Genomic DNA, 57232 nt, shown 5'->3' on the forward strand with positions numbered 1-57232 from the left:
TGCGCACCGACTGGAAGAGCGTCATCGCCCGGCCCATCAGCTCCGGCCCCACCCCGGCGAACGAGGTGACCTGCACGGCGGTGACCGCCTGCCCGAGCACCAGGCCGACGGCGAACATCAGCAGCCGCAACGGCCAAGGCCCCAGGTCGGCCAACGCGGGCAACGCGAACAACACCGCCCCACCGGCCAGCCCGACGGCGATCACCCGCCGCTCGCCCCAGCGCGCGCAGCTCCGCTCGACCAGGAACCCGGCGGCCAGCAGGCCGAGCGCCTCGGGGAAGAGCACCAGGCCGGCCTCGGTCGCCGAGGCGCCGAGCAGGTCCTGGTACATCAGCGGGAAGACGAACAACATGCCCATGAGCCCGGCGGCGGCCAGCGCGGCGGCAGCCGTACCGCGCAGGAAGGCCTGGTCGGCCGCGAGCTGCCGCACCGGCAGGAGCTCGCGCAGGACCAGGCGCACCGTCGTGCCACCGCTGAGCGGCAGCACGACCAGCCCGGCCACCACCGCGGCGGCACCGAGGGGCAGGTTGACTAGGAAGGCCCACCGCCAGGAGAACGCGTCGGCCAGCCAGCCGCCCAGCACCGGCCCCAGAGCCGGTGCCAGAGCCGTCGGCACGACCACGTACTTCGACAGCCGCATCCGCTCCTCGGGCGGGACGGCGGCGAAGAGCATGGCCAGGCCCGCCGGGGTCAGCACGCCGCCGCCGGCGCCCTGCACGACGCGGAAGCCGACCAGCGAGCCCAGGTCCCAGGCCAGCGCGCACAGGCCGGAGCCCGCGGTGAACACCGCCAGCGACACCAGGAAGACCCGGGCCGCGCCGTACCGGTCGCACAACCAGCCCGCGACCGGCATGACCGCGGCCACGCTGGCCAGGAAGGCCCACTCGACCGGGTTGGCCGCCGCCGGGGCGACGCCCAGGTCGGCGGCGATGCGGAACAGGGCCGGGTTGACGATGGTGGCGTCCAGCCCGTTCATGCACATCGCCGTCACGTAGACCGCGAGGACGGCGGGCCTCACCGCCGCCGGCTTCGCGGCCGCAGGTCGCTCCAGGCGGCGGCGACGTAGGCCAGGCAGGCGGGCCGCGAGTCCGGTCCGAAGCGCACGCTCCAGCCGTCGGGCGCCTCGGCGAAGGCGGGCCACAGCGAGTGCTGGTCCTCGGCGTTGGCCAGGACCAGGAACTCGCCGTCCGGGTCGTCGAAGGGGTTCATCGGGGCCGTTCCTCCAGTCGGGCCGCGAGGATCGCCGCGATCTCGGCGATCGGCTCGGGCCGGGTCATGTCCTTGTGGCTGCAGGCGATGTCGTGCGCGTCGATGACGCCGGTGACGTGCGGGCGCCAGCAGGCGGCGGTCAGGCCCTCGTCGAGGGTGTCCACGGTGGCGCGGAAGAAGAGCATGTCGCCGTGGAAGACCTTGGTGTCGAGGGCTCGCACCAGCCGGTTGGTGTTGAGGTAGAGGTCCTTCAGCTCGGTCAGGACGCGCTCGCTGAGCCCCGCCAGGGGGCTGCCCGCCCGGCGCAGCACGCGCACCGCGTCCGGCAGCGTGGCGGCGGCGTCCGGGGCGAACCCGCCCATGGTGAGCAGGGCCTCCAGCGCCTCGGCCTCGTCGGAGGGCGGCAGGCCGCGCATGCCCTCGGCCGGGTAGGCGTCGAGTACGGCCAGCATCCGCACGTCGCCGAGCTGGGCGGCCATCTCGTGCGCGATGATGCCGCCGGTCGACCAGCCCAGCAGGTGGTAGGGCCCTTGGGGCTGCACCTCGCGCACCCGGGCGACGTAGTCGGCGGCCAGCTCCTCCAGGGAGCCGGGCAGCGGGTCGCGCCGGGCCTGGAGGGCATGGATCGGCCGGTCGGGCAGGTGCCGGATCAGGCCGCTGTAGCACCAGCCGAGCCCGCCCGCCGGATGCACGCAGAACAGCGGCGGACGCGAGCCGGACTCGCGCAGCGGGAGCAGCGTGGCCAGCGGGTCGAGCCGCGCGCCGCCCTCCAGCAGCCGGGCCAGGCCCGCCGGGGTGGGCGCCTCGAACAGCGAGCCGATCGAGACCTGCGCGCCGAGCGTCTGGCCGATCCGCGAGGCCAGCCGTACCGCGAGCAGGGAGTGGCCGCCCAGCTCGAAGAAGCCGTCGTCCACGCCGACCCTGGGCAGGCCCAGCACCTCGGCGAACAGCTCGCACAGGGTTGCCTCGCGCGGCCCGGACGGCGGCCTGCCCTCGCCCGCCGTCACCGTCGGGGCGGGCAGCGCCCGTACGTCGAGCTTGCCGTTGACGGTCAGCGGCAGCGCGGGGAGTTCCACCACGGCCGAGGGCACCATGTGGCCGGGCAGGGTGCGGGCGGCGTGCTCGCGCACCCCGGCCGCCTGCCCGACGACAGCCGCTTGCCAGACGACGTAGGCGACCAGGCGGCGGTCACCGGGCCGGTCCTCGCGCACGGTCACCGCGGCCTGGGCGACCGCCGGGTGGCTCAGGACGGCCGCCTCGACCTCGCCGAGCTCGATGCGGAAGCCCCGGATCTTGACCTGCTGGTCGGCGCGGCCGGCGTAGTCGAGCGTGCCGTCCCGCCGCCACCGGGCCAGGTCGCCCGAGCGGTACATGCGGGTGCCGGGCGGGCCGTAGGGGTCGGCGACGAACCGTTCCGCGGTCAGTCCCGGGCGGCCCAGGTAGCCGCGCGCCAGCCCGGCCCCGGCGACGTAGATCTCGCCGGTCACGCCCGGCGGCACCGGCCGCAGCCGCTCGTCGAGCAGGTAGACGCGCAGGTCCGGCAGCGCGCGGCCGATGCCGTCGCTCCCGTCCAGGTAGGTGACGTGCACGGTGGTCTCGGTGATGCCGTACATGTTGACCAGCCGGGGCCCGTCCGGCCGCCAGCCCGCCACCCGGCCCGCCTCCAGCGCCTCCCCGCCGAAGATCACGTACCGCAGGGCCAGGTCGCGGCCGTCGTCGGCGGCGACGAGCTGGTAGCAGGCCGAGGGCGTCTGGTTCAGCACGGTGACGCGCTCGCGGGCGAGCAGTTCCAGGAAGTCGCCGGGGGAGCGGCTGACCTCGAAGGGGACCACGACCAGCCGCCCGCCGTACAGCAGCGCGCCCCACAGCTCCCACACCGAGAAGTCGAAGGCGGCCGAGTGGAAGAGCGTCCACACGTCGTCGGGACCGAAGCCGAACAGCGCGTCGGTCGAGGTCAGCAGCCGGACCACGTTGTGATGGGTGACGACCACGCCCTTGGGCCGGCCGGTCGAGCCGGAAGTGTAGATCACGTAGGCCGCGTCCTCCGGCTCGGCCGTCCGCGCGGGGGCGTGGGCGGGCAGGCCGCCGAGCTCGTCGAACCACGACTCGTCCACCACGCAGACCGGTCCGGCGTCCTCGACCATGAAGGCGAGCCGGTCGGCCGGGTAAGACGGGTCCAGCGGCAGGTAGGCCGCGCCGGTCTTGAGCACGGCCAGGATCGCCACGACGAGGTCGGCCGAGCGGGGCAGGGCCAGCCCGACCAGCCGGTCGGGGCCCGCGCCCCGGGCGATCAGGGCGTGCGCCAGCCGGTTGGCCCGCACGTCGAGCTCGCGGTAGGTGAGCCCGTCCACCGCCGGGGCGTCCGGGGCGCGCTCGACCTGCTCGGCGAACCGGTCGGTGATGGTGGCCTCCGGCGGGCTGACCAGGTCGCCGTTCCACCCGTGGACGAGCTGCTCGTGCTCGCCGGGCGCGAGCACGTCGAGGTCGCTGAGCGGCCGGTCGGGCGCAGTCACGGCGGCGGCCAGCAACCGGACGAACCGCTCGGCGATCGAGCGGGCGCCGGCCCGGTCGAACAGGTCGGCGCTGTACTCCAGGAAGCCCGCCCCGGCCGTGTCGAGGTTGAGCGTGAGGTCGAACTTGGCCGTCCCGGTGTGCACCACCCGCACGTCGGAGCCGGTGGCGTCCTGCTGGACCAGCATGACCTGGAACAGCGGGTGCCGGTTGCGCGCCCGCACCGGGTTCAGCGCCTCCACCAGCTTCTCGAACGGCAGGTCGGCGTGGTCGAAGGCGGCCAGGTCGAGGGCACGCACCCGGTCGAGCAACTCGGCGAAGGCCGGGTCGCCCGAGGTGTCGGTGCGGAGCACCAGCGTGTTCACGAAGAAGCCGACCGCCTCGTCCAGCGCGCTGTCGTGCCGGCCCGCGACCGGGGTGCCGATCGGCAGGTCCACGCCCGCGCCGAGCCGGGTGAGCAACGCGGCGAGCGCGGCGTGCACGACCATGAAGGTGCTGGCCCGGCGCTCGCGGGCCAGGTGCTCGACGCCGGTCCACACCTCGGGCGGCACCACCACCGGCACCGTGCCGCCGCGCCCGCTCGGGCTCGCCGGTCGTGGCCGGTCGGCGGGCAGGGCCAGCTCGTCCGGCAGGCCGGCGAGCGTGCGGGTCCAGTGCCCCAGGCCGGGCTCGCCGAGCTCCTGCTGCCACAGCGTGTAGTCGGCGTACTGCACCGGCAGCGGCCGCCAGTCCGGCGCCGCACCGGCGCGCCGGGCCCGGTAGGCGCTCAGCACGTCCCGCACCAGCGGCCGGGCCGACCAGCCGTCGCCCGCGATGTGGTGCAGCACCAGCATCAGCAGGTGCTCGCGCGGCCCCAGCCGCAGCAGGTGGGCGCGGAACGGCGGCTCGGCGGCCAGGTCGAAGGGCCGGCGGGCGATCGTCCGCACCGCCTCCTCGACCACGTCCGGCTGCCACACCGGCAGCGCCGGCCGGCCCACCGGCCGGATCTCCTGGTACGGCACGCCGTCCCGCTCCGGGAAGCGCGTGCGCAGGATCTCGTGCCGCTCGCACACGTCGGCCACCGCGGCCCGCAGGGCCTCCCGGTCGACCGCTTCCTGGAGCCGGACCGCGATCGGGATGTTGTAGGCCGGGTCCCTCGGGTCCATCCGGTGCAGGAACCACAGCCTGGCCTGGGCCGAGGAGAGCGGCATCGGCGCAGGCCGGGTCCGGGGGCGCAACGGCGGGCGTGGGGCGCGCCCGCTGGGCAGCCGGGCGGCCAGCAGGGCCGGGGTGGGCCCGGCGAAGATGTCGGTGATCGGCAGGCGGACGCCGAAGGACTCCCTGATCCGCACCGCCAGCCGGGCGGCCAGCAGGGAGTGGCCGCCGAGGTCGAAGAAACCGTCGTCGGGTCCGGCCTGGTCGAGGCCCAGGACCTCGGCGAACAGCTCGGCCATCGCCTGCTCGGCGGCGGTGGCGGGCGGCCGGGCCGTCGTGCCCGTGGCGCTCGTCGTGGAAGGCGGTGGGAGGGCGGCGCGGTCGAGCTTGCCGTTGGGCGTGCGCGGGAGCGCGGGAAGCATCATGAGCACCGCCGGAACCAGCCCGGCCGGCAACCGCTCGGCCACGAAGGCTCTCACCGTGGTCGGCTCAGCAGCGCAGCCGTCGGCGGGCACGAGGTAACCCACCAGCCGCTCCCCGTGCACGGCCACCGCCGCCGCGGCCACCCCGGGGTGCTCCTCCAGCACGGCCTCGATCTCCCCGGGCTCGATCCGCAGCCCCCGCAGCTTGACCTGCTCGTCGGCCCGCCCGCGCAGCTCCAGCCGGCCGTCCAGCCCCCGGCGGGCCAGGTCCCCGGTCCGGTAGAGCCGTCCACCGCCCGCGTGGGCCACGAAACGCTCGGCGGTCAGCTCCGGCCGGTTCAGGTAGCCCAGCGCCAGCCCCTCCCCGGACAGGTAGAGCTCGCCGGTCACCCCGGGCGGGCACGGCTGCAACGCTCCGTCGAGCACGTGCGCCCCGGTCCCGGCGGTGGCCCACTCGCGGCCGTCGCCGGTCCAGGTGTAGGCGTCGACCGCGGCCTCGGTCGGCCCGTAGTGGTTGACCGCGAGGGTGCGCCCGCTCAGCTCCCGCCACAGCCCCTCGGGCACCGCCTCGCCGCCGACCACCGTGATCGGCGGGGGCGCGGCCAGCAGCGCGGGCACCTCCCTGAGGTGCGACGGCGTCAGGTCCAGGTAGTCCACGCCCTGCTCGCGCACGTAGGCGGCGAGCGCGTCCGGGTCGCGGTAGGTCTCCTCCTCCAGCAGGTGCAGGGTGTGCCCGCCGATCATCCACAGCAGCGGGTCGAGGGCGGCGTCGAAGGAGAAGGAGGCGGTGTGCGCGACGCGCAGCCGCCGGCCGGGCGGGAAGAGCCGCTCCCGGTGGCTGACCAGCAGCGCGGCCAGGCCGCGGTGGGTGGCCGCGACGCCCTTGGGGCGGCCGGTGGAGCCGGAGGTGTAGATCACGTAGGCGAGGTCGTCGAGGGCTGCCTCCGGCAGGATGGCGTCGGCGCCGGGTTCCTCGCCCTGCCAGTCCGGGCCGATCGCCAGGCATGGCTGGGCGTCGGCGAGCATGAAGCGCCGCCGCTCCTCCGGATAGGCCGGGTCCACGGGCAGGAAGGCCGCTCCGCACCGCCACACCGCCAGGACCGTCGCGACCAGTTCTGCCGACCTCGGGGCGGTCAGCGCCACGATGCTGCCGGGGACCGCGCCCGCGGCCCGGAGGCGGTGGGCCGTGCGTTCGGCCTGCTCGGCCAGTTCGGCGAAGGTCAGGCTGCCGGTACGGCTGACCAGGGCGGGCTCGTCCGGCGTGCGCCGTACCTGCTCCTGGAAAGCGGCGATCACGGTCGGCGCGGCAGTGGGGTGCGCTGCGGGGGCGGGCAGGGCGGCGCGGTCGCTGTCGGTGAGGACGGTCAGCCGCCCCAGCGGCGTGTCGGGTGAGACGGCGGCCAGCGAGGTCAGGAAGCCGGCCAGGCGACGGCAGTGCGCGGCCACCTCGGTCGGCGAGTAACGCGCGGCGTTGCCGTCGAGCTCCAGGGTCAGCCGGTCGCCGTCGACCAGGAGGGTGACCGCGAGGTCGTCCACCGGCCCGGCGGCCAGGTTGCGGACGGTGCCGGTGGCCCCGCCGAACTTGGCGTCCGTGGCGAACGGCTTGATGTTCAGCACCGGCCCGAACAGCGCCCGCCGGGTGCCGGACAGGCCGAGGTCGCCGCGCAGGTCCTCCAGGCGGTAGCGGGAGTGCCGCCGCGCCTCGGCGATGCGCCGCGCGGTCTCGGCGACCAGCGCGGCGAACGGGCGGCCGGGCCGTACGTCCACGCGGAGCGGGAGCACGTTGACCGTCAGGCAGGGCACCCGCAGAGCGGGGCCGGTGCGGTTCATCAGCGGCAGACCGAGCAGCACGTCGGTGGTCCCGGTGACGCGCCCGGTGTAACAGGCGACCCCGGCGGCCAGCACGTCGGCCCAGGTGCCCCTGGCCTCGCGGGCGTGCGCGTCCCAGTGCCCGGTGGCGGGCAGCGGCTCCCGGTGGCGGACCACGTCGCGGGCCGACAACGCGATCCCCGGCGGTTCTGGGCGGTCGGCCAGATGCCCGGTCCAGTAGGCGCGGTCGCGGGCGCGCTCCTCCGACCCGGCGTAGGCGGCCTCGGCGGCCAGCACGGGTTCGAGCGGGCCGAACGGCCCCGGCCCGGGCGGCAGGCCCTCGGCGAGCGCGGAGTAGATCTCCGCGACCCGGGTGACCAGCATCGACAGGGCGTAGGCGTCGATCAGGATGTGGTGCACGCGCAGGTACCACACGGCGTGCTCGTCACCCAGGCGCAGCAGCGCGTGCCGCGCCAGCGTGCCGGTGACGACGTCGACCGGGGTGCTCAGGTCCTCCCGCATCCACCGCTCCGCGTCGGCCTCCGGGTCGTCGGCCCCGCGCAGGTCCAGGTGGTCGAGCCGGCCGCTGGCGGTGTCCCATTCGGGCAGGTACTGCGCCGGAGTTTCGGTGAAACGCAGCCGCAGAGGCTCGGCCTCGGCCAGGCACCGCCGCAGCGCCCGCTCGAACAGCCCGGTGTCGAACGGCCCGCGGATGTCCACCCGGTCGGCGGCGTTGTAGACCGGGTTGCTGGGATCCAGCCGCTGGGCGAACCAGATCCCGGCCTGCGCCCCGGTCAGCGGCCTGACCTTGGGCGAGCCGTCCGGTACGGCAGGCGTGCTCATGCCAGCAGCTCCGCCCAGGCCGCCAGGGTCGGCCGCTCGACCAGGTCGGGGAAGGACACCTCGGCGCCCTCGGCCTTCCAGACCTCGGCCAGCGTCATCAGCCGGATCGAGTCCAGCCCGGCCGCGATCAGGTCGTCGTCCGGCGCGAGCTCGCCCGGGTCGAGGTAGAGGATCTCGGCGACCTGCGCGCGCAGTCGCTCGGCCAGCTCAGACACCGGCCACCGCCCGGGTGAGCGCCCGGCTGACGCCCACGGTCGTGGTCACGGCCGAGCAGCGCTGGGCGGCGTAGGTCAGGGCCATGTCGTGGTGCTCGGCGGAGAAGTCGGCCACCGCGTCGGCCACGACGAAGGACTGCACGTCGCGCATGAACGCCTCGCAGGCGGTCATGAGCACGCCGATGTGCGCGTAGATCCCGCAGATGATGAGCTGGTCGCGACCCAGCCGGGCCATCAGCTCGGCGAGGCCGGTGCGCTGGTAGGCGCTGTAGCGCCACTTGGTGAGCAGCACGTCGCCCTCGCGCGGGGCTAGCTCGGCGACGATGGCCGACTCGCGGGCCGGCGCGCCGATGCCGGGCCCCCAGAAGTCCTGGAGCAGCCCGCGTTGCTCGCGGCTCTGCGCGCCGGGCTGGGCCGAGTAGACGACCGGCACGCCCACGTCGCCGCAGCGCTCGCGCAGCGCCAGCACGTTGGACATGAGCTCCACCAGCGGGGAGTGCCCGGGGGTGAAGGCGTCCAGGAAGTAGTTCTGCATGTCGTGCACCAGCAGGACGGCCCGGCTCGCGCTGGGCTGCCAGTCGACCCGGTTGTCCGGCGTACGGCTCGGCATCGGGTAGGGGGTGATGGCGGGGATGGCCATGCTCGTCAGGTCCTCTCACGCAGATGGAGCTTGCTGACCTTGCCGACCGCGGTGTTCGGGAAGGCGTCCACGTACTCGAAGAGATCGGGGATCTTGAAGGCGGCGATGCCGCGCGCGGTCAGGAAGGCGCGCAGCTCGGTCCTGGGCGGCGGCGCGCCCTCGCAGATGACGTACGCGCACACGCGCTCGCCCAGGAAGGGATCGGGCACGCCGACCACGCTGGCGTCGTGCACCGAGGGGTGGGCCAGCAGGTGGTTCTCCACCTCCTCGGGGGCGATCTTCTCGCCGCCGCGGTTGATCTGGTCCTTGGCCCGCCCCTCGACGACCAGGTGTCCGGTCGGGGTGAGCCGGACCAGGTCGCCGGTGCGGTAGAAGCCGTCCGGGGTGAAGGCCTGCCGGTTGTGCTCCTCGGCCCGCCAGTAGGCCTTGATCGTGTACGGCCCGCGGGTCAGCAGGTGCCCGCCCGGCTCGACCACGATCTCGTCGGCGGGCGACAGCGGCCGGCCCTGCGTGCCGACGACGAGCTCCTCGGGGTCGTCGAGCCGGGTGTAGTTGACCAGCCCCTCGGCCATCCCGAACACCTGCTGCAACGTGCACCCCAGCTCGGGCCGCACCCGCCGGGCCGCCTCGGCGCTGAACTTGGCGCCGCCCACCTGGAGCACCTCCAGGCTGGACAGGTCGTGCGGGGTGCTCGCCGCGGCGCGCAACCACAGCAGGGCCAGCGGCGGCACCAGCGCGGCGATGCTCACCCGCTCGCGCTCGATCAGCGGGAAGCAGGTGGCCGGGCTGGGATCGGCCGCCAGCACCGAGGCGGCTCCCGCGCTGAGCGCGCCGAACACGCCGGGCGAGCTCATCGGGAAGTTGTGCGCCGCCGGGAGGGCGCACAGGTAGACGCTGTCCGGCGTCAGCCCGCAGAGCTCGGCGCTGGCGCGGAAGCTGTAAATGTAGTCGTCGTGCGTGCGCGGGATCAGCTTGGGCAGGCCCGTGCTGCCGCCGGACAGCTGCAGGAAGGCCACCTCGCCCGGGTCGCGGTCGGGCAGCTCGACCGGGTCCTCCTCGGGCAGCTCGGCCAGCGGGATGGCCGGGGTGCCGGGGGCGCGTTCCCGGTCGGCCTCCTCGGCGCAGATGTAGGCGGCGGCCTCGGTGAACTCGCAGAAGTAGGAGATCTCGGCCGAGCGGTGCGCGGGCAGGGCGAACACCGGCCAGGCGCCAAGCCGGTACAGGGCGAAGCAGACCTGGTGGAACTGCGGCACGTTGGGGAGCTGCACCACGACGCGGTCGCCGGGGCCGATGCCTCGGCGGTGCAGCCCGGCGGCCAGGCGGTCGGCTCGCGCGTCCAGGTCGTCGAAGCTCCAGCGCTCGGCGGCGATCAGGGCGGGGCGCTTGCCGTACCGGCCGGCGAGCTCGCGCAGCAGCGCGCCGAAACTGACGCCGCGCCAGTAGCCGAGCGCCCGGTAGCGGGCGGCCTCCTCGTCAGTCCAATGCATCGGGCCACGCTCCGAGTGCGCCGAGCATGGTGCGGAACTTGCCGGTCGTCTCGGCCAGCTCGTGCTCGGGGACCGAGCCGGGGACGATGCCGGCGCCCGCGTACAGCCGGACGGTGTGCTCGCCGATCTCGGCGCAGCGGATGGCCACCGCCCACTCGCCGTCGCCGGCCGCGTCGCACCAGCCGACCAGCCCGCCGTAGAAGCCGCGGTCGAACGGTTCGAGGGTGGCGATGAGCCGGCGCGCGGCCGGTTGCGGCGTGCCGCAGACCGCCGGGGTCGGGTGGAGCGCGGCGGCCAGGGCCAGCGAGCTGGGCGCCGGGTCGCGCAGCGTGCCGCTGACCGGGGTGGACAGGTGCCACATGGTCCTGGTCGCGGTGAGCCCGGGCCGCCCGGGGACCTCCAGCTCGGTGCAGAACGGCGCCAGGCGCTCGGCGACGGCCTCCACCACCAGGCGGTGCTCGTGCAGGTCCTTGGCCGACTCCAGCAGCGCGGCGGCGCGGGCGGAGTCGACCGCCGGGTCGTCGCTGCGGGCCGCCGAACCGGCCAGCGGGTTGCTCAGCACCTGGCGGCCCCGGCGCGAGACCAGCAGCTCCGGGCTGGCCCCGGCCAGCGTGCGCCCGCCGGGCAGCGGCACCGCGAAGCTGTAGCCGTGGCCGAGCAGGGGCCGGACCACCTCGATGGGCTCGACCGGCTCGTCGGAACGGAGTTCGAGGGTGCGCGCCAGGACCACCTTGGTCAGCTCGCCCGCCTCCAGCTCGGCCAGCGCCAGCCGTACCGCCCGGGTGTAGGCGGACGGGTGCGGCACCGGCCGGGTCCACCAGCGGGCCGACGGCGGGGGCGGCGGGGCCGGGCGCAGCGGCCCGGACCAGGTCGCGGTCGCCGGGACCAGCAGGTGCGCCGCGCCGTCGAACCCGATCGCCCCGGCGGCCAGGCCGGAGCCGAGCTCCTCCGGCGGGCGCTCGGCGAGCTCGGCGAGCTCACCGGTCACGCGCGCGGCAGCGCCGCGGGTGAGCAGCGTGCCCCCGGGCGAGGCGAACAGCACCGATCGGGCGTGTTCGTACCCCGCCAGCGGGTCCGCGGCGGTGGTCAGCACTTCCATGGAGATCCAATCACTCAGGCGCGCAGGGTTGCGCCGCCGTCGACGAGGAGGTCGTGCATGGTGATGTGGCGGGAGCGGGCGGAGGCCAGGAAGAGCACCGCGTCGGCGACGTCCCCGGGGTCGGCGACGCGGCCGAGCGGGATGCCCGTGCGGAAGGTGCCCAGGTCCCCGGCCACCGGGTCGCCCGCCTGCAGGGTGCGCAGCATGGGCGTGTCGGTGGAGCCGGGGGAGACCACGTTGCAGCGGATGCCGTGCGCGGCCAGCTCCAGGCCCAGGCACTGGGTGAAGGCGCGGGCCGCGGCCTTGGAGGCGGCGTAGGCGGCCATGCCCACGCGCGGCACCGACGCGGCGTTCGAGGCGACCGTGACGATGCAGCCGGAGCGCCTGGGGATCATCCGCCGCGCGACCGCCCGGCAGACGTGGAAGACCCCGTCGGTGTTCACCGCGAACGTCTGCCGCCACGCGGCGTCGTCGGTCTCGTGCGCGTGGCCGGGCACCAGCACGCCCGCCACGCTCACCAGCACCCCGATCGGCCCCAGCTCGCGCTCCACCCGGCCGACCAGTTCCTCCACCTCGCCGGGGTCGCGGACGTCCACCCGGTACGGCACGTCGTCCAGGTCGGCGGCGGCCACGACCGCCCCGGCCTCCGCCAGCGCAGCCGCCACCGCCGCCCCGATCCCCCCGCCCGCCCCGGTGACCAGGGCCACGGAGCCCCCGATCCCATCCATGCGCACAGCCCTTCTTAGGCAAGCCTTATTTAGGTAAGGCTTACCTAATTTGACCGCTTCTTGGGCAGGTGTCAAGACTGATCGAGTAAGGGCGTGCTCACCGACCGCGCTCCCGCCAGGCCGGTCGCCTTTCCACCCGTGGCGGAACTGTCGGTGGGAACTGGTTAGCTGATCGTCGTCTCTCCCCGCACGACCCGAAAGGCCCCCCGATGACCGCCGCCGCATTCCAGCCCGCCGACGAGGACCGCTTCTGGGCCATGGTCGAGGAGGCCTGGGCCCCGCTGGGCGAGGCGGCCAACCGGGCCCGCCGGGACCTGGCCGCCCGGTCTCCGGTCGAGGGGGAGGACCACGCCGCCTACGAGCTGCTGGGCCGGGTGGAGGACGTGCACGTGGAGTTCCTGGCCAACCTGCGGGCGGCGAGCGAGCCGCTGACCGCCGCGGAGCTGACCGCCCTCGACGCGGTGGTGGAACGCAAGCTGTACGACCTCGACCGGGCCGACGTGCACGAGGTGACCGACGGCTCCGACGACGGCTTCCTGTACGCCAGGGGCTTCATCGTCTCCCTGGGACGCGACTACTACGAGGCGGTGATGAGGGAGCCGCGGCTGGCCGTGCTCGAGGCGGACTGCCAGGAGATGGGCTACTTCTTCGCCCACCTCCACCACAAGCGGCACGGGTCCTTCCCGGCGACCGGCTCAGGCATCAGCCGCGAGTCGTGCTCCAACCGCGCCGGCTGGCCCGCCTTCTGACCGGCCGAGCGGGTAAGCGCCGGTCGCGCGGGTCGGCGCCTTCTGGCCGGCCGAGCGGGTCAGGCGGACAGGCCGAAGTCGGCCAGCGTGTAGACCGACCGGTAGGTCAGCCCCTCCTCGGCCATCCGGCCCGCGGCCCCGCGCTCGACGATGGTCACCACGGCCACCACCTCGGCCCCGGCCTCGCGCACGGCCTCGACGGCGGTGAGCGGCGACCCGCCGGTGGTCGAGGTGTCCTCCACGACCAGCACCCGCCGGCCGGCGATGTCCGGCCCCTCGATCCGCCGCTGCATGCCGTGCGCCTTGGCCGCCTTGCGCACCACGAAGGCGTCCAGCGTGCGGCCCTGCGCGGCGGCGGCGTGCAACATGGAGGTGGCGACCGGGTCGGCGCCCAGTGTGAGCCCGCCCACCGCGTCGAAGTCGAGATCGGCGGTCAGGTCCAGGAGCACCCGGCCGACCAGCGGGGCGGCGGTGCCGTCGAGGGTGATGCGCCGCAGGTCGAGGTACCAGTCGGATTCGAGCCCCGAGGAGAGCACGACCCGCCCGTGCACGACGGCCTTCTTCTGGATCTCGGCGAGCAGGGTGTCACGATCAGTCGTCATGCCTTTCAGCGTAGTGACCTGAGCAGGTGGAGGGCTTCGTCGTACCCCTCGGGCAGCCGCAGCACCCGCACGCGCAGCCGCCTGCCGTACGCGATGCGCCCGGAGCGCAGCTCGGCCAGCCGGACCGGCAGGGTGCGGCCGGCGGGGGTGAGCACGGCGACGCGGACCGCGCCCAGCAGGGCGAGCGTCTCGCCGCCACGGAAGATGTCGCGCACGAGTTCGGCGAGGCTGAGGGTGGCCGCGAGCCGTTCGGCGAGCTCTCCGATCGCGTGGTACGGCTCGGCCACCACTAAGCGGTGGCGCGCGGCCACGGACCCCCGATAGAGCTCGGCGACGCGCGTACGGAGGTAGGCGAGGGTGACCAGCTTGGTGAGCGGGTCCTCGCAGCGGAGCTCGGCCATCGGCGCGAAGGTGGCCTCGGTCCATCCGGCGGCGAAGGAACGCAGCGCCTCGAACGGCGGGTCGCCCCGGCCGAGGACGGCGTAGAGCGCGGCGAGGTCGGTCAGCCCCTCGGCGATGCCGACCCCGGCCCGCGCGCGGGCGTCGCCGAGCGAGCCGCACGCGCGGGTGACGTCGTGGCCCCTCAGCACGGCCTCACCCGCCCGTTCCACCGCCGGTGTCCACCAGTCCCCGGGTACGGACCATCCGGCGCGCATGCTCCGTTTGCGCCACCTGGCCCGCAGTGACCCCGGGATGTCCTCTTCCATCGCTCCTCCGAACCTTCCATGAGCAAAGACGCCACTTCGGTTTAGTCATGACGCCGAATGCGGAATGATTCGCCAGGCAACCCCGCGTAATCGTGAGGTCACTATGAGTGCAGAATCGCCGCAAAGTGATGCGGATCTCCTGGAAGCGGTGCGAACCGGCAACGCTTCCGCATATGGCGAGCTCTACCAGCGGCACGTGGCCGCCGCCCGGGCGCTCGCCCGGCACCTGGTCAAGGGCGACGCCGAGGTGGAGGACGTGGTCGCCGAGTCCTTCACCAAGATCCTCGACCTGGTCGGCCGGGGCGGCGGGCCCGAGTCCGGGTTCCGCCCCTACCTGCTGACCGTCGTCCGCCGGACGGTCTACGACCGCAGCCGGGTGGAGAGCCGCCAGGTGACCACCGGCGAGATCGAGGAATTCGACCCCGGCGTGCCCTTCGTCGACCCGGCGCTGACCGGGCTGGAGAAGTCGCTGGTCGCCAAGGCCTTCCTGTCCCTGCCGGAGCGCTGGCGGGCGGTGTTGTGGCACACCGAGGTCGAGGACGCCAAGCCCGCCGAGGTCGCGCCGCTGCTCGGCCTGTCGGCCAACGGCGTGGCCGCGCTGGCCTACCGCGCCCGTGAGGGCCTGCGCCAGGCCTACCTGCAGATGCACCTGGCCGCCACTCCTCAGCAGGCCTGCCGCCCGGTCCTCGGCAAGATGGGCGCGCACGTGCGCGGCGGCCTGGCCCGGCGCGAGTCCCGCCAGGTCGAGGACCATCTCGGCGACTGTCTGGAGTGCCGATCAGTCTTCCTCGAACTGTCCGACGTCAACCGTGGCCTGCGCGTCATCGTCGGCCCGCTCATCGTCGGCCCGGCCTTCGGCGGCTACTGCGCCGGCCTGCTCAAGGGCGGTGGCGCGGCGGGCGGCGCCAACCTCCTCAAGGCCTTCGGCTGGATCCGGCGCGCGCCCAAGCACCAGCAGGCCGCCATGGCCGGCGGGACGGCCGCCGCGGTCGCCGCCGCGGCCATCCTCATGCTGGTGTCGGGGGAGGAACCGGTCAAACATCGGCCGCCGGCGGTGCAGGCCATGCCGTCGGCCATCCCGCAACCGCCGCCGCCGGTCGCCGAGCCGCCTCCCCGGCCCGAGCCTCCACCCGCCGAACCGACCCCCGCGCCACCGCCACCGGCGTCCCCGGCGCGAAAACCGGGCGCGGCCCGGCTGCGGGCCACCATCGACCCGCTCGGCGCGCTCGTGCGCTCGCACCCGGGCATCGTCGCGGTACGGCTGCGCAACGAGGGGCGCGGGCCCAGCAAGAACGTCGTCGCCCTCGTGGACCTGCCGCCGGGCGTCACCCTGGTTCCGGCCGCCCGGCGCGGCATGGCCGCCGCTCCTGCGGGCGGGATGGTGGGGCCGGTCCCCGCGATGGCCGATCCGGTCGGCACGGTCGACGGGTGGTCGTGCCGGCCGTACGGCGAGGGCGCCCGCTGCGCGCGCGGCCCCCTCGGCGCGGGGCGGGCCACCGCGGTCTTCCTGCGGGTGCTCGTCGCCGCCCACGCCCCCCAGGGGGTACGGCCTGCCGTACGCATCGAGTCGGGCGACCAGCAGCTCAGCGTGCGCGCGGTCAGCGGCGTGCGCGAGGTGGGCGCGCCGGCCCGGTTCGCCACCGACGGCAAGGTGGTCGTCCGCGCGATCGGCAACTCGCTCCTGACCTGCCCGCCGGACCGCGCCGGCTGCACGCGCGCGCTCAAACGCGAGGGCGACCGCCGGGACAACGACCTGTGGTCGATGCGCCACCGGGACGAGGACGACGACGACTCCACCAAGGCGTCGAGCGGCGCCCGGCTGGAGCTGCCCGAGGGCGGCCAGGTGGTCTGGGCGGGTCTGTACTGGTCCGCGGGGGTCGGCAAGGGCGGTCCCATCAAGTTCCGGCCACCTGGGCGCAAGGACTACGTGAACGTCGTCCCGGCGCAGGTCCTGGTGCGAGAGCTTCCCTCTGGGGCCGGCTACCAGGCCTTCGCCGACGTCACCTCGATGGTGAGCGATGCGGCGAGAAAGAGGGGGATGTGGTGGGCCGCGGACATGCCGACCCGTGAAGGGGTCTCGCAGCACGCCGGCTGGAGCCTGGTGGTGATCGCCACCGATCCGGCGCAGCCGTACAGCCAGGCGGTGATCCTCGACACGGCCACCGTGGTCGGCGGGGCGCAGGACCGGCTGAGCCTGCCGCTGGGCGGGCTGCACGCCACCGCCGCCTCGGCCCGGGCGGAGCTGGTCACCTGGGAAGGCGACGCCGACCTGTCCGGTGACCGGGTCTCGCTGGGGGACGGAGCGCTGACTCCGGGCGCGGGCGACCGTGACCGGGACAACGTCTTCGACGGCTCCTCGAACGGGGCGGACGGGCTGACCTTCGGGGTCGATGTGGACACCTTGGAGGCGCCGCTCGGAAACGACCCGGTCCTGAAGCTCGCCACGAAGAAGGACGTAGTGCTTTTCGGCGTCGCAGCAGTTGCCGTACCAGCACGTTCATAGACATTAACGGACAAACTGGTACGGCACTGGTACGGTGCAGCGGGAAGGCTCGTCCACGGTGAATCGCCCGGATTAACCCTCGCGCGATCACCTGGTTTCATTACCCTGAGAAAGGGCCGCGTCCGGCTCTGACGGTGCAGAGCCAGATAATCGGCCGCAAACAGAAGGGGCGGTGTTCGCGTGGATCGCTGCGCGCTGTTCGTGGACGCTGGCTACTTGCTGGCCGACGGCGCGATGGCCGTGCACGGCACCCGCCATCGTGAGGCCGTGGCCTGGGACTACCCCGGACTGCTCCAGCTCCTGTCGAACCTCTCCCGCGAGCGCACGGGCCTTCCACTGCTGCGTTGCTACTGGTACGAGGCGACGGTCGAGGGGCGGCGCACGCCCGAGCACGACGCGCTGGCCGACATCCCCGGCCTCAAGCTGCGGCTCTCGCGCATCCGCCCCGGCCGCCGCGAGGGCGTGGACGCGCAGGTCCACCGCGACCTGATGACCCTGGCCCGCAACAGCGCCATCTGCGACGCCGTCGTGGTCAGCGGCGACGAGGACCTCACCCAGGTCGTCTGCGACGCCCAGGACCTCGGCATCCGCGTCACCGTCGTGCACATCACCGCCGAGGGAAGTTGGGCCGTCTCCCGTTCGCTGCGGCAGGAGGGCGACGACCTCATCGAGATCGGCGGCGGCCACCTGCGGCCGTACGTCTCGCTGGTCAGCGGCTCGGCCGAGGCGGCCAACGGCCACCACCAGCCGGTCAGCAACGGCCAGGCCACCCACTCGATCGCGCCCCTGCCCCCCTCGCAGCCGAACCCGCTCCCTCAGCCCCTGCCCCAGTCGTTGCCGCAGTCGCTGCCCAACCAGTTGCCCGCCGGCTCCGGCCAGCACGGCTCCTCGGGCCAGCTCGCCGGCTCCGGCCAGCACAGCACCACCGGCCAGCACGGCGGTCTGGGCCACCACGCCCCCTCAGGCCAGCACGGCGCACCCAGCCCCCTCGGCTCGTCGAACCAGCTCAACTCCTCAGGCCAGATGGGCTCCGGCCAGCACGGCTCCTCGGGTCAGATGGGCTCTTCCGGCCAGATCGCCAACGCGCCGACGCAGAGCCAGCCGGTGCAACCCCTGCCGCCCGCCCAGCAGCAGCCGTCCGCCCCGGCCTCCCCGCCGCGCTCGCACGCCGCGCCGCCGCCCGCGCTCCCGGCCTACCCGAGCTACACGCCCGAGCCGCCGTCCGCGCCCCAGCCCACGCCCGGCGTGTCCACCGGCCAGTTCGCCACCCCGTCCAGCGCGGGCACCTACCAGAGCGGCGGCCAGACCAGCGGGTACACCGGCCCGCAGGCCGCGCCCATCGCCGGCCCCCAGCCCGGCACCGGCAGCGCCACGACGCTGGCCGACGCGGTCAAGGCCGCCCACCGCGAGGGCCACGACTTCGGCGAATCCGTGGCCCGCGACGCCCCCGCCCTGTGGCTGGAGGCCGTCCTCGCCCGCAAGCCGCGCATGCCCTCCGACCTGGAGGCGCGGCTCCTGCAGGGGTCGTCGTTGCCGATCGACTTCCTGCTGCACGACGAGGTACGGCACGCGTTGCGCCGCGGCTTCTGGGACGCCCTCGAACGCGCCCGCCGCTGACCCCCCGGCTCACCAGCGGAGCAACGCCCCCACCCCGCCTTCCGGCGCCAGCGGCGCGGCGGCCTGCTCGCCCAGGATGGTGACCGTGGCCCCGCTGTCCAGCACCGCCTCGATCATCCGCTCGCCCAGGTCAGGCTCCGGTACGGTCGCCATCCCCTGAGGCGTCGCCTCGTACAGGTACCCGTCCAGCCCCCTGGCCCCGGTCCACTTCCCGTTCTCGTCCAGCACCAGGTGCTCGACCCGCCCCTCGTTGAGCAACGCGAGCGTCTGGTTGAGCCCGAGCGCCCCCTTGCCGCCCGACTTCGCCGCGTCCATCACGCGGGCCACCAGCTCGGCGTCCCGGCGGCCCCGGGTGGCCTCCAGCTCGTCCGCCACGTGCCGGGCCACCTCGGGCGCCGACATCGGGTCGACGATGGTGTCCACCTGCACCGTCGTCATCGGGTGCAGCGCCGGCGCGAGCAGCTCGGTCAGCCGCGGGTCGCCGATGAGCAGGACGTCGGTCCAGCCCATCTCCTTGGCCTGCCGCGGGATCTCCGGCGCCACGCCGTGCAGCCAGCGCTTGTAGTTGTCCTCGATCCGCGCCTCGAACCGGTCGACCTGCGTGGAGGAGGGCTGCGACCCGCCGCCCGGCCCGGGCCCGCGCATCGGCCGCCAGTCGGAGGTGTCCAGGTCGAACCGCGCCTCCTCCAGGTCCTCGGCCTTGCCGTACCGGAAGTCGATCAGACGCAGCCCGTCCCGCGACACCACCACGAACCCGGCCGGCGCGGCCATCGCCATCGCCGTGACCAGCGGGCGGATGTACGCCGTCGACTCCAGCGACGCGCTGTTCTCCATCGGGACCTGCAGCGCGATCTTCCGTACGTCGTCCTCGACCACCGCCGCGAACAGCGCCCGCCCGATCCCGCTCTCCGCCGCGTCCGTCAGCTCCAGGAGGTCCGGCTCCAGCGCGTCGAGCCGGTCGAGCACCGCCCCGCGCCTCTCCTTGTCCGGCCACGCCCCGACCTGCTCGCGTAGCGCGGACAGCTCGTTCCGCAGCCGGATGTCCCACGCGGGCCGCGTCGAGCTCTCCTCCCGCGGATCGACGGTGATGTACAGCGACAGCACGCCGACCTCGTCCTTCATTGTCACGAGGTCACGAAGGAAGGTCTGGTCGATTTGCACAGCGGTTCTCCTTGCGTCGTCTACTGCCGACTCTAAGGAGACAAATGAGGCGAAAAGTGTCCGATTGTGCGAAGTTTGACGGCCTTTTACTGCCCCGCGTTCCGCTCTCTCCACAACGAACGGTGCCGATCCGCCGCATTCTTGGCCAGCTCCAGCGAATCCGCCTCGACCGGCTCGGCCCCCCACTCGTCCAGCCGCTCGGCCATCAGCCCGACGAACTGCTCGCCGGGCGGGGTCAGCCGGCCGCTGTCGAGGATGGTCTGGCTGACCTGCCGGGCGCCGGCCCGCCAGCGGGCGAACTCCGCCCCGGCGCGCATGGCCTGCTCACCCTGCTCGTGATGGCGTTGCCGCCGCCAGAAGTCGGTGACGCCCAGGTAGGCGTAGGCGCCCTGGAGCAGGCCGCCGATCGGCCGCGGATCGGGCCGCCAGGGGGCGTAGTGCAGCGAGCCGTCCTCCGGCTTGGTCAGCGGGACGATGTCGAGCAACGCGGACAGCTTGTTGTGCGCGGTCTCGTGAGCCAGCGTGACGGCCAGCGCGTGCCCGTCCGGCGGGGTGGACAGCGCCACGCAGCCGAAGGTCTCCCGCGAGGTCGCGCTCGACAGTCCCTGCGGCGGCGCGCTCAGCGGGGTGAGCACCCGGATCGCCGCCGCCACCTCGACCGCCACCGGCGTGTGGTGGGTGGCCAGCAGGTCCCAGCCCTCGTCGAGGAGCTCCTGCCAGCGCCGCGACTCCGCCTCGCTCAGCCGGCCCCGCGAGTTGGCCAGGCCCGGCGCGCGGTACGGGTCCACGTCGTCGACCAGCACGTCGAGCCGGACCCCGGCCGCCTCCGCCGCCAGGGGGCGCAGGCCGTACCAGCCGGGCACGTTCTCGTCGAGCCGGACGATCTGCCCCTCGGCGCTCACCTCGGCGCCCTCCGGCGAGCAGTGCACGGTCGCCAGCTCGCCGGTCACGGTGACCTGGCCCAGCGAGGGCAGCGTGAGGAAGCCGTCGAGGACCGGGACGTCCACCTCGCAGCTCACCCCGGCGTGGATCGCCGCCGCGGCGGCCAGCCCGGCGAGCTGGCCGGGCGCCTGGAGGGTGCGCACGGTGTGCCGGGCCCACGCCCCGACCGACGGGTGGCGCAGGACCCGGTCGACCGCCTCGGGATGCTCGTGCTGGATCGCCGCCAGCAGGTCGTAGGCGCGGCGTACCGCGGCCTCGGCCGGGTGCCGGCCCTGCTTGGTCGCGTCGAGCACGCCCCGCACCAGCAGGAGGTGCTTGCTGTACTGGCCGCGCGCCAGCCAGTCGATCGTCACCGCGCCCCCGCCGCCGGTGGCGAGGTCGGTGAACATCTCCACCGGGACGCGGTGCTCCATCAGGTTCATCGAGGTTCCTTGAGGTCGGCTCGGACGGTGTCGCCGATGTGGGTGATCAGGCGGAGCAGGTCGGGACAGTAGACCGACGGGTTGCGGAAGCCGCTGCCCGGCCGGTAGCGGTGCGCGTAGTGGCCGCCGCCGCAGACCCGGCCCACCGGGCAGTTCGTGCACTGCTCGGCCAGCGCGAGCCGGCCGAGCTGCCTCGCCACGACTCCGGGCCGGCGCAGCGCCTCGTCGAAGGAGTCGTCGCGCACGTGCAGGCCGGTGCCGGGCGCGCCGGCGTAGGCCACCTTGAGGATGTCGCTCTGCTCTATCTCGCCGTCGGTCTCGACCACCACCATCGCGGCGGGCGACAGGCCGACCTGCTCGGTCGCCGACGCGCCGCCGAGCAGCAGCAGGAGGATCTCGTCGAACAGCCGCACCCCGGCGGGCCGCGTGCCGTACCAGCGGGTGAAGATCTCGATCAGCCAGTCCGCGTACGGCGTGGCAGCCGCTCTGACCGGCGGGTCGGCCCAGGTCGCGTGCGGCAGCAGGAAGTCGATCGTGGGCGGGTCGAAGGCGAGCAACGCCTCGTAGGTCTCGATCGGGTCGTTGGCGGTGTCCACCGCGCACAGCAGCCCGCGGAACAGGTGCCGGTAGGCGGGGGAGCCGAGCCGCTCCAGCGCGGCGGCGACCTTGTGGTGGCTGCCGCGACCGTCGGCCGTGCGCCGCCAGCGGTCGTGCGCCTCGGCGGTGCCGTCGAGGCTGACGCCCACGCCGAGGTCCAGCTCGGCGAACAGGTCGAGGAAACGTTCGGTCAGCAGGGTGCCGTTGGTCTGCGTGACGACGTCGATCCGCGCGGGGATCTCGGCGCGCAGCAGCCGGACCAGCTCGCCGATCGAGTCGGGGCCGGCCAGCAGCGGCTCGCCGCCGTGCAGGATGATCTCGATCGAGTCGAGGTCGTGGGTGAGCACGTGCTCGGCGATCCGGGCGGAGGTGAGCTTGGCGACGTCGTGCGACATGCGCTTGGGCCGGCCGCGCCAGCTCTGGTCGGCCTGCTCGTAGACGTAGCAGTAGGCGCACGCGAGATCACAACGGCTGTGGATCTTGAGGATGAACTGGCGGAACGGCGTGGGCCGCCATCCGTCCGTCACCAACGCGGCGACATCGAGCGTCGCCGGCCACTCAGGCACTGGGATCAAGCCCTTCCGCGCCGTGACTTAGCTGTCGGGCTCAGCATAGCCAGATCAGGCGGAATCGCTCAGCAGTTCCTCGGCTTGCGGGATCAGATGCGGCGGAAGCTTGGTGATGATGCTTCTGAGCACGGCGGAGGCGGCCCGCACGCCCGACTGCATCAGCGTCTGGGCCAGGGCGAGCTGGGCCGCGGGGTCGGCCGGCGCGTAGGAGAGCGCCGCGTTGATCCGCTCCAGCGCCACCGTCCGGTCGCCCTCGGCGAGGGCCAGCTTGCCCTGCGCGGTGAGCACGCGGGAGACGCCGTCGAAGCGCTGCTCGGTGGCGTAGCTGGCCGCGGCCTCGTCGAAGTACCGGTTGGCCTCGTCGGGGTCGGCGTTGGCCATGGCGATCAGGCCGAAGATCTCGGCGGCGTCGCCGCGCACCCACGGATCGCCGACCGCCGAGGCGCGCACCGCCTCCCGCGCGTAGCGGCGGGCGTTGTCCCAATCCGCGTGCTCCAGCGCCCGCCGGGCGCGGCGCAGGTAGATGTCGGGGGTCTCCAGCCGGGCGATCGTCTCGATCAGCCGGTCGTGCCGCAGCTCGTACCAGCGCAGGTTGAGCCGGAGCTCGGTGCGCAGGATGTTCTGCTCGACCAGCGCGTGGGCGACCTCGTTCGGCATGCCCTGGGTCTGGTCGATGCCCTCGTAGACGGTGTTGCGGGTGGTGTGCTCGGTGATGAAGGTCCGGCGGAGCCACATCCGGATGTCGCTCTCGCCGACGCCGTGCTCGCGGGCGACCGTGCTGAGGGCGCGGTTGCAGTAGCCGGTCAGGAAGCGGTCGACGTTGCCGTAGATGCGGGTGTGCTCCGGCTGGATCTCGGTGACCGTGTCGGGCAGCGACTCCCAGAGCGCGGCGCAGTTGATCTGCAGCTCGAACGGGTCGACCAGGCCGAAGTGGAGCTGCGAGTGCAGGCCGTGGTCGTCCTGGAGCCCGGCCTCCCGCACGCCGTCGATGAGCAGCTCGGCCGCCCCGGGCGCGTAGTGCCGTCCGGTGTCGGCGACCGGCCCGGTGACCGCCTCCAGCGCCGCCTCCGGCGTGAAGGGCAGCAGGTGGAAGCGGGTGCGCGAGCCGCGGCCGAAGGCCCGCTCGTAGGGGATGACCATGTAGAGGAACTCTTCGCGCAGCGAGAGCAGCAGGTGCAGCCGGTCGTGCTGGGCGAGCGCCTCGGCGAGCTGGCCGAGCAGCTCGCGCTGCTGCGGGCCGAGGGAGGAGCGGCCGTGGAAGAGCTCCTCGGCTTGGTCGATCGCGGCCAGCACGGGCATCGGGTCGCCGTACTCGTCCAGGCGGGTGGGCCGGATCTCGCGCAAAAACTGCGAGACGGTCAGCTCGGCGAGCCGGGCGGGCTCGGTGTCGGGCGCCCAGCAGGACAGCAAAGCCATGACGTACGGGTTGCCCGGGCCGTGGTCGCGCGGCGCGATCCGGGCGATCGGCAGCCGGTCCACCCGGGAGTCGTCGAGCCGGGGGACGACGCCGGCGTGCAGGAGCGAGGTCTTGCCGACGCCGGAGGCGCCGTAGAGGACCGTCAGCCCGGTGGCCTGCCAGAGGGTGGCGACCTCGCGTGACTCCCGCGAACGGCCGTGGAACACCTCGTGCTCGGTGGGCCGGTAGGGGCGCAGACCCACGTAGGGCGTCATGGTCGTTACCTTCCCATCTTCCGCCGCAACGACTCGAAGAACTGATCGGTGGTTCCGATGAAGGTGGAGATGTTCCAGTCGTGCAGGTACTGCTCCAGGTACTTGATCGCGCGGACCTGCGCCTCCGGGTGCGTGCCCAGCGCGGCGACGAGCTGCACGCTGATGCTGCGCCGGCCGCGCCGTACCCCGTTGAGGAGGCTGCGGTAGAGCACGCGGAAGGCCCAGTCCTGGAGGCTGTAGCCGATCAGCAGCAGCGGGGTGCCGGTGATGGCCTTGACCACCTGGTCGGGCAGCGGCTTGCGATCGCCGGAGGCGGCGGCGCTGACCATGCTGAGCTGGTAGTCCATGAAGTCGTTGTCGGTCAGCACGATGCTGTCGGGATGGTCCCAGCTCCCGTGCAAATGGTAGACGAGCGGGTTACCCCGGGACGGCTCGCCGGGCACCTCACCGGGCTCGGAGGTGCCGTCGATGAGCTGCGAGGCGGCGACCTGCGGATCTCTGGACGCCTTGCGGAGGGCCTGCGCTACCAGGTCGTCATAGTTCGTGGTGAGAAAGGTAGTGATGGGAAATTCGGCCAGCACCGCATAGGGATCGACCGCGTCCGCGGCGGGCGGGGTATTGGCGATGTGATCCTTCAGATGGCGGCACACATCGCGTTTGACGTCGACCGGGTCACCTAATTGGGTGGTCGCGGCGAATTGGGTGACTTTCGGGAGATTGTCGGCGTCCTGGAACGGATATCCGTAAAGCTCGGCGAAATGCTGGCTCAACGCCCCACCGGTCGGCAGCCGGTGAGCGCTCGCGCCGGCGCCGAGCAACGGAGTGCATTCCCCGTCTTCGAGTTGCCTGATGAGCCGGATCCAGTCGCCGTTGTTCACCCATCACCCCATGAGCGGCGTCAGAGCGCGGACTGAAAGCCCGCCACCGGACCGGAATCGCTCTCCAGCAGGCGACCGAGCGCCACCTTGAGCGCCGGGCTCTCGAGGCTCGCCACCTCGGCCAGGCTGAGGCCGCTCAGGTCGATCAGACCGTCGCCGTAACCCTCTGTGGCGTCGCTGCCCATCTGCATGTTCTCCCTCACCCGAATTTTCCCCGTCATTCTCGCACGTATGGAGCACGGCTTGGCCAGAGGCAGGCTCGCGCTTTTCCGCCATTTTCTCCGGCCGGTGTCCGGGCTACGATTGGCGGGACAATCGGCTGGACTGGGGCGGTGGCGTGACGGCAACGGATTTCAGTCGTGAGCCCGAGATCTGGGGCAAGGTCCCGCAGCGCAACATGAATTTCACCGGTCGCGGCGACCTGCTCGAACGGCTCCGGGAAGGATTGCGCTCCGACGTGACCGCGGTCCTGCCCGACCAGGATCAGGGCCATGTGCCGCGCACCCTGCACGGCCTCGGCGGCGTGGGCAAGACGCAGCTCGTGATCGAGTACGCGCACCGCTTCAAGCACGAGTACGACCTCGTGTGGTGGATCCCGGCCGACCAGACCATGCTGATGAAGTCGGCGCTGGCCGGACTGGCCTCGCGGCTGCGGCTGCCGGTGGCGCCCTCGCTGGGCGTGGAGGCGGTCACCACGGCGGTGCTCGACGCCCTGCGGCGTGGCGAGCCGTACTCCCGGTGGTTGCTGATCTTCGACAACGCGGACGCGCCCGAGGACATCGAGGACGTCATCCCGCACGGCCCCGGCCACGTGCTCATCACCTCGCGCAACCACCGCTGGCAGGGCGTCGTCGACACCATCTCGGTCGACGTCTTCGAGCGCGACGAGAGCATCGAGTTCCTGCTGAAGCGGGTCCGCCGCGGCATCAGCCGCGATCAGGCCGGCCAACTCGCCGACGCGCTGGGCAACCTGCCGCTGGCCCTGGAGCAGGCCGGCGCGCTCCAGGTGGAGACCGGCATGCCCGCGGAGGAGTATCTCCGCCTGCTGGAGGAGCGCGTCACCGAGCTGCTGGCGGTCAGCAAGCCCTCCGACTACCCGCACTCGATGACCGCCGCCTGGTCGATCTCGGTGGCGCAGCTCCGCGAGCGCATGCCGGAAGCGGTCGACCTGCTGCGCGCCTGCGCCTTCTTCGGGCCCGAGCCGATCCCGCGCAACGTCTTCCGCCAACTGCCCGCCGAGTACGCCGCCTCCTCGCGCTTCACCCGGATGCTGACCAACACCATCCAGGTCAGCCGCGCCATCGGCGAGCTGGGCCGGTACGCGCTGGCCCGCATCGACTCGCCCGACGACCGCAACCAGGGCCCCGACCGGCCCCGGCACACCATCCAGGTGCACCGGCTGGTCCAGGCGCTGCTGCGCGACGAGATCGCCCGCGAGGAGTGGCCGGGCTGGCGGCACGAGGTGCACCTGCTGCTCGCCGCGGCGGCGCACCGCCAGGAGCCGGACGACAACGCCACCTGGCCGCAGTACAGCTGGCTGGTCGGCCACGTCATGCCCTCGCAGATCGCCTCCAGCACCGACAACCGGGTGCGCGAGTTCGCGGTGAACGTGGTCCGCTACCTCTACTCCTCCGGCGACTTCAAGTCCGCCCGCGAGCTGGCCGCGCTGCTCATCGAGCAGTGGAGCCAGGCCGGCGGCGACGAGCGCCACCTGCTGGCCGTCCAGCGCCACCTCGGCATCGTCATCCGCGAGCAGGGCGAGATCCAGGAGTCCTACGCGCTCAACCGGCGGCTCCTCGACCGGCTGCGCGCCACCCTGGGCGAGGACGACGACGAGACCTTGCTGCTGCTCAACAGCCACGGCGCCGACCTGCGCTTCCTGGGCCGCTTCGACGAGGCGCTGGCGCACGACAGCGACTCGCTGGCCCGGCACGAGGACAAGTTCGGCCCCGACCACCCGCGCACCCTGCGCGCCAAGAACAACCTCGCGCTCGACCTGCTCCTGCTCGGCGACTACACGCGGGCCGAGGCGCTGCAGAACGAGACCTACATGGCCCAGGAACAGGCCGGGTCGAGCAAGCAGAACATCCTCGCCTCGCTCAACGGCCTGGCCCGGGTGGTACGGCTCAGCGGCCGCTACCGCGAGGCGTGCGACATCGGCCAGGACGCCTACGCCTACGGCCTGCAGGAGCTGCCCGGCCACCCCTGGACGTTGCGCGCGGCCAAGGACCTGTCGATCGCGCTGCGCCGCACCGGCCAGGTCGACGAGGCGCTCGACCTGGCCAGGCGCACTTTCGACCTGCAGAAGAACGCCTCGGGCATGGCGCACCCCGACTCGCTGGCCGCCGCGCTCTGCCTGGGCAACGCGCTGCGCGCGGCCGGCGCGATCGAGGAGGCGCTGGAGCTGCTGGAGGAGACGGTCAAGCTCTACCCGCGGATGTACGGCAACGACCACCCGTTCCGCTACGGCTGCGACATGAACCTCGCGCTGCTGCTGCGGGTGAACGACCAGGTCGGCCGGGCCAGGGAGCTCGACCGGGTGGCACTCGACGGCTTCGACGCCCGGCTCACCCGCGATCACCACTTCACCCTGACCTGCGCCATCAACCTGGCCTCCGACCTGGCGATGCTGGGCGAGACCGAATCGGCCAGGGCGCTGGGCGAGGGCACGTTGCGACGGCTGCGCACGCTGCTGGGCATCGACCACCCGCTCACCCTCGCCTGCGCCACCAACCTGGTCCTTGACCTGCAGACCGTGGGCGAGACCGAGCAGGCCGCCGAGCTGCGCGAGGAGACCATGGCGGCCTACGAGCGGGTGCTCGGCCCCGAGCACCCCGACACGCTGGTCGCCGCGCAGGGCGGGCGGATCGACTTCGACTTCGACCCGCCCGTGCTCTGAGCCTCAGGACAGGGCGTCGAAGCCGGCGCGGAGGTGTTCGAGGCGGGTGTTGAGGTCGGCGACGGCGGAGGTCAGGGCGGTGTCGTCCGACTTGCGGGCCTGCTCGCGGACGCGGGCGGCCTCGTCCTCCACCGCGGCGAGGCGGCGGGAGAGCTCGGGGAGCACCGCGGCGGCGTCGGCGGCCTCGTCGGGAGGCAGCTCGCCGGCGAGGTGCTCACGCAGCAGCGCGGCCTGCTCGGCCAGGCGCTTGTGCATCTTGTAGAGCTCGACGAAGACCTGCACCTTGGCCCGCAGCACCCAGGGGTCGAACGGTTTGGTGAGGTAGTCCACCGCGCCGGCGGCGTAGCCGCGGAAGGCGTAGTCGGGCGCGCTGTCGACGACGGTCAGGAAGATGATCGGGATGTTGCGCGTCCGTTCGCGCCGCTTGATGTGCGCGGCGGTCTCGAAGCCGTCCATCCCGGGCATCCGCACGTCGAGCAGGATGAGCGCGAACTCGGTCCCGAGCAGCGCCTTGAGCGCCTCCTCGCCCGACCGGGCCCGGACGGGCACGAGGTCGAGCGAGCTCAGGATCGCCTCGAGCGCGATCAGGTTCTCCTCCCGGTCGTCGACCAGGAGGATCTTGGCGCGGTCCGGCATAAGTTCAGGGCCTCTCTGTCGTCCGGCCGCGGTTCAGCCAGCCACGGAGTCTCTCCAGCAGGCGGTCGACGTCCACCGGCTTGGGCACGTAGTCGGAGGCGCCGGAGGCGATGCTCTTCTCCCGGTCGCCCCGCATGACCTTGGCGGTCAGCGCGATGATCGGCAGGTCGGCGAACTGCGGCATCCGCCGGATCGCCGAGGTCGTGGCCCAGCCGTCCATCTCCGGCATCATGATGTCCATCAGCACGAGCGCCACGTCCTCGTTGCGTTCGAGCTGCTCGATGCCCTCGCGCCCGTTCTCCGCGTAGACGACCGTGGCGCCCTGCTGCTCCAGCACGCTGGTCAGCGCGAAGACGTTGCGGATGTCGTCGTCCACGATGAGGATCTTGGCCTGGGCCAGCGGGTCGGGTCCCTGCCAGGGCCGGGGCTGCGACAGCTCGGGCAGCGGCAGGTCGAAGGCCATGGCCGGTTCGGGCAACGCCACCTGCGGCTCCTCCGGCGGCGCGGCGGGCGGCAGGGCGAGCGTCTCGCGGGTGGGCAGCGGCCCGGAGTAGGTGCTGGGCAGGAAGAGCGTGAAGGTGCTGCCCTTGCCGACCTCGCTGGTCACCCGGATCTCGCCGCCGAGCAGGCGGGCGATGTCGCGGCTGATGGACAGGCCCAGGCCGGTGCCGCCGTACTTGCGGCTGGTGGTGCCGTCGGCCTGCCGGAACGCCTCGAAGATGATCTCCCGCTTGTCGGGCGCGATGCCGATGCCGGTGTCGATCACCTCGAAGGCCAGGACCTCGGAGGCCTCGCGCAGCTTGGTGTCCTCGTAGACGACGTGCTCGGGGGCCTTGGTGACGCGCAGCCGTACCTCGCCCTTGGGGGTGAACTTGACCGCGTTGGACAGCAGGTTGCGCAGCACCTGCTGCAACCGCTGCTCGTCGGTGTTGATCTCGGTCGGCACGCCGCCGTCCACCTCGACGCCGAAGCTCAGCCCCTTGTCCTGGGCGAGCGGCGCGAAGGCGGCCTCGACGTAGTCGAGCAGCTTCGGCAGCGAGATCTGCGCCGGGTGGATGTCCATGCGCCCGGCCTCGACCTTGGAGACGTCGAGGATGTCGTTGATGAGCTGCAGGAGCTGCGAGCCCGAGCCGTGGATGTGCTTGGCGTACTCCACCTGCTGGTCGGTCAGGTTGCCGTCGGAGTTTTCCGTCAGCAGCTTGGCCAGCACGAGCAGGCTGTTGAGCGGCGTGCGCAGCTCGTGGGACATGTTCGCCAGGAACTCCGACTTGTACCGGCCGGAGACCGCGAGCTGCTCCGCGCGTTCCTCCAACGTACGGCGGGCCTGCTCGATCTGGAAGTTCTGGATCTCGATGGCGCGGTTCTGCTTGGCCAGCAGCGCCGCCTTGTCCTCCAGCTCGGCGTTGGACCGGCGCAGCTCCTCCTGCTGCCGCTCCAGCTCGTCGGAGCGCTCCTGGAGCTCTTCCGCGAGCCGCTGCGACTCCTTGAGCAGGTCTTCCGTGCGGGAGTTGGCGATGATGGTGTTCATCGTCACGCCGATGGTCTCGACGAGCTGGGTGAGGAAGTCGAGGTGCACCTCGCCGAACTTGCTGAACGAGGCCAGCTCCAGCACGCCGAGCACGCGGCTCTCGAACAGGATCGGCACGACCACGATCTGGGCCGGGGTCGAGCTGCTCAGGCCGCTGTCGATGGTGATGAAGCCGGGCGGCACGTCGTCGAGGGTGATCGGCTTGCCCTCCAGGGCGGCCTGGCCGACGATGCCCTCGCCCAGCGCGAAGGTGGTGCGCGGGCTGCGCTCGGGCCGCACGCCGTACCCGCCGATCAGGATGAGCGCCTGCTCGGACTCGGGGTCGATGGCGTAGAAGGCGCCGTAGCGGGCGGTGACCAGCGGGGTCAGCTCGCTCATGATCAGCTTGGCGACCTCGACGAGGTCGCGGTGGCCCTGCATGAGCCGGGAGATGCGGGCCAGGTTGGATTTGAGCCAGTCCTGTTCCTGGTTGGCCTGCGTGGTCTCGCGCAGGTTGGCCACCATCGAGTTGATGTTGTCCTTGAGCTCGGCGAGCTCGCCCTTGGCCTCGTCCTCGATCGAGCGGGTCAGGTCGCCCTGGGCGACCGCGCTGGTGACCGTGGCGATGGCGCGCACCTGCGTGGTGAGGTTGCCGGCCAGCTCGTTCACCGACTCGGTGAGCCGCTTCCAGGTGCCTTCGACGCCCTCGACGCGGGCCTGGCCGCCGAGCTGGCCTTCCGAGCCCACCTCCCGGGCGACTCGGGTGACCTCGGAGGCGAAGCTGGAGAGCTGGTCCACCATCCGGTTCATGGTGGTCTTGAGCTCCAGGATCTCGCCCTGGGCGTCCACGTCGATCTTGCGGGTGAGGTCGCCCTTGGCGACCGCGGTGGTCACCTCGGCGATGTTGCGCACCTGGTAGGTCAGGTTGTTGGCCATGAAGTTGACGTTGTCGGTGAGGTCCTTCCACACACCGGACACGCCCTGCACCCTGGCCTGGCCGCCGAGCTGGCCCTCGGTGCCCACCTCGCGGGCGACTCGGGTCACCTCGTCGGCGAAGGAGGAGAGCTGGTCCACCATCGTGTTGAGGGTGTCCTTGAGCTGGAGGATCTCGCCCTGCGCGTCGACGGTGATCTTCTTGGTCAGGTTGCCCTGGGCCACGGCCGTCGCGACGGTGGCGATGTTGCGCACCTGGACGGTGAGGTTGTTGGCCATGAAGTTGACGTTGTCGGTGAGGTCCTTCCAGGTGCCGGAGACGCCGCTCACCTGGGCCTGGCCGCCGAGCTGGCCCTCGGTGCCCACCTCGCGGGCGACTCGGGTGACCTCGGAGGCGAAGGAGGACAACTGGTCCACCATCGTGTTCATGGTCGACTTGAGCTCCAGGATCTCGCCCTGGGCGTCCACGTCGATCTTGCGGGTGAGGTCGCCGTTGGCGACGGCGGTGGTCACCTGGGCGATGTTGCGCACCTGGTAGGTCAGGTTGTTGGCCATCGAGTTGACGTTGTCGGTCAGCTCTTTCCAGACCCCGGAGACACCCTTGACCTCGGCGCGCCCGCCGAGCTTGCCTTCGGTGCCGACTTCGCGGGCCACCCGGCTCACCTCGTCGGCGAAGGAGGAAAGCTGGTCCACCATCGTGTTGAGGGTGTCCTTCAGCTCCAGGATCTCGCCCTGCGCGTCGACGGTGATCTTCTTGGTCAGGTTGCCCTGGGCCACCGCGGTCGCGACGGTGGCGATGTTGCGCACCTGGATGGTCAGGTTGTTGGCCATGAAGTTGACGTTGTCGGTGAGGTCCTTCCAGGCACCGGTCAGGCCGCTGACCTGGGCCTGGCCGCCGAGCTTGCCCTCGGTGCCGACCTCGCGCGCGACTCGGGTGACCTCTTCGGCGAAGGCGGAGAGCTGGTCGACCATGGTGTTGACGGTGTTCTTGAGCTCGAACATCTCGCCGACCGCGTCCACGGTGACTTTCCTCGACAAATCGCCCTTGGCCACGGCGGTCGTCACGACCGCGATGTCGCGCACCTGGGCCGAGACCCGCGAGGACATGGTGTTGACCGCCTCGGTGAGGTCGCGCCAGGTGCCGGACATGCCGCGCAGGTTGGCGCTGCCGCCCAGCCGGCCCTCGGTGCCGACCTCGCGGGCCACCCTGGTGACCTCGGAGGTGAACAGCGAGAGCTGGTCGACCATGCCGTTGATCGCCTTGCCCAGCCGCCGGACCTCGCCGCGCGCGGTGCGGTCGAGGTCGATCCGGCGCGACAGGTCGCCCTTCGCCACCGCGTCGATCACGTCCGCCGCGCCGCTCACCGGGCTCACCAGCGCGTCGATCAGGCTGTTGACCGACTCGACGCTCTCCGCCCAGGCGCCCACTCCGGGGCCGGGGGTCAGCCGCTCCTGGAAGCGGCCCTCCTTCACGACCTCCCTGCGTACCCGCAGCAGCTCGTTGGCGAGGTGCTCGCGACGGTCGGCGACCTCGTTGAGCAGGAGCCTGACCTCGCTCAGAATCCCCGGAGGAGCATGCGGAACGCGGCGACGGAAGTCACCGTCGCGCCATGAGAAGAGCGTCTCCAGGATCGGGATCAGATCCGACTCGGTATACGTTCTCTCCTCAGGAGTGGACACAGACATGGGGCCTCCTTCACTCCCGGGGTGCCGGTACCAGTCTGTCATGACGGCTCGCCAAGAGTCCCGTCGTTGGATTTACCCCATGTCAACGCGAAGTGTGGTAGGCACGGAGCGATGACTGGTTCTTCGCGGGCCCTCCTGGCGGCCACCTTCGCTCCCGGCGACACTGCCGTGCCCTCGGCACAGCAGTTCACCCGTGAGGTGATGACCGCGTGGGCCGCGGTTCCGCTGCTCGCCGCCGCCGAGGAACTCGCAGGTGAGCTCGCCAGGCAGACCGCCGGAGAACCCTTCGAGATCATCTGGAAGCACCTCGGCGACGCGGTGCAGGTCGAGGTCCGCCAGCGCGCCGCCGACGACCACGAGCCCAAGGGTCCCACGGTCGAGGTCGAGGAGTGGGGGATCACCTTCTCGGGCGAATCCCGTATCCATTGGGCAAGGCTGGCCCTGCCCGGAGCCATGGACATGGCGCAGGCCGAGTGGTCGGAGGAGTCGGGCGGCCAGGGCCCGCAGTGGCTCGGCTTCCTGGCCGACGCCAGCGACCTGCTGGCCGGGACCCTCGACCCCGACATGGTGCCGGCGATCATCGCCCAGATCGTGGTGCCGCGCCTGGCCACCTGGTGCGCGGTCTACACGCTGGAGACGCCGTCCGCGCCGCAGCACCTGGCCTATCTCTGGCACTCCGACGAGGGCCGCATCGACGCGGTCCGCGCCGAGCTTGCCGAGTTCAGCGTGCCGCGCTCGCTGGCCGCCACGCAGCTCGGCGAGTCGCAGGTGCTGGCGGTGCCGCTCACCGCCCGTGGCCGCACGCTCGGCATCATGTGCCTGGGCCGGTTCGAGCGCTTCTCCGAGGAGGTCGTGCAGTTCGCCGGCGACATCGCCCGGCGTGCCGCGCTGGCCATGGACAACGCCCGCCTCTACGCCGAGCAGGCCGCCGCCCGCCGGGCGCTGCAGCGCAGCCTCCTGCCGCCGAGCGAGCCGGTCGTGCCCGGTCTCGACTACGGCGTGGTCTACGACCCGGCCGGTGAGGGCAACGAGGTCGGCGGCGACTTCTACGACCTGTTCAAGGCCGGCGACGGTTCCTGGCGCTTCGCCATCGGCGACGTCTGCGGCACCGGCCCGGAGGCCGCCGCGGTCACCGGCCTCGCGCGCCACACCCTCCGGCTGCTGGCCAGGGAGGGGTACGGCGTGGCCGCCGTCCTCGGCCGGCTGAACCAGGCGATCCTGGAGGAGGGTGAGCGCTCGCGCTTCCTCACCCTGCTGCACGGCGAGATCACCCCCACCGAGCACGGCCTGGAGCTGCGCATGGTCTCGGCAGGCCACCCCGAGGCGCTGGTGCTGCGCCCCAACGGCGTGGTCGAGTCGGTCACGACGCCGCAGTCGTTGCTGGGCGTCTTCCCCGAGGTGGTCTTCGAGGCCGACACCGTCCATCTGGCCCACGACGACGTCCTGCTCGCGGTGACCGACGGGGTCACCGAGCGGCGGCGGGACGGGCGGTTGCTCGACGACGACGGCGGGCTGGCGAAGATGTTCGCCGAGTGCGTGGGCCTGTCGGCGCGGGCGGTGGCCGAGCGGATCCGCCGGGGCACCGCCGACTTCGCGCCGGAGCCCAGCGCCGACGACCTGGCCATCCTGGTCCTGCGCGCGGACCGCTGACGTAGTCACGCCATCAAGAATCCTGGAAAGTCCGTATAAATCGCGTCAAGAAGTGACAAACCGCCTCAAAGTCCCGCTTTGCTGAGGAGAGGCGTACGCTGAATCCGGATCATCCATGGCGGGCAGAGTGAGACTGATCGACGACAACCGCGCGGCCCGGCGATGACCAGAGGCCGGCTCCGCGTCTACCTGGGGGCGGCCCCCGGGGTGGGCAAGACCTACGCGATGCTCGGTGAGGGCCGCCGCGCGCTGGCGCGTGGCCGCGACGTCGTCGTCGGCCTGGTCGAGACGCACGGCCGCGCCAACACCGCCGAGCTGCTCGACGGCATGGAGGTCGTGCCGCGCAAGCGCATGCTGCACCGCGGCGCCGGCTTCACCGAGCTCGACGTCGAGGCGGTCATCGCCCGCGCGCCCAAGGTCGCCCTGATCGACGAGCTGGCCCACACCAACGTGCCCGGCTCGCGCAACGCCAAGCGCTGGCAGGACGTCGAGGAGATCCTCGCCGCCGGGATCGACGTGGTCTCGACGGTGAACATCCAGCACCTGGAGTCGGTCAACGACGTCGTCGAGCAGATCACCGGCATCCCGCAGCGCGAGACCGTGCCGGACGAGGTCGTCCGGCGGGCCGATCAGGTCGAGCTGGTCGACATGTCGCCCGAGGCGCTGCGCCGCCGCCTGGCCCACGGCAACGTCTACGCCCCGGAGAAGGTCGACGCGGCGCTGTCGAACTACTTCCGCGAGGGCAACCTCACCGCGCTGCGCGAGCTGGCCCTGCTGTGGGTGGCGGGCAAGGTCGACGAGCAGCTCGACCGCTACCGCGCCGAGCACGGCATCGAGGGCACCTGGGAGGCGCGCGAGCGGGTCGTGGTGGCGCTGACCGGCGGCCCGGAGGGCGACACGCTGATCCGCCGGGCCGCGCGCATCGCCGCCCGGACCAAGGGCGCCGATCTGCTGGCCGTACACGTGACCCGCGCCGACGGCCTGACCGGCGCCGACCCGGCCAGCCTCGCCCGCCAGCGCACCCTGGTGGAGTCGCTCGGCGGCAGTTACCACCAGGTCGTCGGTGACGACGTCTCCCGGGCGCTGCTCGACTTCGCCCGCGGCGTCAACGCCACCCAGCTCGTGCTGGGCGCCTCGCGGCGGGGCCGGTTCGCCCAGATCCTGTCGCGCGGGGTCGGCGTGGAGACCACCGCCCGCTCTGGCGCCATCGACGTGCACATGATCACGCACGCCGAGGCCAAGCGGGGCCGCTCCCGGCGCTCCAGATCGCGGGCCGCGCTGACCCGGAGCCGCCGCCTGGCCGGCTGGATCACCGCCGTCGCCGGGCTGCCGCTGCTGACGCTCGCCCTCAGCCCGCTGCGTGGCGGGCTCTCCCTGACCAGCGAGATCCTGCTGTTCCTGAGCCTGGTCGTCGGCGTCGCGCTGATCGGCGGCATGTGGCCGGCGATCACCGCGGCGGTGGGCGGGTCGCTGCTGCTCAACTGGTTCTTCACCCCGCCCACCGGCGAGTTCACCATCTCCAACCCGGAGAACCTGCTCGCGCTGCTGGTCTTCGTCGTGGTCGCCGCCGCGGTGAGCACCATCGTGGACCTGGCGGCCCGCCGTACCAGGGAGGCGGTGCGGGCCAGCGCGGACGCCGAGCTGCTGGCCACCCTGGCCGGGCACGTGCTGCGCGGCGAGGCGGCGTTGCCCTCGCTGCTGGCCCGCTTGCGCGAGACCTTCGGGCTGAGCTCGGTCACGTTGCTTGAGCGGGCCGGCTCGCCCAGCCCGGACGACCAGGACGTGCCGCAGGCGTGGCGGATCCTGGCCACCGCGGGCGGCGAGCCGGCCACCTGCCCGGGACTCGGCGACACCGACGTGCCGATCGACGACTCGCTCGTGCTGGCCGCGCGCGGCCGGTTGCTGGACGCGGCCGACCGGCGGGTGTTGGAGGCCTTCGCCGCCGAGATCGCGGTCGCGTTGCGCCAGGAACGGCTGCGCGAGCAGGCGGCGCAGGCCCGGCCGCTGGCCGAGGCCGACCGCATGCGCACCGCCCTGCTGGCCGCGGTCAGCCACGACCTGCGCACCCCGCTCGCCTCGGCCAAGGCCGCCGTCGACTCCCTGCGCAACACCGCGATCGCCTGGTCGGCCGAGGACCGCGAGGAGCTCCTGGCTACCGCCGACGAGTCGCTGCTGCGGCTCAACCGGCTGGTCGAGAACCTGCTGGACATGAGCCGCCTGCAGGCCGGGGTGCTCGGCCTCGCGCTGCAGCCCACCGCGCTGGAGGAGGTCGTGCCGCGGGCCATCGACGACCTCGGGCCGCTGGGCGAGCGCGTCGAGGGCGACATCCCGTTCGAGCTGCCCGAGGTGATCGCCGACCCGGCCCTGCTGGAGCGCATCCTGGTCAACCTGATGTCCAACGCGGTCCGCTACAGCCCGCCCGGCCACGGCGTGCTGGTCTCGGCGAGCTGGCACGGCGACCAGGCCGAGATCCGGGTCATCGACCGCGGCCCCGGCATCCCGGCCGAGGCGCACGACCGGGTCTTCCTGCCCTTCCAGCGGCTCGGCGACCGCGACAACCACACCGGCGTCGGGCTCGGCCTGGCCCTCTCCCGAGGGCTGGCCGAGGCGATGGGCGGTACTCTCGTTCCCGATGAGACTCCAGGGGGAGGCCTCACCATGACCCTTTCGCTGCCGATCGCGCCATGACCAGAATCCTCGTCGTCGACGACGAACCCCAGCTCCTGCGCGCCCTGCGCATCAACCTCGTCGCCCGCCACTACGAGGTGGCCGTCGCGCCCGACGGCAGCTCCGCGTTGCGCCAGGCCGCCGAGTTCCACCCCGACCTGGTGCTGCTCGACCTCGGCCTGCCCGACCTCGACGGCGTCGACGTCATCCACGGCCTGCGCGGCTGGACCTCGGTCCCGATCGTGGTGCTCTCCGGCCGGGCCGGCAACCAGGACAAGATCGAGGCGCTCGACGCCGGGGCCGACGACTACGTGACCAAGCCCTTCGACATCGAGGAGCTGTTCGCCCGCATCCGCGCGGTCACCCGCCGCGTCGGCCTGCACGAGGCGGAGCTGGCCTCGGTCCAGATCGGCGACCACCTGGTCGACCTGAGCAACAAGACCGTCTCCGGTGACGTACGGCTGACGCCGACCGAGTGGGGCATCCTCGAACTGCTCCTGCGCAACCCCGGCAAGCTGGTCAGCCAGCGGCAGCTCCTCACCGAGGTCTGGGGCCGCAACCACGTCAAGGAGACGCACTACCTGCGCCAGTACATGGCCCAGCTCCGCAAGAAGCTGGAGCGCGACCCGGCGCATCCGGTGCATCTGATCACCGAGTCGGGCATGGGGTACCGCTTCCGCCCGTGACGAGCACATCGTCTCTTCTTGCGTACGGCGTGCCTCATGCGTACAGTGTTCGCATAACGAGAGTAGCGTACGCGAACGAGGAGACCGTTCCATGAACCCCTTGACCGACCTGCCGTCCACCCGCGCCGCCGGCTGCCCCTTCGACCCCCCGCCCGAGCTCGCCGCGATCCGGGAGGAGGCGCCCATCCGCCGCTTCCGCTTCCCCGACGGCCACCTCGGCTGGCTGGTCACCGGCCACGAGCTCGCCCGCGCCGTCGCTGCCGACCACACGCGCTTCAGCTCCCGCTACGAGCTCATGCACTACCCGCTGGCCGACCTCGGGCCGATGCCGCCCGCGCCGGTCGGCGACCTCACCGGCATCGACGCCCCCGAGCACACCCGCTACCGCAAGCTGCTGGCCGGCAAGTTCACCGTCCGGCGGATGAACCAGCTCGCCGAGCGGGTCGAGGAGATCACCGCCGAGCACCTCGACGCGATGGAGCGGCTCGGCCCGCCGGCCGACCTGGTGAGCGCCTTCGCCCAGCCGGTGCCGGCCCTGGTGATCTGCGAGCTGCTCGGCGTGCCGTACGCCGACCGGGAGACCTTCCAGCGCCACGCCGTCGCGCTCAGCGGCATCGGCGCCACGGTGGAGGAGCAGTCGGCCGCCTTCGGCGCGCTCCAGGACTACCTGCGCCGGCTTGTGGAGGCCAAGCGGGCGACGCCGGGCGACGACGTGCTCGGCGACCTGGCCGGCAGCGACCTGAGCGACGAGGAACTGGCCGGCATCGGCGCCTTCCTGCTCGGCGCCGGGCTCGACACCACCGCCAACATGATCGCGCTCGGCGCCTTCGCGTTGTTCACCTGGCCCGAGCAGGTCGAGGCCCTGCTGGCCGATCCGGCACGCGGGGTGGAGGAGCTGCTGCGCTACCTGACCATCGCGCACACCGGGGCGCGCAGCGCCGTCGAGGACGTCGAGCTCGGCGGGGTGCGCCTCGCGGCGGGGGAGTCGGTGGCGCTGTCCATGCAGGCGGCCAACCGCGATCCGGCCAGGTTCGCCGACCCGGACCGGCTCGACCTGCGCCGCGAGGCCACCGGGCACCTGGCCTTCGGGCACGGCGTCCACCAGTGCCTCGGGCAGCAGCTCGCCCGGATCGAGCTGCGGATCGCCCTCCCGGCGCTCTTCCGGCGGCTGCCGGACCTGCGCCTCGCCGTACCGGCTGCGGAGGTGCCGATGCGCGACGGGATGGACGTCTACGGCGTGCACCGGCTGCCGGTGCGGTGGGGGTAGGCCATGCGGATCGTCGCGGATCGTGAGCGGTGCGTCGGCGCGGGCATGTGCGCGCTGCTCGCCGCGGAGGTGTTCGACCAGGCCGAGGAGGACGGCCTGGTGACCGTCCTCCTCCCAGAACCCGGGCCGGCGGCCGAGGCCGCCGTGCGCCGCGCGGTGCGGACCTGCCCCTCGGGCGCGCTCGGCCTGGCGTGAGCGTCAGTCGCGCTCGACCGTGTCCTCCAGGACGATGCGGCCGATCAGCTCGTACCGCTCCGGCTTGACGAAGCGCAGGTAGAGCGCGAGGCCGACACCGAGCACGATGAGACCCACCACGATCCAGGGGATCGCGGTGAAGAAGGCGCTCTTGGCGCCCTCGCCGGCCGCGGTCTCCTGGTTCTGCAGCAACAGCACCACGACGTAGGCCATCATGAGGCCGCCGGCCACCGGCGCGAGCAGGGTGCGCCACACGCTGGCCGTCTCCGGGTGCTTCTTGCGGCCGTGGAAGTAGCCCACGACGGCGAAGGAGCACATGGTCTGGACGATCAGGATGGCCATCGTGCCCAGCACCGCGAGCAGGGTGTAGACGTGCAGGTACGGGTCCATGTCGGCCAGGAAGAAGGCCAGGATCAGCACCACCGAGATGCCGGTCTGGACGAAGCCCGCGATGTGCGGCGAGCCGTGCACCGGGTGCGTACGGCCCAGCGTCCTGGCGGTGCCGGGGATGAGGTTCTCCCGTCCCATGGCGTACAGGTAGCGGGCCGCGCAGTTGTGGAAGGCCATCGCGCAGGCGAAGGAGCCGGTCAGGATGAGGATCTTGAACAGGCCCACCGCCCAGGTGCCGAAGAGCCCCTCGGTCGGCGCGAAGAAGATCGCGGCGAAGCCGGTGGCGGCGGTCTTGGTGACCCCGGCGCCGTTGGCCGCCACGATCATCCAGGAGACGAAGGTGTAGAACAGCCCGATGCCGACCACCGAGACGATGGTCGCGATCGGGATGATCTTCTTCGGCTCGCGCGACTCCTCGCCGTACATCGCCGTCGACTCGAAGCCCACCCACGACCAGAAGCACATGAACAGGCCCAGGCCCACCGAGCCGCCCTCGACCAGGCCGGTGACGGTGAAGGCGTTGACCGGGTTGAGCGAGGAGGCCATCAGCCCGTCGGGACCGCCGCCGGTGGCCAGCGTGCCCAGCGCGACCGCGCCGAGCATGACGATCTCGGTCACCAGGAAGATGCCGAGCACCTTCGCGGTCAGGTTGATGTCGAAGTAGCTGAGGATCGCGTTGAGCGCCAGCCCCACGAAGGCGAAGACGAGCCAGTGCACGTCCATGCCGAAGGTGAGGAACAGCTCGTGGCCGGAGTAGGCGAAGAAGCCGATGATCGAGGCCTCGAAGACCACGTAGGCCATCGTGGCGAGCAACCCGGCGACCATGCCCGCGACCTGGCCGAGGCCGTGGGAGATGTAGCCGTAGAAGGCGCCGGCGGCGGTGATGTGCTTGGCCATCGCGGTGTACCCGACCGAGAAGACGGTCAGCACGACGGTGGCGAACAGGTAGGCGGCCGGCACGCCGAGCCCGTTGCCGAAGCCGACGACCATCGGCACGTTGCCGGTCATGGCCGTGATCGGCGCGGCGGTCGCCACCGCCATGAAGATCACGCCGACGAGGCCGACCGCGTTCTTCTTGAGCCGGTTGACGGCCACGGGTTCTTGGGTGGGGGTCTTCACGTTCGCGCCTCCGGGCAGAGCTGGGGTGGCGCGATGCTGACAGCCGAGGGGGCTGACATTCAAGCAGGTCGGAGCGCTAACAGTTGACGGTCTGTCAGACGTGCTTGCGCGCGAACTCCAGTTGCGCGGCCATCTGGGCGATGCGCTCGCCCACGACGAGGGTGCCGCGCCCGGAGCCGAAGGTGTGGAGCTGGTACTCCCGGCCGAGCTCGGAGAGCCTTGACACGTAGGCCTCGATCTGCCGCATGGACAGGCTGCGCTCGCTCTCGCTGGCCAGGATGAGCACCGGCTGCTCGACCCGCTCGACGTAGGTGATCGGCGAGCTGGCCGCGTAACGATCGGGATACTCGGTGGGCGGGCCGCCGAAGACGGTGCGGTGCAGGGCCCGCAGCCCCTCCGAGCTGTCCTCGTAGGCGGTCGGGAAGCAGGCGATCGGCATCGTGGCGATGCCCGCCGCCCACAGCTCCGGCTGGGTGCCGAGCCCGAGCAGCGTCAGGTAGCCGCCCCACAGCAGCCCGGCCAGGGCGGTGCGGCGCGGGTCGATGAGGCCCTTGGCCACCAGGTGGGCACGCACCGCGGCCACGTCGGCCAGCTCGATGTGCCCGACGTTGTCGCGCAACGCGTCGCGCCAGGCCGTGCCGTAGCCGGTGGAGCCGCGGTAGTTGACCCGCACGACGGCGAAGCCGCTGTCCACCCAGGCGGCCACCTCGGGGGAGAAGGAGTCGTTGTCGTTGCGCCACGGGCCGCGGTGCATCAGGAAGACCGCCGGGTAGGGCGCGGAGCCGTGCTCGGGCCGCGAGACCAGCGCGTGGATGCGCCCGCCCTCGCCCTCGACGTCGATGTCCTCGACCGGCACGCTGGCCGGCGCCGCCGGGCCGTTCTGCATGACGGTCTGGCCGGTGGTGGAGCGGATGACGTGCGGGCGGGAGGCGCTGGACCAGGAGTACTCGACCTGCCCGCCGGGGCGCGGCCGGGCGTCCTCGATCACGCCGTGCGGGGTGTCGATCGCGGTCATGCCGCCGCCGGCCAGGTCGTACTTGTGCAGGAAGCTACGAGCACGGTCGTCTCGCCGGATGAGCAGTGCCCGCCCATCGGCGTACCACTCGGCGGTCAGCTCGCCGGCGTCCCTGAGGTAGATCTCCCGCTCCTCGCCGGTGACCGGGTCCCACACCAGGGGTTCGGTACGGCTGCGCCGCTCGTGCAGCGCCAGCAGGCGCCGGTCACCCAGCACGGGGGAGAAGGTCAGGCCGACGACGCCGCGGCCGGGCCCGTCGTAGAGCTCGGCGACCTGCTGGCCGTTCTGCCGCAGGACGCGCAGCGCCGGGTGGCCGAAGTCGCCGTGCTCGCTGTGGTTGAGCGCGATGAGGTCGCCGTCGAGCGTGATGTCGGTGACCCAGGCGGCCTCGGCGTGCGTGTAGAGCACGCGCGGTTCCTCGCCGGGGCGGATGAGATGCGTGGTGAAGCCGCCCTCGTGGGCCAGGCTCATGACCACCACGCCGGTGGCCGACAGGGCCAGGCCGCCGGGCTGGCCGGTGGGGACGCCGGGGGCGACCTCCTCGTCCGGGCCGCCGCGGAAGGGCTGGCGCATCCACATGCCGAGCTCGTCGCCGTTGGTGCCGCGGAACCAGTAGATCCACTGGCCGGTGGGGTCGATGGCCGCGTAGTCGGTGGTCCCGGCGGGCTGGTCGGTGACCTGCCGCGTGGTGCCGGTCGCGCGGTCCCACGCGTAGACCTCCCACGTGCCGGAGACGTCACAGCGGTAGATCGCGCGGTTCGGGGCCTGGCGTGCCCAGGTGGGCAACGTCATGCGCGGCGCCCGGAACCTGGCGTGCCAGCGTTCCTCGGCCTTCATTCCCCTCCCCCATCGCGGTTCCGGATTGCGGTCCAGTATTGCGCCTGGGACCCGAAAAGATGTGGGCATTGTGCTGGAATGTGAGGAAATTACTCCTCAAATCCCCCATAGGTAACATTTTTCACAGACAGCGGTCAAGTATCAGGCTTGATCATGATAGCGCGCTGAAGGTAGAAAGGTGAAACACCGCCCGTGTAGCCGTCAGGTCCGGAAATTTCGCCAGACGCTCCATAAGGTGGGACATGTCGGTATGCCAGGCGCTCGGCCCCATGCCGACCACCTGCGCGATCTCCTCGGGCGACAGCTCCATCCCGAACCGCACCTCCTGCCGTCCCGTCTCGGCGAAGCCGGCCAGGCTGCGCGCGACCCGCTCCTCCTTCGCCTCGTCCACCGAGAGCAACCCCAGCTCCGCCACCAGCGGGCTCAGGTGCCCGGGCGCCGGGGTGACCACCACGAGCGTGCCGCCCGGCCGCAGGATGCGCGCGAACTCCGGCCCGTTGCGCGGCGCGAACACGTCGAGCACCACGTCGGCCACCCCGTCGGCGATGGGCAGGGGCTGCCACACGTCGGCGACGAAGGCCCCGGCCCGCTCGTGCGCCCGCGCCGCGCGCTTCACGGCGTGCTTGGAGATGTCGAAGGCCATGCCGGTCGCGCCGGGCACCGCGTCGAGCGTTTCGGCCAGGTAATAACCCGTGCCCGCCCCGGCGTCGACCACGAACTCGGGGGAGAGGGCGGCCACGGTGGCGGCCACGGCCCGGGCCAGAGGCGCGTAGTGGCCGGCGGCCAGGAAGGCGGCACGGGCGGCGACCATGGCGGGGGTGTCGGCGGTGCCGGGCGGCTGGGAACCGGCCAGCAGGCTCACGTACCCCTGTCGCGCCACGTCGAAGGAGTGGCCCTGCTCGCAGCCGACCGTGGTGGCGGCCTGCCGTACCGGACGGCGGCAGATCGGGCAGCGGAGACGGTCGACGATGTCAGCGAGCATGCGCCCATTGTGGGCGACGAGGGCCGCGGCCCGGAGGGAAGGGCTGGTCAGGCGGTGCGGGCCTCGGCCAGGAAGGCGGCGTTGGAGGCGGTGTCACGCAGCTTGCCGGCCAGCAGTTCCATGCCCTGCTGCGGGTCCAGCGCGGTGAGCATGCGGCGCAGGCGCCAGACGACCTGCTTCTCGGCGGGGTCGAGCAGAAGCTCCTCCCGCCGGGTGCTGGAGGCCTCGATGTCGACGGCGGGGAACATGCGGCGCTCGGCCAGGGCGCGGCTGAGCCGCAGCTCCATGTTGCCGGTGCCCTTGAACTCCTCGAACAGGCCGTCGTCCATGCGCGAGCCGGTCTCGACGAGCGCGGTGGCGAGGATGGTCAGCGAGCCGCCCTCGCGCAGCTTGCGCGCCGCGCCGAAGAACTTCTTGGGCGGGTAGATGGCGCCGGCGTCGATGCCGCCGCTCAGGATGCGCCCGCCGTTGGGCGCGATCATGTTGTAGGCCCGGCCGAGCCGGGTCAGCGAGTCGAGCAGGATGACCACGTCACGGCCGGCCTCGGCCATCCGCTTGGCCCGCTCGACGGCGAGCTCGGCGACGGCGACGTGGTCGCGGGCGGGCTGGTCGAAGGTGGAGGCGGCGACCTCGCCCCGGATGGTCGAGCGCATCTCGGTGACCTCCTCCGGCCGCTCGCCGACGAGCACGACCATGAGCTCGACCTCGGGGTGGTTGCGGGTGATCCCGGCGGCCAGCGCCTGGAGCACCATGGTCTTGCCGGCCTTGGGCGGGGCCACGACGAGCCCGCGCTGACCCTTGCCGATCGGCGCGAACAGGTCGACGACGCGGGTGGTCAGCGAGTCGGTCTCGACGCGGAGCCGCTCGTCGGGGTGTTCGGGGGTCAGGTCGGCGAAGTGCGGGCGGAAGCGCCAGTCGGCCGAGCCGTTGACGGACACGACCTCGACCAGCTTGCCGCCGTTGACCAGCGCGACGACGTGGTCGCCGGAGCGCAGGCCGAGCTCGCGGGCCCGGTCGGGCGGGAGCCGTACGTCCTCGGGTGAGGGCGTGTAGGAGGCGCGCAGGTGCGCGGTGCGCTCACGCAGGTCGAGCAGGCCGCTGACCTGCGTGGGTTCCGTGGCCTGCCGGGGCTGCTTGGACTGCCTGGCCTGCTTGGGCACGGACGCTACGCGGGGTTTGGGAATGGTTTGTACAGACATGGAGACCCTCCTTGAGGGCACGCCGGAAAGGCGGGGTAAGAGAGAAGATGTGCCGGTCCTCAAGAGGGAACCGGTGGAAGGCGGAGCTGAGCTCGAACGCCTGAGCGCAAGGTATCACATGCGCTGCCCATCACAACACACCACCCGATCGGGCTATTCCCGGATGGTTGTCGGTGGTTCGCCGGTCAAGTGCCCTGCAGGGGCGCTGCAATGGTCTCAAGTTCTCATGGGGACATGAACTCGAGGGGGAAACCGTGATGAACACCAAGAATCTCTGCCCGCGCTGCCGCACCGAGCTGGACGAGGGCCCGATCATGTACCGCTGCTCGGGCTGCCGCCGCGCGGTCTTCGCCGCCGACGTCGACGTCGAGTACGTCCCCAGGCAGCCGGTCGCCGCCTGAGTCAGTCGAGCGCCGCTCGCACCTCCCCGGCGCCCTCGTCCAGTTGGGCGAGCAGCCGCCGGGCCTTGGCGCGGTAGCGCAGCACCTGCACCGCGCCGAGCAGCCAGAAGGGGTACTGCACGACGAAGGCCCAGCGGTAGTCGCCGACCAGGTCGAGCGCCAGCCCGATGAGCGCGATCACCGCCATCGAGGCCAGGAAGCCGCCGCCGTTGACGATGCCGGTGGCGGCGCCGATGCGCGCGGCCGGGTTGAAGGTGCGGGCGTAGTCGAAGCCGATCATGGAGCCCGGCCCGTTGGTCGCCAGCACCACGACGAGCAGCACCAGCACCCACAGCGGCGCCCGTCCTGGCCAGGCCAGCACGAGGGTCCAGGCGGCCGTCGTGGAGCCGATCACGCCCAGCACGAGCCAGGAGCGGCGCAGCGGGTAGCGCCCGGCGAGCCAGCCGAGCAGCGGCCCGCAGACCAGCCCGACCGCGGTCAGCGTGGACAGCAGCACGCCCGCGGTGGCCGGGCTGAGCCCCTGGCCCTCGACGAGGAACGGGTAGCCCCACAGCAGCAGGAAGGCCGCGGCCGAGCACTGCGTGGCGGCGTGGGTCCACATGCCCAGGCGGGTGCCGGGCTGCGCCCAGGCCGCGCGCAGCCCGGGCTCGGAGACGCGCTCCGAACGCTTCTCCCGCAGCACGGTGACGACCAGGAGGGCCACGGCCACGCCGAGCCCGGCGGCGCCGAGGAAGGTCGCCTCCCAGCCGTAGGTGTGCAGCGCGGCGATCATCGGCACCGTGGCGGCGATCGCGCCGAGCTGGCCGAGCAGGCCGGTGAGCTGCACCATCACCGGGTTGCGCCGGGGCGGGAAGGCCAGGTTCACCAGGCGGATGACGCTGATGAAGGTCATCGCGTCGCCGAGGCCGATCAGCATGCGGGCGGCGACGCCGTACAGCAGGGTGTCGGCGACGGCCAGGAGCGCCTGGCCGCAGGCCATGGTGAGCGCGCCGGTGGCCAGCAGGCGCTTGGAGCCGAAGCGGTCGAGCAACACGCCGACGGGGACCTGCATGAGCGCGTAGACGAGGATCTGCAGCATCGCCAGCGTGGCGAGGCCGGAGGAGCCCAAGTCCAGGCGGGCGGCGGCTTCGAGGGAGGCGACGCCGAGGGACTGTCGGTGGAAGACCGCGACGAGATAGGCGAGCACGCCGACGGCCCAGAAGAGCAGCGCCATGCCCTCAAGGCTAGCTTTTCCCGAAATTTGGTAATAAACCGGGCGTGCTTCTATAGATCGTGTGACGAACGACTTCTGGTCCACGATCCACCGGGTCCTCGCCGGCGCGGCGGCCTACATCACCGATCCGCAGGGCCGCGTGCTGCTGGTGGATCCCAACTACCGTGACCACTGGATCTTCCCGGGCGGCAGCCTCGACGCGGGCGAGGAGCCCGCCCAGGCCTGCGCCCGCGAGATCACCGAGGAGCTCGGCCTGGAGCTGCCGGTCGGCGACCTGCTCGCGGTCCAGTGGGTGCCGGCCTACGACACCCGGCCCTACCCGCTGGTCTCCTTCGTCTTCGACTGCGGCGTCATCCCCGCCGACACCCCGATCAAGGTGCAGGAGGCCGAGCTGGACGGCTACGGCTTCTTCGACCCCGAGGAGGCGGCCGGCCTGCTCGCCCCGAGCCTGCACCAGCGCCTGCTGGCCGCCAGGGAGGCCCGGGCCGACGGCCGGATCCGCTACTTGCCGCCGACCACCGTGAGCTGATCGGCGATCACCGAGGAGGGCAGCAGCACGGTCGCGGTCAGCCCGCCGTAGGGGGAGGGGCCGAGCGTCACGCGCACGTCGTGCCGCGCGGCCAGCTTCCCGACCACGAACAGGCCCAGCCGGTCGCTCTCGGCCAGGTCGAACTCCGGCGGCTCGGCCAGCCGGGCGTTGAGCTCGTCCAGCTCGCTCTGGCCGAGGCCGAGCCCGCGGTCCTCGATCTCGATGAGCAGCCCGCCGGGCACGCTGGTCGCGCGCATGTCCACCCGGGTGGTCGGCGGCGAGAAGAGCGTGGCGTTCTCGATCAGCTCCGCCAGCAGGTGGATCACGTCGGCCACCGCGCCGCCGGTGAGCGAGACCCGCGGCGGCATGGCCAGCTCGACCCGCGCGTACTCCTCCACCTCGGCCGAGGCCGCGCGCAGCACGTCGATCACCGGCACCGCGCGCCGCCAGCCACGCCCCGGCGTCTGCCCGGACAGGATGATGAGGCTCTCGGCGTGCCGCCGCATGCGGGTGGTCAGGTGGTCGAGCCGGAACAGGTCCTCCAGCGTCTCGGGGTCGTCGGCGCCCTTCTCCATCTCGTCGAGCTGGATGAGCTGGCGGTGCAGCAGCGACTGGTTGCGCCGGGCCAGGTTGACGAAGACCTCGTTGACGCCGTGCCGCAGCCGCGCCTGACCCATCGCGGTCTCGGCGGCCGTGGTCTGCACCGTGTTGAAGGCGTGCACGATGTCGGTCACCTCGGTGGTCTCGGTCCTGACGTCCAGCGGGGTCACCTCCGGCCGCGCCTTCGGGTTCTCCTTCAGCGTGCGCAGCAGCGCGGGCAGGCCCGCGTGCGCCAGCGCCATCGCCATGTCGCGCAGCCCGGCCAGCTCGCGCACGAGCTTGCGCCGGAATCGCAGCGACAACAACACCGAGGCCAGTACGGCCAGCAGCCCCAGCCCCCCGGCGATGCCGATCTTCACCAGGATGCCGGCCGCCGCCGGGTTCACCCGCTCGACCAGCCCCTCGACCGCGAGCAACTGGTTGCGCTCGACCATCCGCCACACGTCGGCGGTGGCGCTGGACCAGCCCGCCGCGGTGGCCGGCAGGCCGTTCTTGGCCGCCTGCCCGTGGATGGCGTCCTCGGCCTCGGCGAAGCGCCGGTACTCCGGCGAGGCGGCCAGCCGCTCGTACGGCGCGCCGAGCGCGTCGTCCAGATGCGAGAGCGCCTGGTCGAACAGCAGCCGCCGGGTCGAGATCGCCTCCAGGAACATCGCCCGCTCGGCGTCGCCGACCTTCCCGGCCGCCATCGTGACGACGATCAGGGCGCGCTCGCGCGAGAGCAGCTCCTTGGCCTCGCCGAGCATGGTGACCGCCCGGGCCTGGCGGTAGAGCGTCATGTCCGGCACCAGGATGAGCCGGTCGTACATGCGGAAGCCCGCGTCGACCATGCGGTTGTAGCCGCCGATAGCCTTCAGCGGGGTGGCCTCGCGCTCGTTGACCTCGCCGCGCAGCAGCGCCAGCCCGTCCAGCTCGCGCCTGAGCGTGTCCAGGGCGGCGGTGAGCTCGGGCGAGAGGTTCTTCTGCGCTCCGGAGCGGAGGAAGAAGGCGGTCACCGCCCGGTCGGTGCGGGCGCGCTGGGCGGCCAGCTCCTGCTCCTTGGGCTGGCCGGTCAGGAACTCCATGGTGAGCAGCCGCTCCTGCTGGAGCTCGGCGTTCACCTGTTCCGACGGGGTGGCCAGGTTGGTGACCAGGTTGTTGATCTCCAGCAGCCGCAGGCCGTCACCGCCGGTGAGCCCGGCGGCGAACCCCCACAGACCGGCCAGCGAGATCAGCGGCACGGCGAGCAGGATGAGGATCTTGAGGGCGATCGGGCGGCCACGCTTGGGGGGCATGCGACCTCCGGGTGCATGATGAGAGCGCCTCGCAGATTACACCCCCCTTTGAGAGGATTTCCGTGCGTCTTCCACGTTCGTTGTCCGGCTGGAGCATCGCCGTCTTCGGCTTCCTGGCGCTGGTGCTCGGCCTCTACGGCCTGATCTGGCCGGACGGGCTGCTCGGCCTGCTGGGCTTCGAGGTGGTGGACGACCGGGCGACGGGCGACTACACCAAGGTCTACATGGCCGCCTCGTCGATGGCGGCGGTCAACATGGGCGTCTACTACGTCCTCGCGGCGGCGGCCGACTTCACGCCGTTCTTCCGCTGGACCGTGCCCTTCCGGATGGTGACCTGCGCGGTCTTCACCGGCCTGGTCGTCTCGGGCGCGGCGCCCGCCGAGTTCCTCGGCGTCGGGCTCTGGGAGGGGGCCGGGGCGGTGCTCACCGGCCTGGCGCTCTGGCGCGAAGGCCGCCTGCTCCCGGAACGGCGAGCAGGCGGCGAATGAGGATCCCTCGTCAGGTGCGCGCGGTGGTGCCGTCCCGGCGCTCCTGGAGCCGGTCCTCCCGGTGACGACCGTCGGGGTGCCCGGCAAGGTGCCCGTCGGGGCGCCCGTCCGGGTGACCGTCACGGTTGTGGTCGCGGGCCACGAGCCGGTCGCTCGCCGCCGGCTGGATGGGCTGCACGTCCGGCTGGGCGGTGTGCTCGTCCTCCAGCTTGCGCTGCAGGGCTCGCTTCTCCTCCTCCAGCCGCGCGACGCGGGTGTCGGCCTCGTGGCGGGCCTTGCGGATCTCCCGGCGTCTGGCGGTCGCCCGGCGGCCCCCAGAACTGATCATCGAGATGCCCAGGAGCAGTACGGCGGCGACCACCGCCCCGCCGATGAACATCTCCAGGTGGTTGGCGGCGACGGTGTAACCGAAGGCGCTCAACGTGACGTCGGACATGGCGGTCGAGTTGACCGCGACAAAGGCGATGGTTCCGGCGGCAGCCAGAACCAGCAGCACTCCCAGAACTAACATGATGCACTCTCTCCCTGTCGTCAGAGCGAGCGCCAGCTACCCGGCGGTGGCCTCACGAAACCCGCCGATCAGCTCCTCGATCGCGGCCACGGACATCGAGCCCGGCCGCAGCCGTTCGCGGGCGGCACGGTTGGCCTCGCGCTGCAGCACCTCGTTCACCGGGGCCGCGATGCCGAGCCGGCGGGCCAGCAGCACGATCTCCCCGTTGAGGTAGTCGGCCTCGATCGAGCCGGTGCCGCGGGCCAGGCTCTGCCACGACGAGCCGCCGCCGCGCGCCAGGCCCTCGATCGGCCGCAGGTCGACGCGGTCGCCGCGGATCTCGGCCTCCTCCTCGCGGCTGGGGAAGGCGATCCCGGCCGCGCGCAACACCTCTTCGCCCTCCGCGCGGGCCTGTGCGGCCAGGCCGGCGATGCTCTCGTCGTGCCCGCAGAGCGCTTCGACCGCGTTGCCCAGGTTGCTGAGGAGCTTGCCGTACTTGAAGCGCATCACGTCAGGGCCGGCCGGGGCCACGAAGCCGCTCTTGGTCAGGTCGGCCGAGACCTGCTCGGCGAGTTCGTCCACACCCTGTGGATAACGGCCGAGCTGGAGGAGGCCGGAGTGCGGCCAGCCGTAGGAGGCGACCAGGCCCGGTTCGAGATGGGCGGCGGGCAACCACACGCACACGCCGTAGACGCGGGGGAAGCGCCGCAGCACCATCTCCTCGTTGGCCACGCCGTTCTGCGCGCAGAAGACCGGCAGGTCGCGCGGCCAGGCGTCGAGGGCGGCGAGGGTGTCCTGGGACTTGGTGGCCACCACCAGCACGTCGCCCTCGCGAGGGTCGACCGGCCGGTCGGTGGCGGGAATGGGCAGCAGCTCGTCCGACTCGGGGGTCATCAGGCGCAGTCCGGTCTCCCGCAGCGCGCTCAGATGCGCGCCGCGGGCGACGAGCAGAACGTTCTTGCCGGCCTGGAAGAGCCGTCCGCCGATGGTGCCGCCGACGGCTCCGGCCCCGATGATGATGTAGCGCACCAGCCGAATCTACTTCGCGAGCGCGACCGCCGCGGGCAGCGGGTGGGCGGTGCGCCCACGCTCACGGAAGATGGTCTTGAGCACCCGCCAGCCGTCGCGGACGGCGTGCAGGTTGCTCTCGCCGTGCAGGCGCGAGCGCTCCATGCTGGGCACCTCGGTGATGAGCAGGCCGGCCTGGGCGGCCCGCACGTTCATCAGCGTCTCGATCTCGAATCCGTCGCAATCGAGGGCCATCGCGTCGAGGTGGTGCCGCCAGAAGGCGTTGTAGCCGTAGCACAGGTCGGTGTAGCGCGTGCCGTACAGGGCGTTGGTCAGCCCGGTGAGCACGCGGTTGCCGAGCGAGCGGATCGGGCTGATGTCTTCGGACCCGCCACCGGCCAGGTAGCGCGAGCCCTTGGCGAAGTCGGCGCCCTCGACGAGGGCGGCGACGAACGCGCCGATCTCCCGGCCGTCGGTCGAGCCGTCGGCGTCGATCATCACGATGATGTCGCCGCTCGCGGCGGCGAAACCCTCGATCAGCGCGTTGCCCTTGCCGCGCCGCGTCTGGGTGACGACCCGCAGGTCGGGCCGGAGCCGGCGCGCGACGGCGACGGTGTCGTCGGCGGAGTTGCCGTCGACGAGGATCACTTCGTCCACCCAGGAAGGCAGGGTGGCGAACACGTGGGGGAGGTTGGCGGCCTCGTTCATCGCGGGGACCACGATGCTGACGGTGGGCGAGGACGTTCTGCTCATGGCCCAACGATGCGGGAGAGCCCCTGCAAGCGGCTTGACGCTCCCTTGCATGAGGCCCGGCCCTATCAATGATCAACTGTCCTGAGCTGGACACCATTGATCGATGCCCGCTCTTGACATCACTGTGCAGAAATGCCTGGCCTGATAAGATCGCGAACCCGGTCCGCCCCCGCGGCCAGCAGCAACGTGGGCAGCCGCGGCCCGGTGTCGCGCCCGATCAGCCGCTGGTAGACGAGCACGAAGAAGGCCCGCTGGGCCGCCTTCAGCTCGGGCGTGGCCGGGGCGTCGGGCGCCAGGCCGGCCATGACCTTCGGCACGCCGTACACCAGCGCGGTCAGCCCCTCCGGCGACCAGTGCTCGTCGAGCCCGTCGGTCAGCAGGCGCAGCGCCTCCCGCTCCTGCTCGGTGAGGGGCTCGGTGGCCGGTTCGGCGCGCAGCCGGGTGCGCTCCTCCTCGGGCAACTGCGTCTCGGCCCAGCGGCGCGCCTTGTCGAGCCGCGGCCGCACCTCTTCCAGCGTGGGCACGCCCAGGTCGCGCAGGATCCGCCCGAGCTGCCGCTCCTCGCCGGTGGTGATGTCGGAGATCGAGGCCAGCGTGCGGTACGGCACCGCCGTCGGGGTCAGGTCGAGCGAGTGCACCGCCCGCTGGTGCGCGGCCAGGTCGGCGGGCAGAGCCCGGCCCTCGGCCACCTTGCGCCCGAGCGCGTCCCACTCGTCGTAGAGCCGGTGGATCTCCTGATCGAAGGCGACGTTGAAGGACTGGTTCGGCTTGCGCCGCGCGTACAGCCAGCGCAGCAGCGGCGCCTCCATGATCTCCAGCGCGTCGGACGGGGTCGGCACGCCGCCCTTGGAGCTGCTCATCTTGGCCATGCCGGTGATGCCGACGAAGGCGTACATCGGGCCGATCGGCCGCTCGGCGGCGAAGACCTTCTCCACCACCTCCTTGCCGACCACCCAGGCCGAGCCGGGCGAGTGGTGGTCGACGCCGGAGGGCTCGAAGATCACGCCCTCGTAGGCCCATCGCATGGGCCAGTCGACCTTCCAGACCAGTTTGCCCTGGTCGTGCTCGGCCAGCCGTACGCTCTCGCCGAAGCCGCACGCGCAGGTGTAGGCCAGCTCGGTGCTCTCGTCGTCGTAGGCGGTGACGGTGGTCAGGTCGCGGCCGCAGTCGGCGCAGTACGGGCGGTAGGGGAAGTACCGGGTGACCTCGGCGGTGCGGTACTGGGCGAGGATCGCGTTGATCGTCTCGCGGTGCCGCATGGCCAGCAGGATCTGCTCGCGGTAGGCCCCGCTGGTGTACTGCTCGCTCTGGCTGATCGCGCGCACCTCGACGCCGAGCTCGGCCATCGCGGCGGTCATCGGCGCCTTGAAGTGCTCGGCCCAGCTCTCGTACGGGCTGCCCGGCGGGGCGGGCACGGCGGTGTACGGCTTGCCGACGTGCTGCTCCCAGGACGGGTCGATGCCCGCCGGCACCTTGCGGAAGCGGTCGTAGTCGTCCCAGGACAGCAGGTGCACGCAGTCGTGCCCCCGCCGCCTGATCTCCTCGGCCACCAGGTGCGGCGTCATGACCTCGCGCAGGTTGCCGAGGTGGGTCGGCCCCGAGGGGCTCAGCCCCGAGGCGCAGACGATGGGTTTGCCGGGCGCACGGCGCTCCGCCTCGGCGACGACCTCATCGGCAAGCTTCGAGACCCAGTCCATCGGGCTATTGTTGCGCAGCCCCTTCCTCCGCAGGCACGCAGACGGTGATACCCGCGGGCAGGATCTCCGCCTCCAGCCGGTCGGCGGTGCCCCGGGCGCCGCCGTCGAGCTCGTAGGTGCGCGGCTCGGCGAGCTTGATCGTGGCCTTGCGGGCGCGGGTGATGCGCACGAACGGGGACTCGTCGGAGCGGCCGGTGGCCATCTGGGCCAGCAGCCGGCCCCACTCCAGCTTGCTGCGCGCGGTGGTCACGCCGATCTCCAGCCAGCCGTCGTCGGGCCTGGCGTCGTCGAAGGCCTCGATGCCGCCGGTGATGGTGCCGACGTTGCCGAGCAGCACGCAGCTCGCGTCACCCTCGAACCACTTGGTGCCGTCCACCTTGATCTTGGTCGGGGTGGTCGAGCCGCCCGCGTGCCGCAGTCCGGTCCACATGTAGGCCAGCCGGCCCATCCGCTCCTTCAGCCCCCGGTCGGCGTCGGCGATCATCTCGGCGTCGAAGCCGACCCCGGCCATGACCGCGAAGTGCTCGCCGTTGAGCCGGCCCAGGTCGAGCCGGCGCCGCTCGCCCTCGAAGCCGATGCGCACGGCCTCCTCCATGTCCTCGGGGACGCAGAGGTTGCGGGCCAGCAGGTTGGCGGTCCCGGCGGGGACGATGGCGATCACGGCCTTGCTGCCGGCCAGCGCGTCCACGCACCGCTGCACCATGCCGTCACCGCCCCAGACGAAGATCAGCTCGGCGCCGGCCTTGAGCGCCTTCTTGGCCTGCTTGGGGGCCTTGCGGCTCTTGGGCACCTCGTACCACAGCAACTCGCCGACCTCACGTTCGGTGATCCGCACCCGGAGCTCGTCCAGGCCTCCGCCGAGCGTCTTCTTCTGGTGGGCGATGACGGCAACCTTTTTCATGGGCCCCGCACTACCCGGAGAGCTGAAAACTATTTGCAGCCCCAGCAGGAGTGAAGCAGGATTCCGGCATGATCAGGGTCGAGGGGTTAACCAAGGTCTTCCGCCGGCCACGCACCTTCTCCGGACCCTTCGGCACGGTACGCACCCTGTTCACCCGCGTGTACGAGGAGAAGACCGCCGTCGACGGCGTCGGCTTCGAGCTCGACCGCGGCGAGGTGGTCGGCTACCTGGGCCCCAACGGCGCCGGCAAATCTACGACGATCAAGGTCCTGACCGGGATCCTCACCCCGACGAGCGGCACCGTCGAGGTCGACGGCCTGATCCCGTGGCGCGACCGCGCGGCCAACGCCCGCAACGTGGGCGTCGTGTTCGGCCAGCGCAGCCAGCTCTGGTGGGACCTGCCGCTGATCGAGTCGTTACGCCTGGTCGGCTCGCTCTACGACGTGCCGGCCCCCCGCTTCGAGTCCTCGTTGCGCAAGCTGCGCGACCTGCTCGGCCTCGACCCCTTCCTCGACACCCCGGTCCGCCAGCTCAGCCTCGGCCAGCGCATGCGCGGCGACCTGGCCGCCGCCGTGCTCTACGAACCGCCCCTGCTCTACCTCGACGAACCGACCGTCGGCCTCGACGTCCTGGCCAAGGAAGCGGTCCGCGAGTTCGTCACCGAGACCAACCGCACCGGCGACACCACGGTCATCCTCACCACGCACGACCTGGCCGACGTCGAGGCGCTGTGCCGGCGCATCATCCTGATCGACCACGGCAAGGTCATCTTCGACGGCGCCATCGAGGCCCTCGTGGACGAGCCGCGCCGGCTCGTGGTCCAGCTCGACGCCGGTCCGGAGGAACTGCGCGGCGTACGGCGGGCCGAGGACGGCAGCTACACCTTCCCCATCCGCGACGACCTGCCCGCCCTGATCGCGGAGATCACCGGCGCGCACACCATCCGCGACATGGCGGTCATCGAACCCGACCTGGAAAGCGTGATCAAGAGGATCTACACCCGATGATCCGCGTCGGCTTCCGCATGGCACTGGCCTACCGCAGCAGCCTGGTCATGACGGTGATCGCGCTCATCGCCCAGGTCTTCCTGCTCCGCATGATCTGGACCAACGTCTACGGCGGCTCCCACCTCGGCTTCACGCTGGAGGAGCTGCTGGCCTACCTGACCCTCGCCAACCTCCAGGGCTTCGCCACCCAGATGGTCGTCGGCCGGATCGTCGCCTGGCGGGTCGGCTCCGGCACCGTCTTCTTCGACCTGGCCCGGCCGGTCGGCTACCTGCGGCAGATGACCGCCTTCCAGGTGGGCAACACCGCCGCCTCGCTGCTCATGCTCCTGCCGGTGATCCCGGTCGTGCTGCTGGTCGGCTCGGTCACCGCGCCGGCCGACCTGCCCGGCTACCTCGCCAGCCTGCTGCTCGGCTACCTCATCGCGGTCGAGCTCGCCCTGCTGGTCAGCATGATCAGCTTCTGGACCCTGGAGATCGGCGCGGTGCAGTTGCTGTTCCAGTTGGTCAGCCGGTTCTTCGCGGGGGCCATGGTGCCGCTCAGCTTCTTCCCCGGCTTCCTCGGCGTGCTGGCCGACGTGTTGCCGTTCAAGTACCTCGGCTTCGTGCCGGCCGGCCTCTACGTCGGCCACCTGACCGACCTGCCGCGCGTGCTCGCGGTCGAGGTGGCCTGGGTGCTCGGGTTGTGGGGTCTGCTCGCGCTCACCTGGTCGCGGGCCCGGCGGCGGGTGGTGATCCAGGGTGGCTGAGCTCCGCCGTACCCTCCGGTTGTACTGGGTCCTGCAGCGCGCCAGCGTGCGCGGGGCGATGCAGTACCGCGCGAACGCCTACATCGGCATGCTCTGCGGCGCGGTCTGGCAGGGCGCCGGCTTCGCCTTCATCTGGGTCGTCATGCACACCTTCCCGGCACTGGGCGGCTGGACCCTCGGCGAGGTGGCCTTCCTGTACGGCTTGCGCCTGACCGCGCACGGCGTGGCGATGATCCCGCTGTTCAACGTCGGCTCGCTGGAACAGCTCGTCCGCGAGGGGACCTTCGACCGCTACCTGCTGCGCCCGCTCGACCCGCTGGTGCAGATCATGGGCAGCCGCCTCGGGCTCAGCCAGGCCGGCGACCTCGCGGTGGGCGTGGCCCTGCTGGCGGTCGCCGGCGGCACGGCCGGCGTCGAGTGGACGCCCGGGCTGATGCTGTTCGCGCTCACCGCGATCGTGGGCGGCGCGTTGATCGAGGGGGCCTTCTACCTCGGGCTCTCCTCCTTGTCGTTGCGGCTGCTCGACACCTTCGCCCTGCGGGTCTTCGTGGACGAGATGTTCAGCAAGTTCGGCTCCTACCCGATGAAGGTCTTCGGCGGGGTCACCGAGTGGCTGCTGACCTTCGTGCTGCCGGTGGCCTTCGTCGCCTACCTGCCGGCCGCGGTGATCCTCGACAAGTTCGCGCATCCGCTGGCCTACGCCTCACCGCTGGTGGGGCTGGCGCTGTTCTGGCTGGCGCACCGCTTGTGGCGGGGACAGCTCAAGCACTACCAGAGCGTCGGGAGCTGAGCTCGGTGAACAGCTCCTCCCACAGCGGCGTCACCTGCTCGGTCGAGTAGGCCCGCGCGGTGGCCGCCGCCGCGGCGCCCATCCGCAGCCGCAGCTCCCGGTCGCCCATCAGCAGGTCGAGCGCGGCGGTCAGGCCGGCCACGTCCTCCGGCGGCACCAGCAGGCCGTCCACGCCGTGGGTGAGCACGTCGCGCGGCCCGGTCGGGCAGTCGAAGGAGACGACCGGCAGGGCGTGCGTCATCGCCTCGATCATCGCCATCGGCAGGCCCTCGAAGCGGGAGCTGAGGACGTAGATCGCCGACTTGGCCAGATGCTCGTCCAGCCGGCCGGTCGAGCCCATGAGGCGGATCCGCTCGGGGTCGCCGATCAGCGCCTGGAGCTGGTCTCGGCGCGCGCCGCTGCCGTAGATGCGCAACTGCCAGCCGGGATGCCGCTCGGCGGCCTGGGTGAAGGCCGGGATGAGCAGGTCGAAGCCCTTCTGGGTGACCAGCCGGCCGACCGCGACGACGGTGCGGTGCTCCTGCGCGGAGTGCTTGTTGTCCACCGAGTGCACCGCGTTGGGGATGCGCACCACCCGGATGCCGGGGAGCAGGCCGTGGTACTCCTCCTGGTTGGCCTTGGTCAGCACCTGGACGGCGTCGAGCCGGCCGTAGTACTTGGCGATCTCCTGGCGCACCGGCTCGCGGTAGGCGGTCAGGCTCATGTGCTCCTGCGCCACCCGCACCACGCGCGCCGAGCCGCGCCGGGCGGAGATCAGGTTCAGGGCCGGGCGGGTGGTGACCAGGATGCCGTCGCGCAGGCCGGAGACGTAGTCGATCACGGCGCGCTCGACCCGCTCGGTGAACCAGTCGGCGGCGAACTCGCCCCTCGGCACCACCCGGCCGCGCAGCTTGCGCCAGGCCCGGCGGCTCAGCGAGTCGGGCTCCACGCCGCCGCGCTGGTCGACCAAGGCGCTGCGGCGCACCCGCGGGTCGAGCTTGAAGCGGGCCTCGTCGCGGCGGCGCACCACGCTGACCACCTCGACCTCGTGGCCCCGCGCGGCCATGGCGTTGGCCTGGTTGGTCACCGTCCTGATCGTGCCGCCGAGACCGTAGGCGTGCAGCAGCAGGTAGCGGATCTTCATGGCAGGTATCCCCAGCGCTTGCAGATCGGGTG

General features: G+C 72.2%; 46 protein-coding genes (2 of these 46 cut by a window edge). 15 read left to right on the forward strand and 31 right to left on the reverse strand.

Features of this window, described 5'->3' with window-relative positions:
• The 8 genes in view from ACIBG7_RS29995 to ACIBG7_RS30030 are tightly spaced (at most 14 nt apart) and all read right to left on the reverse strand, a layout consistent with a single transcriptional unit that may run on beyond the window.
• Positions 1–1018, reverse strand: the 5' portion of a protein-coding gene (locus tag ACIBG7_RS29995) for an MFS transporter (protein WP_397338390.1). The gene continues 149 nt to the left of window position 1, outside the view; the window shows 1018 of its 1167 coding nt (coding positions 1–1018); it begins with the start codon at positions 1016–1018; its stop codon lies off the left edge, out of view.
• Positions 1015–1209 (reverse strand): MbtH family protein, encoded by a 195-nt coding sequence (locus ACIBG7_RS30000; RefSeq protein ID WP_357919315.1) that lies wholly within the window; start codon positions 1207–1209, stop codon positions 1015–1017. Before ACIBG7_RS30000 ends, ACIBG7_RS29995 begins: the two co-directional genes overlap by 4 nt.
• Positions 1206–7928, reverse strand: coding sequence for an amino acid adenylation domain-containing protein (locus tag ACIBG7_RS30005; protein ID WP_397338392.1), 6723 nt, complete (start codon positions 7926–7928; stop codon positions 1206–1208). The genes ACIBG7_RS30000 and ACIBG7_RS30005 overlap by 4 nt, the downstream gene beginning before the upstream one ends.
• The gene (locus ACIBG7_RS30010; protein WP_357919321.1) at positions 7925–8143 is read right to left on the reverse strand and encodes a phosphopantetheine-binding protein; all 219 of its coding nucleotides are present in this window, start codon (positions 8141–8143) and stop codon (positions 7925–7927) included. Before ACIBG7_RS30010 ends, ACIBG7_RS30005 begins: the two co-directional genes overlap by 4 nt.
• Positions 8136–8783 (reverse strand): isochorismatase family protein, encoded by a 648-nt coding sequence (locus ACIBG7_RS30015; protein ID WP_357919324.1) that lies wholly within the window; start codon positions 8781–8783, stop codon positions 8136–8138. The genes ACIBG7_RS30010 and ACIBG7_RS30015 overlap by 8 nt, the downstream gene beginning before the upstream one ends.
• 5 nt (positions 8784–8788) lie before the next feature.
• Positions 8789–10270: a (2,3-dihydroxybenzoyl)adenylate synthase gene (locus tag ACIBG7_RS30020; protein WP_397338393.1), complete on the reverse strand. Its 1482-nt coding sequence runs from the start codon at positions 10268–10270 to the stop codon at positions 8789–8791.
• Positions 10257–11369: an isochorismate synthase gene (locus tag ACIBG7_RS30025; RefSeq protein ID WP_357919330.1), complete on the reverse strand. Its 1113-nt coding sequence runs from the start codon at positions 11367–11369 to the stop codon at positions 10257–10259. The genes ACIBG7_RS30020 and ACIBG7_RS30025 overlap by 14 nt, the downstream gene beginning before the upstream one ends.
• Positions 11370–11383: 14 nt before the next feature.
• Positions 11384–12097 (reverse strand): SDR family oxidoreductase, encoded by a 714-nt coding sequence (locus ACIBG7_RS30030; protein WP_397338394.1) that lies wholly within the window; start codon positions 12095–12097, stop codon positions 11384–11386.
• A gap of 209 nt (positions 12098–12306) precedes the next feature.
• On the opposite strand from ACIBG7_RS30030, the gene ACIBG7_RS30035 reads away from it, so the two are divergent.
• On the forward strand, positions 12307–12846 hold the full coding sequence (locus tag ACIBG7_RS30035; RefSeq protein ID WP_357919336.1) for a DUF4240 domain-containing protein: 540 nt from the start codon (positions 12307–12309) through the stop codon (positions 12844–12846).
• A 59-nt stretch (positions 12847–12905) separates the two neighbouring features.
• Here the strand turns inward: ACIBG7_RS30035 and pyrE are convergent, their stop codons facing one another.
• Both pyrE and ACIBG7_RS30045 read right to left on the reverse strand, forming a co-directional pair.
• A complete protein-coding gene (gene pyrE / locus ACIBG7_RS30040; protein WP_357919339.1) occupies positions 12906–13448 on the reverse strand; it encodes an orotate phosphoribosyltransferase in 543 nt (180 codons plus the stop codon).
• A gap of 5 nt (positions 13449–13453) precedes the next feature.
• Positions 13454–14038: a hypothetical protein gene (locus ACIBG7_RS30045; protein ID WP_397338395.1), complete on the reverse strand. Its 585-nt coding sequence runs from the start codon at positions 14036–14038 to the stop codon at positions 13454–13456.
• Between the two features lie 265 nt (positions 14039–14303).
• Here ACIBG7_RS30045 and ACIBG7_RS30050 point away from each other — a divergent pair, with 265 nt between their 5' ends.
• Together ACIBG7_RS30050 and ACIBG7_RS30055 are read left to right on the forward strand one after the other, a co-directional pair.
• Complete coding sequence (locus ACIBG7_RS30050; protein WP_397338396.1) at positions 14304–16658, forward strand: sigma-70 family RNA polymerase sigma factor; 2355 nt, start codon at positions 14304–14306, stop codon at positions 16656–16658.
• Positions 16659–16838: 180 nt separating this feature from the next.
• Positions 16839–18275: an NYN domain-containing protein gene (locus ACIBG7_RS30055; RefSeq protein WP_397338397.1), complete on the forward strand. Its 1437-nt coding sequence runs from the start codon at positions 16839–16841 to the stop codon at positions 18273–18275.
• Positions 18276–18284: 9 nt separating this feature from the next.
• Here ACIBG7_RS30055 and ACIBG7_RS30060 read toward each other — a convergent pair whose 3' ends face one another.
• From ACIBG7_RS30060 to fxsA, 6 genes are all read right to left on the reverse strand, one after another.
• Positions 18285–19436: a VLRF1 family aeRF1-type release factor gene (locus ACIBG7_RS30060; RefSeq protein ID WP_357919349.1), complete on the reverse strand. Its 1152-nt coding sequence runs from the start codon at positions 19434–19436 to the stop codon at positions 18285–18287.
• 86 nt (positions 19437–19522) lie between these two features.
• The gene (locus ACIBG7_RS30065; RefSeq protein ID WP_357919352.1) at positions 19523–20800 is read right to left on the reverse strand and encodes an HEXXH motif domain-containing protein; all 1278 of its coding nucleotides are present in this window, start codon (positions 20798–20800) and stop codon (positions 19523–19525) included.
• Positions 20797–21963 (reverse strand): FxsB family cyclophane-forming radical SAM/SPASM peptide maturase, encoded by a 1167-nt coding sequence (locus ACIBG7_RS30070; protein ID WP_397338398.1) that lies wholly within the window; start codon positions 21961–21963, stop codon positions 20797–20799. Before ACIBG7_RS30070 ends, ACIBG7_RS30065 begins: the two co-directional genes overlap by 4 nt.
• Positions 21964–22017: 54 nt before the next feature.
• The gene (locus ACIBG7_RS30075; protein ID WP_397338399.1) at positions 22018–23637 is read right to left on the reverse strand and encodes a tetratricopeptide repeat protein; all 1620 of its coding nucleotides are present in this window, start codon (positions 23635–23637) and stop codon (positions 22018–22020) included.
• A 5-nt stretch (positions 23638–23642) separates the two neighbouring features.
• Positions 23643–24515 (reverse strand): SIR2 family protein, encoded by an 873-nt coding sequence (locus ACIBG7_RS30080; RefSeq protein ID WP_357919360.1) that lies wholly within the window; start codon positions 24513–24515, stop codon positions 23643–23645.
• A 20-nt stretch (positions 24516–24535) separates the two neighbouring features.
• Entirely contained in the window at positions 24536–24706 is a 171-nt protein-coding gene (gene fxsA / locus ACIBG7_RS30085; protein ID WP_397338400.1) for an FxSxx-COOH cyclophane-containing RiPP peptide, read from the reverse strand.
• A gap of 146 nt (positions 24707–24852) precedes the next feature.
• Here fxsA and fxsT point away from each other — a divergent pair, with 146 nt between their 5' ends.
• On the forward strand, positions 24853–27414 hold the full coding sequence (gene fxsT, locus ACIBG7_RS30090) for an FxSxx-COOH system tetratricopeptide repeat protein (RefSeq protein ID WP_397338401.1): 2562 nt from the start codon (positions 24853–24855) through the stop codon (positions 27412–27414).
• A 3-nt stretch (positions 27415–27417) separates the two neighbouring features.
• On the opposite strand, the gene ACIBG7_RS30095 is transcribed toward fxsT, so the two are convergent.
• Entirely contained in the window at positions 27418–28050 is a 633-nt protein-coding gene (locus ACIBG7_RS30095; protein WP_357919369.1) for a response regulator, read from the reverse strand.
• Between the two features lie 4 nt (positions 28051–28054).
• Positions 28055–32176, reverse strand: coding sequence for a HAMP domain-containing protein (locus tag ACIBG7_RS30100; RefSeq protein ID WP_357919372.1), 4122 nt, complete (start codon positions 32174–32176; stop codon positions 28055–28057).
• Positions 32177–32287: 111 nt separating this feature from the next.
• Between ACIBG7_RS30100 and ACIBG7_RS30105 the strand changes: the two genes are divergently transcribed.
• From ACIBG7_RS30105 to ACIBG7_RS30125, 5 genes are all read left to right on the forward strand, one after another.
• Positions 32288–33826, forward strand: a complete 1539-nt coding sequence (locus tag ACIBG7_RS30105) for a SpoIIE family protein phosphatase (protein ID WP_357919374.1) — start codon at positions 32288–32290, stop codon at positions 33824–33826.
• A 162-nt stretch (positions 33827–33988) separates the two neighbouring features.
• On the forward strand, positions 33989–36514 hold the full coding sequence (locus ACIBG7_RS30110; protein WP_357919376.1) for a sensor histidine kinase KdpD: 2526 nt from the start codon (positions 33989–33991) through the stop codon (positions 36512–36514).
• The gene (locus ACIBG7_RS30115) at positions 36511–37179 is read left to right on the forward strand and encodes a response regulator (protein ID WP_397338402.1); all 669 of its coding nucleotides are present in this window, start codon (positions 36511–36513) and stop codon (positions 37177–37179) included. Before ACIBG7_RS30110 ends, ACIBG7_RS30115 begins: the two co-directional genes overlap by 4 nt.
• Positions 37180–37270: 91 nt before the next feature.
• Positions 37271–38446: a cytochrome P450 gene (locus tag ACIBG7_RS30120; RefSeq protein WP_397338403.1), complete on the forward strand. Its 1176-nt coding sequence runs from the start codon at positions 37271–37273 to the stop codon at positions 38444–38446.
• 3 nt (positions 38447–38449) lie between these two features.
• The gene (locus tag ACIBG7_RS30125) at positions 38450–38641 is read left to right on the forward strand and encodes a ferredoxin (protein WP_357919385.1); all 192 of its coding nucleotides are present in this window, start codon (positions 38450–38452) and stop codon (positions 38639–38641) included.
• 3 nt (positions 38642–38644) lie between these two features.
• On the opposite strand, the gene ACIBG7_RS30130 is transcribed toward ACIBG7_RS30125, so the two are convergent.
• The 4 genes from ACIBG7_RS30130 to rho all read right to left on the reverse strand — a co-directional run bounded on the left by ACIBG7_RS30130 (position 38645) and on the right by rho (position 44183).
• Positions 38645–40150 carry an APC family permease gene (locus ACIBG7_RS30130; protein WP_397338404.1) on the reverse strand — a complete coding sequence of 502 codons (1506 nt, stop codon included), beginning with the start codon at positions 40148–40150 and terminating at the stop codon, positions 38645–38647.
• Between the two features lie 94 nt (positions 40151–40244).
• The gene (locus ACIBG7_RS30135; RefSeq protein WP_357919391.1) at positions 40245–42002 is read right to left on the reverse strand and encodes a prolyl oligopeptidase family serine peptidase; all 1758 of its coding nucleotides are present in this window, start codon (positions 42000–42002) and stop codon (positions 40245–40247) included.
• A 151-nt stretch (positions 42003–42153) separates the two neighbouring features.
• The gene (locus ACIBG7_RS30140; protein WP_397338405.1) at positions 42154–42984 is read right to left on the reverse strand and encodes a putative RNA methyltransferase; all 831 of its coding nucleotides are present in this window, start codon (positions 42982–42984) and stop codon (positions 42154–42156) included.
• Positions 42985–43031: 47 nt separating this feature from the next.
• Positions 43032–44183 (reverse strand): transcription termination factor Rho, encoded by a 1152-nt coding sequence (gene rho, locus ACIBG7_RS30145; RefSeq protein WP_357919397.1) that lies wholly within the window; start codon positions 44181–44183, stop codon positions 43032–43034.
• 257 nt (positions 44184–44440) lie between these two features.
• Between rho and ACIBG7_RS30150 the strand changes: the two genes are divergently transcribed.
• Positions 44441–44584: a hypothetical protein gene (locus ACIBG7_RS30150; protein WP_397338406.1), complete on the forward strand. Its 144-nt coding sequence runs from the start codon at positions 44441–44443 to the stop codon at positions 44582–44584.
• Between the two features lies 1 nt (position 44585).
• On the opposite strand, the gene ACIBG7_RS30155 is transcribed toward ACIBG7_RS30150, so the two are convergent.
• The gene (locus tag ACIBG7_RS30155; RefSeq protein WP_397338407.1) at positions 44586–45797 is read right to left on the reverse strand and encodes a nitrate/nitrite transporter; all 1212 of its coding nucleotides are present in this window, start codon (positions 45795–45797) and stop codon (positions 44586–44588) included.
• 61 nt (positions 45798–45858) lie between these two features.
• On the opposite strand from ACIBG7_RS30155, the gene ACIBG7_RS30160 reads away from it, so the two are divergent.
• Positions 45859–46326, forward strand: a complete 468-nt coding sequence (locus ACIBG7_RS30160) for an NUDIX hydrolase (RefSeq protein ID WP_357919406.1) — start codon at positions 45859–45861, stop codon at positions 46324–46326.
• Here ACIBG7_RS30160 and ACIBG7_RS30165 read toward each other — a convergent pair.
• Positions 46299–48197 carry a nitrate- and nitrite sensing domain-containing protein gene (locus tag ACIBG7_RS30165; protein WP_397338408.1) on the reverse strand — a complete coding sequence of 633 codons (1899 nt, stop codon included), beginning with the start codon at positions 48195–48197 and terminating at the stop codon, positions 46299–46301. The two genes, ACIBG7_RS30160 and ACIBG7_RS30165, sit on opposite strands and share 28 nt — an antisense overlap.
• Before the next feature lie 62 nt (positions 48198–48259).
• Here ACIBG7_RS30165 and ACIBG7_RS30170 point away from each other — a divergent pair, with 62 nt between their 5' ends.
• Complete coding sequence (locus ACIBG7_RS30170; protein WP_357919413.1) at positions 48260–48685, forward strand: hypothetical protein; 426 nt, start codon at positions 48260–48262, stop codon at positions 48683–48685.
• Positions 48686–48695: 10 nt separating this feature from the next.
• Here ACIBG7_RS30170 and ACIBG7_RS30175 read toward each other — a convergent pair whose 3' ends face one another.
• From ACIBG7_RS30175 to ACIBG7_RS30195, 5 genes are all read right to left on the reverse strand, one after another.
• A complete protein-coding gene (locus tag ACIBG7_RS30175; RefSeq protein ID WP_357919416.1) occupies positions 48696–49196 on the reverse strand; it encodes a hypothetical protein in 501 nt (166 codons plus the stop codon).
• A gap of 36 nt (positions 49197–49232) precedes the next feature.
• Positions 49233–50204, reverse strand: a complete 972-nt coding sequence (locus ACIBG7_RS30180; protein ID WP_357919419.1) for a 2-dehydropantoate 2-reductase N-terminal domain-containing protein — start codon at positions 50202–50204, stop codon at positions 49233–49235.
• 9 nt (positions 50205–50213) lie between these two features.
• Complete coding sequence (locus ACIBG7_RS30185; protein WP_357919422.1) at positions 50214–50936, reverse strand: glycosyltransferase family 2 protein; 723 nt, start codon at positions 50934–50936, stop codon at positions 50214–50216.
• 119 nt (positions 50937–51055) lie between these two features.
• Positions 51056–52633: a lysine--tRNA ligase gene (gene lysS, locus ACIBG7_RS30190; protein ID WP_397338409.1), complete on the reverse strand. Its 1578-nt coding sequence runs from the start codon at positions 52631–52633 to the stop codon at positions 51056–51058.
• Positions 52634–52637: 4 nt separating this feature from the next.
• Entirely contained in the window at positions 52638–53534 is an 897-nt protein-coding gene (locus tag ACIBG7_RS30195; RefSeq protein WP_397338410.1) for a diacylglycerol/lipid kinase family protein, read from the reverse strand.
• Positions 53535–53602: 68 nt separating this feature from the next.
• Between ACIBG7_RS30195 and ACIBG7_RS30200 the strand changes: the two genes are divergently transcribed.
• The 3 genes from ACIBG7_RS30200 to ACIBG7_RS30210 are packed head-to-tail and all read left to right on the forward strand — an operon-like array spanning position 53603 to position 56077.
• Positions 53603–54541, forward strand: a complete 939-nt coding sequence (locus ACIBG7_RS30200; RefSeq protein WP_397338411.1) for an ATP-binding cassette domain-containing protein — start codon at positions 53603–53605, stop codon at positions 54539–54541.
• Positions 54538–55287, forward strand: coding sequence for an ABC transporter permease (locus ACIBG7_RS30205; RefSeq protein WP_397338412.1), 750 nt, complete (start codon positions 54538–54540; stop codon positions 55285–55287). The genes ACIBG7_RS30200 and ACIBG7_RS30205 overlap by 4 nt, the downstream gene beginning before the upstream one ends.
• Positions 55280–56077 carry an ABC transporter permease gene (locus ACIBG7_RS30210; protein ID WP_397338413.1) on the forward strand — a complete coding sequence of 266 codons (798 nt, stop codon included), beginning with the start codon at positions 55280–55282 and terminating at the stop codon, positions 56075–56077. The genes ACIBG7_RS30205 and ACIBG7_RS30210 overlap by 8 nt, the downstream gene beginning before the upstream one ends.
• Here the strand turns inward: ACIBG7_RS30210 and ACIBG7_RS30215 are convergent.
• Together ACIBG7_RS30215 and ACIBG7_RS30220 are read right to left on the reverse strand one after the other, a co-directional pair.
• Positions 56049–57200: a glycosyltransferase family 4 protein gene (locus ACIBG7_RS30215; RefSeq protein ID WP_397338414.1), complete on the reverse strand. Its 1152-nt coding sequence runs from the start codon at positions 57198–57200 to the stop codon at positions 56049–56051. The genes ACIBG7_RS30210 and ACIBG7_RS30215 overlap by 29 nt on opposite strands.
• On the reverse strand, positions 57197–57232 hold the 3' portion of the coding sequence (locus tag ACIBG7_RS30220) for a sulfotransferase (protein WP_357919442.1). Its footprint extends 819 nt past the window's final position; only the last 36 of its 855 coding nucleotides appear in the window; its start codon lies beyond the right edge, outside the window — the gene reads right to left on this strand; the stop codon is at positions 57197–57199. Before ACIBG7_RS30220 ends, ACIBG7_RS30215 begins: the two co-directional genes overlap by 4 nt.

The sequence above is a fragment of the Nonomuraea sp. NPDC050328 genome, from assembly GCF_044459405.1.
Classification (GTDB): domain Bacteria; phylum Actinomycetota; class Actinomycetes; order Streptosporangiales; family Streptosporangiaceae; genus Nonomuraea.

What these genes read in the sequence shown, in the direction of transcription:
- ACIBG7_RS30185 (WP_357919422.1), bottom strand. Translation starts at nt 50,936, where the DNA reads ATGAGCAGAACGTCCTCGCCCACCGTCAGCATCGTGGTCCCCGCGATG.
- ACIBG7_RS30140 (WP_397338405.1), bottom strand. Translation starts at nt 42,984, where the DNA reads ATGCTCGCTGACATCGTCGACCGTCTCCGCTGCCCGATCTGCCGCCGT.
- ACIBG7_RS30105 (WP_357919374.1), top strand. Translation starts at nt 32,288, where the DNA reads ATGACTGGTTCTTCGCGGGCCCTCCTGGCGGCCACCTTCGCTCCCGGC.
- ACIBG7_RS30125 (WP_357919385.1), top strand. Translation starts at nt 38,450, where the DNA reads ATGCGGATCGTCGCGGATCGTGAGCGGTGCGTCGGCGCGGGCATGTGC.
- ACIBG7_RS30035 (WP_357919336.1), top strand. Translation starts at nt 12,307, where the DNA reads ATGACCGCCGCCGCATTCCAGCCCGCCGACGAGGACCGCTTCTGGGCC.
- fxsA (WP_397338400.1), bottom strand. Translation starts at nt 24,706, where the DNA reads ATGCAGATGGGCAGCGACGCCACAGAGGGTTACGGCGACGGTCTGATC.
- ACIBG7_RS30095 (WP_357919369.1), bottom strand. Translation starts at nt 28,050, where the DNA reads ATGCCGGACCGCGCCAAGATCCTCCTGGTCGACGACCGGGAGGAGAAC.
- ACIBG7_RS30115 (WP_397338402.1), top strand. Translation starts at nt 36,511, where the DNA reads ATGACCAGAATCCTCGTCGTCGACGACGAACCCCAGCTCCTGCGCGCC.
- pyrE (WP_357919339.1), bottom strand. Translation starts at nt 13,448, where the DNA reads ATGACGACTGATCGTGACACCCTGCTCGCCGAGATCCAGAAGAAGGCC.
- ACIBG7_RS30205 (WP_397338412.1), top strand. Translation starts at nt 54,538, where the DNA reads ATGATCCGCGTCGGCTTCCGCATGGCACTGGCCTACCGCAGCAGCCTG.
- ACIBG7_RS30195 (WP_397338410.1), bottom strand. Translation starts at nt 53,534, where the DNA reads ATGAAAAAGGTTGCCGTCATCGCCCACCAGAAGAAGACGCTCGGCGGA.
- ACIBG7_RS30020 (WP_397338393.1), bottom strand. Translation starts at nt 10,270, where the DNA reads ATGCATTGGACTGACGAGGAGGCCGCCCGCTACCGGGCGCTCGGCTAC.
- ACIBG7_RS30025 (WP_357919330.1), bottom strand. Translation starts at nt 11,369, where the DNA reads ATGGAAGTGCTGACCACCGCCGCGGACCCGCTGGCGGGGTACGAACAC.
- ACIBG7_RS30165 (WP_397338408.1), bottom strand. Translation starts at nt 48,197, where the DNA reads ATGCCCCCCAAGCGTGGCCGCCCGATCGCCCTCAAGATCCTCATCCTG.
- ACIBG7_RS30150 (WP_397338406.1), top strand. Translation starts at nt 44,441, where the DNA reads ATGAACACCAAGAATCTCTGCCCGCGCTGCCGCACCGAGCTGGACGAG.
- ACIBG7_RS30110 (WP_357919376.1), top strand. Translation starts at nt 33,989, where the DNA reads ATGACCAGAGGCCGGCTCCGCGTCTACCTGGGGGCGGCCCCCGGGGTG.
- ACIBG7_RS30065 (WP_357919352.1), bottom strand. Translation starts at nt 20,800, where the DNA reads ATGAACCTGATGGAGCACCGCGTCCCGGTGGAGATGTTCACCGACCTC.
- ACIBG7_RS30135 (WP_357919391.1), bottom strand. Translation starts at nt 42,002, where the DNA reads ATGAAGGCCGAGGAACGCTGGCACGCCAGGTTCCGGGCGCCGCGCATG.
- ACIBG7_RS30075 (WP_397338399.1), bottom strand. Translation starts at nt 23,637, where the DNA reads ATGACGCCCTACGTGGGTCTGCGCCCCTACCGGCCCACCGAGCACGAG.
- ACIBG7_RS30200 (WP_397338411.1), top strand. Translation starts at nt 53,603, where the DNA reads ATGATCAGGGTCGAGGGGTTAACCAAGGTCTTCCGCCGGCCACGCACC.
- ACIBG7_RS30120 (WP_397338403.1), top strand. Translation starts at nt 37,271, where the DNA reads ATGAACCCCTTGACCGACCTGCCGTCCACCCGCGCCGCCGGCTGCCCC.
- ACIBG7_RS30155 (WP_397338407.1), bottom strand. Translation starts at nt 45,797, where the DNA reads ATGGCGCTGCTCTTCTGGGCCGTCGGCGTGCTCGCCTATCTCGTCGCG.
- ACIBG7_RS30005 (WP_397338392.1), bottom strand. Translation starts at nt 7,928, where the DNA reads ATGAGCACGCCTGCCGTACCGGACGGCTCGCCCAAGGTCAGGCCGCTG.
- ACIBG7_RS30100 (WP_357919372.1), bottom strand. Translation starts at nt 32,176, where the DNA reads ATGTCTGTGTCCACTCCTGAGGAGAGAACGTATACCGAGTCGGATCTG.
- ACIBG7_RS30175 (WP_357919416.1), bottom strand. Translation starts at nt 49,196, where the DNA reads ATGTTAGTTCTGGGAGTGCTGCTGGTTCTGGCTGCCGCCGGAACCATC.
- ACIBG7_RS30015 (WP_357919324.1), bottom strand. Translation starts at nt 8,783, where the DNA reads ATGGCCATCCCCGCCATCACCCCCTACCCGATGCCGAGCCGTACGCCG.
- lysS (WP_397338409.1), bottom strand. Translation starts at nt 52,633, where the DNA reads ATGGACTGGGTCTCGAAGCTTGCCGATGAGGTCGTCGCCGAGGCGGAG.
- rho (WP_357919397.1), bottom strand. Translation starts at nt 44,183, where the DNA reads ATGTCTGTACAAACCATTCCCAAACCCCGCGTAGCGTCCGTGCCCAAG.
- ACIBG7_RS30215 (WP_397338414.1), bottom strand. Translation starts at nt 57,200, where the DNA reads ATGAAGATCCGCTACCTGCTGCTGCACGCCTACGGTCTCGGCGGCACG.
- ACIBG7_RS30030 (WP_397338394.1), bottom strand. Translation starts at nt 12,097, where the DNA reads ATGGATGGGATCGGGGGCTCCGTGGCCCTGGTCACCGGGGCGGGCGGG.
- ACIBG7_RS30000 (WP_357919315.1), bottom strand. Translation starts at nt 1,209, where the DNA reads ATGAACCCCTTCGACGACCCGGACGGCGAGTTCCTGGTCCTGGCCAAC.